55 protein-coding genes and 2 pseudogenes (1 of these 57 running past the window's edge) are annotated in these 56,147 nt (G+C 63.6%); 38 read left to right on the plus strand and 19 right to left on the minus strand.

All coding sequences use genetic code 11. The features are described from left to right. The 17 genes and pseudogenes from AC1DJB_RS20350 to AC1DJB_RS20430 all read left to right on the plus strand — a co-directional run. Positions 1-193 (plus strand): annotated as a pseudogene (locus AC1DJB_RS20350) (sugar ABC transporter ATP-binding protein); the annotation flags it as partial. Positions 194-224: 31 nt separating this feature from the next. Continuing rightward, positions 225-1,655, plus strand: coding sequence for an aldehyde dehydrogenase family protein (locus tag AC1DJB_RS20355; protein ID WP_476910760.1), 1,431 nt, complete (start codon positions 225-227; stop codon positions 1,653-1,655). Between the two features lie 22 nt (positions 1,656-1,677). After that, the gene (gene iolD, locus AC1DJB_RS20360; RefSeq protein WP_476910761.1) at positions 1,678-3,630 is read left to right on the plus strand and encodes a 3D-(3,5/4)-trihydroxycyclohexane-1,2-dione acylhydrolase (decyclizing); all 1,953 of its coding nucleotides are present in this window, start codon (positions 1,678-1,680) and stop codon (positions 3,628-3,630) included. Beyond that, positions 3,627-4,424: an HpcH/HpaI aldolase family protein gene (locus tag AC1DJB_RS20365; protein ID WP_476910762.1), complete on the plus strand. Its 798-nt coding sequence runs from the start codon at positions 3,627-3,629 to the stop codon at positions 4,422-4,424. Before iolD ends, AC1DJB_RS20365 begins: the two co-directional genes overlap by 4 nt. Positions 4,425-4,453: 29 nt before the next feature. Continuing rightward, positions 4,454-5,665 (plus strand): Gfo/Idh/MocA family protein, encoded by a 1,212-nt coding sequence (locus AC1DJB_RS20370; protein WP_441437970.1) that lies wholly within the window; start codon positions 4,454-4,456, stop codon positions 5,663-5,665. Positions 5,666-5,667: 2 nt separating this feature from the next. After that, positions 5,668-6,684: a LacI family DNA-binding transcriptional regulator gene (locus tag AC1DJB_RS20375; protein WP_306964426.1), complete on the plus strand. Its 1,017-nt coding sequence runs from the start codon at positions 5,668-5,670 to the stop codon at positions 6,682-6,684. A gap of 75 nt (positions 6,685-6,759) precedes the next feature. Beyond that, a complete protein-coding gene (locus AC1DJB_RS20380; RefSeq protein WP_441433398.1) occupies positions 6,760-7,692 on the plus strand; it encodes a hydroxyacid dehydrogenase in 933 nt (310 codons plus the stop codon). A 95-nt stretch (positions 7,693-7,787) separates the two neighbouring features. Then, positions 7,788-8,801, plus strand: coding sequence for an inositol 2-dehydrogenase (gene iolG / locus AC1DJB_RS20385; RefSeq protein ID WP_476910763.1), 1,014 nt, complete (start codon positions 7,788-7,790; stop codon positions 8,799-8,801). Positions 8,802-8,803: 2 nt separating this feature from the next. Next, complete coding sequence (locus AC1DJB_RS20390) at positions 8,804-9,583, plus strand: SDR family oxidoreductase (protein ID WP_476910764.1); 780 nt, start codon at positions 8,804-8,806, stop codon at positions 9,581-9,583. Beyond that, positions 9,580-10,467, plus strand: coding sequence for a sugar phosphate isomerase/epimerase family protein (locus AC1DJB_RS20395; protein WP_476910765.1), 888 nt, complete (start codon positions 9,580-9,582; stop codon positions 10,465-10,467). The genes AC1DJB_RS20390 and AC1DJB_RS20395 overlap by 4 nt, the downstream gene beginning before the upstream one ends. Continuing rightward, entirely contained in the window at positions 10,464-11,489 is a 1,026-nt protein-coding gene (locus tag AC1DJB_RS20400; protein ID WP_306964437.1) for a Gfo/Idh/MocA family protein, read from the plus strand. The genes AC1DJB_RS20395 and AC1DJB_RS20400 overlap by 4 nt, the downstream gene beginning before the upstream one ends. Beyond that, entirely contained in the window at positions 11,489-12,982 is a 1,494-nt protein-coding gene (locus AC1DJB_RS20405; RefSeq protein WP_476910766.1) for a CoA-acylating methylmalonate-semialdehyde dehydrogenase, read from the plus strand. Before AC1DJB_RS20400 ends, AC1DJB_RS20405 begins: the two co-directional genes overlap by 1 nt. A gap of 108 nt (positions 12,983-13,090) precedes the next feature. Further along, positions 13,091-13,546 carry an SRPBCC family protein gene (locus AC1DJB_RS20410; protein WP_476910767.1) on the plus strand — a complete coding sequence of 152 codons (456 nt, stop codon included), beginning with the start codon at positions 13,091-13,093 and terminating at the stop codon, positions 13,544-13,546. Beyond that, positions 13,543-14,085 (plus strand): GNAT family N-acetyltransferase, encoded by a 543-nt coding sequence (locus AC1DJB_RS20415; protein WP_059388390.1) that lies wholly within the window; start codon positions 13,543-13,545, stop codon positions 14,083-14,085. Before AC1DJB_RS20410 ends, AC1DJB_RS20415 begins: the two co-directional genes overlap by 4 nt. A gap of 31 nt (positions 14,086-14,116) precedes the next feature. Next, a complete protein-coding gene (locus AC1DJB_RS20420) occupies positions 14,117-14,320 on the plus strand; it encodes a hypothetical protein (RefSeq protein ID WP_059388394.1) in 204 nt (67 codons plus the stop codon). A gap of 7 nt (positions 14,321-14,327) precedes the next feature. After that, a complete protein-coding gene (locus AC1DJB_RS20425) occupies positions 14,328-14,801 on the plus strand; it encodes a Clp protease N-terminal domain-containing protein (protein ID WP_476910768.1) in 474 nt (157 codons plus the stop codon). 115 nt (positions 14,802-14,916) lie between these two features. After that, a complete protein-coding gene (locus AC1DJB_RS20430; RefSeq protein ID WP_476910769.1) occupies positions 14,917-15,345 on the plus strand; it encodes an acyltransferase family protein in 429 nt (142 codons plus the stop codon). A 313-nt stretch (positions 15,346-15,658) separates the two neighbouring features. On the opposite strand, the gene AC1DJB_RS20435 is transcribed toward AC1DJB_RS20430, so the two are convergent. Beyond that, the gene (locus AC1DJB_RS20435) at positions 15,659-16,948 is read right to left on the minus strand and encodes a hypothetical protein (protein WP_476910770.1); all 1,290 of its coding nucleotides are present in this window, start codon (positions 16,946-16,948) and stop codon (positions 15,659-15,661) included. Between the two features lie 1,071 nt (positions 16,949-18,019). On the opposite strand from AC1DJB_RS20435, the gene AC1DJB_RS20440 reads away from it, so the two are divergent. From AC1DJB_RS20440 to AC1DJB_RS20450, 3 genes and pseudogenes are all read left to right on the plus strand, one after another. Continuing rightward, on the plus strand, positions 18,020-19,129 hold the full coding sequence (locus AC1DJB_RS20440) for an acyltransferase family protein (RefSeq protein ID WP_476910771.1): 1,110 nt from the start codon (positions 18,020-18,022) through the stop codon (positions 19,127-19,129). A 186-nt stretch (positions 19,130-19,315) separates the two neighbouring features. Continuing rightward, positions 19,316-19,481 (plus strand): annotated as a pseudogene (locus tag AC1DJB_RS20445) (leucine zipper domain-containing protein); the annotation flags it as partial. 45 nt (positions 19,482-19,526) lie between these two features. Beyond that, the gene (locus tag AC1DJB_RS20450) at positions 19,527-19,754 is read left to right on the plus strand and encodes a hypothetical protein (RefSeq protein WP_476910772.1); all 228 of its coding nucleotides are present in this window, start codon (positions 19,527-19,529) and stop codon (positions 19,752-19,754) included. Positions 19,755-19,816: 62 nt separating this feature from the next. On the opposite strand, the gene AC1DJB_RS20455 is transcribed toward AC1DJB_RS20450, so the two are convergent. Continuing rightward, entirely contained in the window at positions 19,817-21,439 is a 1,623-nt protein-coding gene (locus AC1DJB_RS20455; RefSeq protein ID WP_476910773.1) for a DUF2142 domain-containing protein, read from the minus strand. A gap of 227 nt (positions 21,440-21,666) precedes the next feature. Here AC1DJB_RS20455 and AC1DJB_RS20460 point away from each other — a divergent pair, with 227 nt between their 5' ends. Beyond that, complete coding sequence (locus AC1DJB_RS20460) at positions 21,667-22,086, plus strand: GtrA family protein (protein ID WP_476910774.1); 420 nt, start codon at positions 21,667-21,669, stop codon at positions 22,084-22,086. Here the strand turns inward: AC1DJB_RS20460 and AC1DJB_RS20465 are convergent, their stop codons facing one another. From AC1DJB_RS20465 to AC1DJB_RS20475, 3 genes are read right to left on the minus strand one after another with little or no spacing between them, the layout of a single operon-like run. Next, positions 22,087-22,488: a VOC family protein gene (locus AC1DJB_RS20465; RefSeq protein WP_284990784.1), complete on the minus strand. Its 402-nt coding sequence runs from the start codon at positions 22,486-22,488 to the stop codon at positions 22,087-22,089. 9 nt (positions 22,489-22,497) lie between these two features. Continuing rightward, entirely contained in the window at positions 22,498-23,865 is a 1,368-nt protein-coding gene (locus AC1DJB_RS20470; protein ID WP_307053861.1) for a sensor histidine kinase, read from the minus strand. Next, positions 23,862-24,581, minus strand: a complete 720-nt coding sequence (locus tag AC1DJB_RS20475) for a response regulator transcription factor (protein WP_476910775.1) — start codon at positions 24,579-24,581, stop codon at positions 23,862-23,864. The genes AC1DJB_RS20470 and AC1DJB_RS20475 overlap by 4 nt, the downstream gene beginning before the upstream one ends. Positions 24,582-24,749: 168 nt before the next feature. On the opposite strand from AC1DJB_RS20475, the gene AC1DJB_RS20480 reads away from it, so the two are divergent. After that, on the plus strand, positions 24,750-25,274 hold the full coding sequence (locus tag AC1DJB_RS20480) for a hypothetical protein (protein ID WP_332602581.1): 525 nt from the start codon (positions 24,750-24,752) through the stop codon (positions 25,272-25,274). A gap of 112 nt (positions 25,275-25,386) precedes the next feature. On the opposite strand, the gene AC1DJB_RS20485 is transcribed toward AC1DJB_RS20480, so the two are convergent. After that, positions 25,387-26,973 (minus strand): MFS transporter, encoded by a 1,587-nt coding sequence (locus AC1DJB_RS20485; protein ID WP_059388399.1) that lies wholly within the window; start codon positions 26,971-26,973, stop codon positions 25,387-25,389. Positions 26,974-27,228: 255 nt separating this feature from the next. Continuing rightward, positions 27,229-28,032, minus strand: a complete 804-nt coding sequence (locus AC1DJB_RS20490) for a putative protein N(5)-glutamine methyltransferase (protein ID WP_476910776.1) — start codon at positions 28,030-28,032, stop codon at positions 27,229-27,231. A 320-nt stretch (positions 28,033-28,352) separates the two neighbouring features. Here AC1DJB_RS20490 and AC1DJB_RS20495 point away from each other — a divergent pair, with 320 nt between their 5' ends. Next, positions 28,353-28,580 carry a hypothetical protein gene (locus AC1DJB_RS20495; RefSeq protein ID WP_306964467.1) on the plus strand — a complete coding sequence of 76 codons (228 nt, stop codon included), beginning with the start codon at positions 28,353-28,355 and terminating at the stop codon, positions 28,578-28,580. A 72-nt stretch (positions 28,581-28,652) separates the two neighbouring features. After that, entirely contained in the window at positions 28,653-28,913 is a 261-nt protein-coding gene (locus tag AC1DJB_RS20500; protein WP_284990778.1) for a hypothetical protein, read from the plus strand. 122 nt (positions 28,914-29,035) lie between these two features. Here AC1DJB_RS20500 and AC1DJB_RS20505 read toward each other — a convergent pair whose 3' ends face one another. Continuing rightward, complete coding sequence (locus AC1DJB_RS20505) at positions 29,036-31,585, minus strand: ATP-dependent DNA ligase (RefSeq protein ID WP_476910777.1); 2,550 nt, start codon at positions 31,583-31,585, stop codon at positions 29,036-29,038. 38 nt (positions 31,586-31,623) lie between these two features. On the opposite strand from AC1DJB_RS20505, the gene ku reads away from it, so the two are divergent. Then, positions 31,624-32,514, plus strand: a complete 891-nt coding sequence (gene ku / locus AC1DJB_RS20510) for a non-homologous end joining protein Ku (protein ID WP_059388401.1) — start codon at positions 31,624-31,626, stop codon at positions 32,512-32,514. A gap of 83 nt (positions 32,515-32,597) precedes the next feature. On the opposite strand, the gene AC1DJB_RS20515 is transcribed toward ku, so the two are convergent. The 4 genes from AC1DJB_RS20515 to AC1DJB_RS20530 form a co-directional block, all read right to left on the minus strand. Continuing rightward, on the minus strand, positions 32,598-32,864 hold the full coding sequence (locus AC1DJB_RS20515; protein WP_284990774.1) for a DUF7218 family protein: 267 nt from the start codon (positions 32,862-32,864) through the stop codon (positions 32,598-32,600). A gap of 27 nt (positions 32,865-32,891) precedes the next feature. Next, entirely contained in the window at positions 32,892-33,320 is a 429-nt protein-coding gene (locus AC1DJB_RS20520; RefSeq protein ID WP_059388402.1) for a hypothetical protein, read from the minus strand. Positions 33,321-33,386: 66 nt separating this feature from the next. Then, positions 33,387-33,563 (minus strand): CsbD family protein, encoded by a 177-nt coding sequence (locus tag AC1DJB_RS20525; RefSeq protein WP_059388403.1) that lies wholly within the window; start codon positions 33,561-33,563, stop codon positions 33,387-33,389. A gap of 96 nt (positions 33,564-33,659) precedes the next feature. Next, positions 33,660-33,830, minus strand: coding sequence for a DUF2207 domain-containing protein (locus AC1DJB_RS20530; protein WP_139359614.1), 171 nt, complete (start codon positions 33,828-33,830; stop codon positions 33,660-33,662). 330 nt (positions 33,831-34,160) lie between these two features. Between AC1DJB_RS20530 and AC1DJB_RS20535 the strand changes: the two genes are divergently transcribed. Together AC1DJB_RS20535 and AC1DJB_RS20540 are read left to right on the plus strand one after the other, a co-directional pair. Then, a complete protein-coding gene (locus AC1DJB_RS20535; RefSeq protein WP_059388404.1) occupies positions 34,161-34,640 on the plus strand; it encodes a Dps family protein in 480 nt (159 codons plus the stop codon). A 24-nt stretch (positions 34,641-34,664) separates the two neighbouring features. Beyond that, positions 34,665-35,618, plus strand: a complete 954-nt coding sequence (locus tag AC1DJB_RS20540; RefSeq protein ID WP_306964477.1) for a DNA topoisomerase IB — start codon at positions 34,665-34,667, stop codon at positions 35,616-35,618. A 91-nt stretch (positions 35,619-35,709) separates the two neighbouring features. Here the strand turns inward: AC1DJB_RS20540 and AC1DJB_RS20545 are convergent, their stop codons facing one another. The 6 genes from AC1DJB_RS20545 to AC1DJB_RS20570 all read right to left on the minus strand — a co-directional run bounded on the left by AC1DJB_RS20545 (position 35,710) and on the right by AC1DJB_RS20570 (position 41,996). Then, on the minus strand, positions 35,710-35,988 hold the full coding sequence (locus tag AC1DJB_RS20545) for an HPr family phosphocarrier protein (protein ID WP_059388405.1): 279 nt from the start codon (positions 35,986-35,988) through the stop codon (positions 35,710-35,712). A 33-nt stretch (positions 35,989-36,021) separates the two neighbouring features. Then, entirely contained in the window at positions 36,022-37,731 is a 1,710-nt protein-coding gene (gene ptsP / locus AC1DJB_RS20550; protein ID WP_476910778.1) for a phosphoenolpyruvate--protein phosphotransferase, read from the minus strand. Between the two features lie 34 nt (positions 37,732-37,765). Beyond that, a complete protein-coding gene (locus tag AC1DJB_RS20555) occupies positions 37,766-39,817 on the minus strand; it encodes a PTS fructose transporter subunit IIABC (protein ID WP_306964480.1) in 2,052 nt (683 codons plus the stop codon). 2 nt (positions 39,818-39,819) lie between these two features. Next, on the minus strand, positions 39,820-40,812 hold the full coding sequence (locus tag AC1DJB_RS20560) for a 1-phosphofructokinase family hexose kinase (protein WP_284990768.1): 993 nt from the start codon (positions 40,810-40,812) through the stop codon (positions 39,820-39,822). Then, positions 40,809-41,621: a DeoR/GlpR family DNA-binding transcription regulator gene (locus tag AC1DJB_RS20565; protein ID WP_284990903.1), complete on the minus strand. Its 813-nt coding sequence runs from the start codon at positions 41,619-41,621 to the stop codon at positions 40,809-40,811. Before AC1DJB_RS20565 ends, AC1DJB_RS20560 begins: the two co-directional genes overlap by 4 nt. A 183-nt stretch (positions 41,622-41,804) precedes the next feature. Continuing rightward, positions 41,805-41,996: a hypothetical protein gene (locus AC1DJB_RS20570; RefSeq protein WP_059388408.1), complete on the minus strand. Its 192-nt coding sequence runs from the start codon at positions 41,994-41,996 to the stop codon at positions 41,805-41,807. A 719-nt stretch (positions 41,997-42,715) separates the two neighbouring features. On the opposite strand from AC1DJB_RS20570, the gene AC1DJB_RS20575 reads away from it, so the two are divergent. Further along, positions 42,716-43,453: a GAF and ANTAR domain-containing protein gene (locus tag AC1DJB_RS20575; RefSeq protein WP_059388409.1), complete on the plus strand. Its 738-nt coding sequence runs from the start codon at positions 42,716-42,718 to the stop codon at positions 43,451-43,453. Between the two features lie 9 nt (positions 43,454-43,462). Here AC1DJB_RS20575 and AC1DJB_RS20580 read toward each other — a convergent pair whose 3' ends face one another. Further along, positions 43,463-43,894, minus strand: a complete 432-nt coding sequence (locus AC1DJB_RS20580; RefSeq protein WP_307053870.1) for an SRPBCC domain-containing protein — start codon at positions 43,892-43,894, stop codon at positions 43,463-43,465. 317 nt (positions 43,895-44,211) lie between these two features. Here AC1DJB_RS20580 and AC1DJB_RS20585 point away from each other — a divergent pair, with 317 nt between their 5' ends. The 10 genes from AC1DJB_RS20585 to AC1DJB_RS20630 form a co-directional block, all read left to right on the plus strand. After that, a complete protein-coding gene (locus AC1DJB_RS20585) occupies positions 44,212-46,263 on the plus strand; it encodes a hydantoinase/oxoprolinase family protein (RefSeq protein ID WP_284990765.1) in 2,052 nt (683 codons plus the stop codon). A gap of 10 nt (positions 46,264-46,273) precedes the next feature. After that, entirely contained in the window at positions 46,274-47,947 is a 1,674-nt protein-coding gene (locus tag AC1DJB_RS20590; protein ID WP_284990764.1) for a hydantoinase B/oxoprolinase family protein, read from the plus strand. A 24-nt stretch (positions 47,948-47,971) separates the two neighbouring features. Further along, positions 47,972-48,994, plus strand: a complete 1,023-nt coding sequence (locus AC1DJB_RS20595; RefSeq protein ID WP_059388412.1) for a sugar ABC transporter substrate-binding protein — start codon at positions 47,972-47,974, stop codon at positions 48,992-48,994. 132 nt (positions 48,995-49,126) lie between these two features. Next, positions 49,127-50,638 (plus strand): sugar ABC transporter ATP-binding protein, encoded by a 1,512-nt coding sequence (locus tag AC1DJB_RS20600; protein WP_476910779.1) that lies wholly within the window; start codon positions 49,127-49,129, stop codon positions 50,636-50,638. A 9-nt stretch (positions 50,639-50,647) separates the two neighbouring features. Next, on the plus strand, positions 50,648-51,631 hold the full coding sequence (locus AC1DJB_RS20605) for an ABC transporter permease (protein WP_059388414.1): 984 nt from the start codon (positions 50,648-50,650) through the stop codon (positions 51,629-51,631). An 83-nt stretch (positions 51,632-51,714) separates the two neighbouring features. Further along, the gene (locus AC1DJB_RS20610) at positions 51,715-53,067 is read left to right on the plus strand and encodes a hydantoinase/oxoprolinase family protein (RefSeq protein ID WP_284990761.1); all 1,353 of its coding nucleotides are present in this window, start codon (positions 51,715-51,717) and stop codon (positions 53,065-53,067) included. Beyond that, positions 53,064-54,146 carry a DUF917 domain-containing protein gene (locus AC1DJB_RS20615; RefSeq protein ID WP_284990760.1) on the plus strand — a complete coding sequence of 361 codons (1,083 nt, stop codon included), beginning with the start codon at positions 53,064-53,066 and terminating at the stop codon, positions 54,144-54,146. Before AC1DJB_RS20610 ends, AC1DJB_RS20615 begins: the two co-directional genes overlap by 4 nt. Beyond that, positions 54,139-55,674, plus strand: coding sequence for a helix-turn-helix domain-containing protein (locus tag AC1DJB_RS20620; RefSeq protein WP_253257244.1), 1,536 nt, complete (start codon positions 54,139-54,141; stop codon positions 55,672-55,674). Before AC1DJB_RS20615 ends, AC1DJB_RS20620 begins: the two co-directional genes overlap by 8 nt. Continuing rightward, positions 55,671-56,126, plus strand: a complete 456-nt coding sequence (locus AC1DJB_RS20625) for a hypothetical protein (protein WP_059388418.1) — start codon at positions 55,671-55,673, stop codon at positions 56,124-56,126. Before AC1DJB_RS20620 ends, AC1DJB_RS20625 begins: the two co-directional genes overlap by 4 nt. 17 nt (positions 56,127-56,143) lie before the next feature. Further along, positions 56,144-56,147 carry the 5' end (the start) of a metal-dependent hydrolase family protein gene (locus AC1DJB_RS20630; protein ID WP_476910780.1) on the plus strand. Its footprint extends 1,211 nt past the window's final position, so 4 of the gene's 1,215 nt are visible here — the first part of the coding sequence; the start codon lies at positions 56,144-56,146; the stop codon falls past the right edge of the window.

A 56,147-nucleotide genomic window follows, 5' to 3' on the forward strand; every position in this document is an offset into this window, starting at 1 on the left:
CATCGGCTACTACGACAAGAAGGACATCACCCTGGACGAACTCACCGCCCAGATGGCCGGCGGCGCGGAACTGGCCGAACTCGCCCACGAACTCGAACAACTCGGCGGACACACCCAAGCCCTCAAGGAAGTCCAAGCCGAAGTCGCCGAAGTCACGGACGCGGCATACGAAAGCAACACCAAGCGCCACTAAGCGCGAACGTTTACAACCCGATGGAGCAACCATGGAAATGCTAATAGCCGGAAACTGGCGCGGCGCCGCCGACGGAAGGACAGAGGAAATCCGCTCGCCCTTCGACGGCCGGACGATCGACACAGTCCCCGTTGCGACGGTCCAGGACGCCCAAGCCGCCCTTGACCGTGCCGAAATCGGCGCCCACCTGCAAAGGACAACACCGGCCCACGTGCGTGTCGATATCCTGCTGCGCGCGGCCGCCCTGGCGGATGAACGTGCCGAGGACATCGCCCAGACTATTAGCGCCGAATCCGGTAAACCCATCACGGAAGCCCGGGGCGAAGCCAGTCGCTCCGGGAACATCATCCGCCTCGCCGCCTACGAAGGGAGCCAGCTGTACGGCTCCACGCTTCCTTTGGACGCAAACGCCGGGACAGGTTTGGACAAGATCGGCTTCACGCTGCGGCAGCCTGTGGGCATCGTCGTCGCCATCACGCCGTTCAACTACCCGGCCCTGCTGGTGTTGCACAAAATTGCACCCGCGCTGGCAGCCGGTAACGCCGTCGTCCTTAAACCGGCCCGCGCAACGCCGCTGACGGCGCTGAAGCTGGCGCAGTGCTTCGTCGACGCAGGCCTGCCGCCTGAGGCGCTGTCTGTGATCACCGGACCCGGCAGTTCCCTGGGCGACGTGCTCGTGGCGGACCCGCGGGTCCGCAAGGTGTCCTTCACAGGCTCCACCAGCATCGGAACGCGCATCAGCTCGATCGCGGGCGTGAAGAAGCTGTCCCTTGAGCTGGGCGCTTCGTGCCCGGTGATCATCCTGCCGGACGCCGACCTCGAACTCGCCTCCACTGCGGTGGCGGCTGGCGGCTACGTCAACGCAGGCCAGGTGTGCATTTCGGTGCAGCGGGTCATCGTTGACCGCCGCGTCGAGAAAGACTTCCTGGACGCGCTGGTCCCGAAGGTCGAAGCGATCGCCGTGGGCAACCCCAAGGAGGAGGACACGCGCCTTGGCTCGCTGATCTCCGAAGAGGAAGCCTCACGCGTCCACACCTCGATCCTCGAGGCCCGCCATTCCGGCGCCCGTGTCCTCACCGGCGGTGACCGTGACGGCGCCGTGGTGACTCCCGCCGTCGTTGCCGGCGTCGACCCCCGGTCGCCGCTGAGCCGGAACGAACTGTTCGGGCCCGCCGTCGCGGTCTCCTCCGCGCCGGACATGGAAAGCGCCATCGCGATGGCCAACGACAACGAGTACGGACTCGGCGCGGGAATCTTCACGAGCGACGTCGCCGGTGCGGTACAGGCCATGCGGCAGATCGACGCCGGCAACATCCACATCAACTGGTCGCCGCTATGGCGGGCCGACCTCATGCCCTACGGCGGCTTGAAAGGCAGCGGAATCGGCAAGGAAGGCGTCCGCTCTGCTGTCCAGGAAATGACCGAAGAGAAGACGGTCGTCCTGCACGGGCGCCCTTGGTAACGACGACAACGGGAATAAGGCAATGACCACCACACCATCGCAGACCATCAGGCTCACCACGGCCCAAGCGGTCATCAAGTACCTCTCGGCACAGTATTCGCTCGCCGACGGCGTCCGCCGCCGCTTGGTCCCCGCCGCCCTAGGCATCTTCGGCCACGGCAACGTGGCAGGCCTCGGCCAGGCACTGGACGAACTGGCCGACGACATGCCCTTCATCCAAGGCCGGCACGAGCAGTACCTGGCGCATATCTCCACCGCATATGCCAAGGCGAGCCGCCGGCAGGCAGTCCTCGCCGTCACGGCGTCCATCGGCCCGGGCGCGCTCAACCTCGTGACCGCCGCCGGCCTGGCAACGGTCAACAGGGTCCCGCTCCTGCTCCTGCCCGGTGACACCTACGCCACGCGGCACCAGGGCCCTGTGTTGCAGCAACTGGAGCACCCCACCGAGGCAGATGCCACGGTCAACGATGCGTTCCGCCCCGTATCGCGCTTCTTCGACAGGATCAACCGCCCGGAGCAGCTCCTGACCGCCCTTCCGCAGGCAATGCGCGTGCTCACGAGCCCCACGGATACGGGAGCCGTGGTCATTTCGCTGCCCCAGGACGTGCAGTCGCACGCCTACGACTTCCCGGCAGAATTCTTCGAGCCGCGCGATTGGAAGATCCGGCGTCCGCTTCCGGACCTGGAAGAGGTCGACGACGTCGCCCGGCTCATCCGTTCGGCCGAGCGTCCCGTGATTATCGCCGGCGGCGGCATCCACTACTCCGACGCCCACGCTGCGCTCGAGGCGCTGGCAGGCCAGGTCGGAATTCCCGTCGTCGAGACCTTCGGCGGCAAGGGCGCCGTGACCAAGGACGAATGGTGGCAAGTGGGCGGCGTCGGGCTCGAGGGCAACTTCGCGTCCAACACCCTGGTCAAGCAAGCCGACCTGGTCCTCAGCGTCGGCACGCGCCTCACCGATTTCGCTACCGGCTCCCAATCGATCTTCGAAAACCCGGACGTCCGATTCGCGTCCTTGAACATCGTGGACACCGATACCCGCAAGCAAGGCGCCACCGGCATCCTCGCGGACGCCCGCTTGGGCCTGGAGGCACTTGCCCGGGCACTGGAGGGCCACAGCACCGCTGAAAGCTGGCAGGAAACAGTCCATTCCGAGAAGGCGAAGTGGGCGCCCATCCGGTCCCAATGGCTCGACGCCGACACGCCATACCGCCCGGAAGACCACCCGGACGCGCCGGTCACCGGAGCCGTCCTGACCCAGCCGCAGCTGATCGGACTCATGCAGGAGCACGCCCGCTCCGGCGACACCATCATCGCCGCGGCCGGAGGACCTCCCGGTGACCTGCAAAAAGTCTGGGATGCCACGGGCAACCGCAATTGCCACCTGGAATTCGGTTTCTCCTGCATGGGTTACGAAATCGCAGCCGGCATGGGCGTCCGCCTGGCCGAGGGCAACAACGACAACCGGGTGGTCACCTTCATCGGTGATGGCACGTTCCTCATGGCACCCACGGAAATCCTCACCGCGGCCCAGGAAGGCCTCAACGTCACGGTTGTCGTCTCCGAGAACCACGGCTACCAGGTCATCCACCGCCTGCAAATGAACCGCATGGGACGCGAATTCGGCAACGAGTTCCGCTACCGCACCACCGGTGGCAGCGTTGCCGTCGACGACGCCCCCAAGGCGCGGCTGGACGGCGACTACCTCAAGGTGGACCTCCGGCAGATCGCGGAAGGCCTGGGTGCCCTCGCCATCCGGGCCACCACGGCGGCAGAGGTCCGGGAAGCGCTGGCCTCCACGCGCGATACCCAAGGACCCGTCGTGATCGTGGTGCCCACCGTTCCCCATGTCGACCTGCCTGGCGGCGACGTCTGGTGGGACGTAGCTCCCGCGGAAGTGTCCGGACAGGAATGGGTCCGTTCATTGCGCTCGGACTACGAGAAGGCAAAGAGCCGCCAGCGGTGGTTCGGATGAGCGCCTCGGGTGGCCGCAACTACGACGGCGGACCGCTCGACGGCGGCCGGCTGCGGCGCCGCTTGGCGGCCGGAGAGGTGACCCTGGGAACCTTTGTTGGCATGGCATCCGCAACCGCGGTGGAAGTGTGCGCCGCTGCCGGCGCGGACTGGGTCTTGGTCGATCTTGAGCACGGTTCCGGCGGTGAGGATGCGGTCCGCGACGGTGTCCTCGCGGCCGGAAGCTACGGCGTCCCCACCATTGTTCGAGTGGAGAGCGGAGAAAGGATACGCATCGGCCGGGTCCTGGACCAAGGCGCGGCAGGCATCATGGTGCCCCGCCTGAATTCCGTGGAGGAAGCCGGCCAAACCGTGAAGCACATGCTGTATCCGCCGTACGGCGACCGCGGCGTGGCAACGTACAACCGCGCGTGCCGCTGGGGCATGGACCGGGCTCCGTTGACCGCAGACCAGCAGTCAGCCGTGGGAATCGTCCAGATCGAGACTCTCGACGCGCTGGGGCACGTGGAGGAGATCGCGGCGCAGGGCGGCGTGGATGTCCTTTTCGTCGGACCGATGGACATGTCCTTCGCTTTGGGTGTCCCGATGCAACTGGACAGCAATGTCTTCCAGGAGGCCCTCCAACGGGTGGTCGCGGCCGCCCAACTGCACAACAAAGCTGCCGGCATCCTCGCGGTGGACGGTATGGCTGCGGCCAAGTACGTCCGCCAGGGCTTCCGTTTCGTGGCGATCGGATCAGACTCCACCATCATGGCGGCGGCGTTCCGGGACGCCTTCGACACCGCCCGCAACTGACAAGAATTTTCAACAAGAAAGGCATGAACGTGAGCCCAGAATCCCGCACAGTCGGTGTAGGCCTTATCAGCGTCGGATGGATGGGAAAGCTCCACTCGCGCGCTTACCAGACGGTCCCCTACGCCTACCCCGAGCTTGGCTTGACCACCAAGCTCGTCATCGCGGCGGACACAGCGCCGGACCGGGTGGACTACGCCCGCGATGTCCTCGGCTTCGCGGAAGGAACCACCGACTACCACGATGTCCTGAACCACCCGGACGTCGATGTCGTTTCCATCTGCGCCCCCAACTTCCTGCATGCCGAAATCGGCATCGCGGCTGCCAAAGCCGGCAAGCACTTCTGGATCGAAAAGCCTGTTGGACGCGGCTACGAAGAAACCGTAGCCGTGCAGGAAGCCGCCGTGGAGGCCGGCGTCGTGACCTCCATCGGCTACAACTACCGCCACGCCCCGGCCGTGGAGCACGCCAGGAAGCTCATCGCGGACGGGCGCCTTGGGCGCATCACGAACGTCCGCGCAGTGTTCTTCTCCGGATACGCTTCCGAGCCCAACGGCGCTTTGTCCTGGCGCTTTGACCGGAAACTCGCCGGCACCGGCGTGCTGGCGGACTTGTTCAGCCACGCAACCGACCTGTGCCAATATGTAGTTGGGCCCATCGCCGAGGTAACCGCGCTCACAAGCACGGTCTACACGCAGCGCCCCAAGCTGGCGATGGGGTCAGGGACGCACTTCGCGGTGATCGAAAACGGTGAAATGGGAGAGGTCGAGAATGAGGATTACGCTGCAGCGCTGGTCCGCTTCGGCCCGTCCGCCCGCGGGGCAGGCGCCGTCGGCACCATCGAATCCTCGCGCGTTGCCGTTGGACCCGAATGCGGTTACCAGATCGAAGTCTACGGGACCGAAGGCTCGCTCAAATGGGACTTCGAGCGCATGAACGAACTCAAGGTCTGCCTGGGCCGCAACAACGACGAGCAAGGCTACACCACGGTCAACGCCAGTCCCCGTCACGGCGATTACGCTCACTTCCAGCCCGGGCCCGGCAACAGCATGGGTTTTGACGACCTCAAGGTCATCGAAGCCAAGAAGTTCCTGGTCGCCGTCACTGGAGGAGCACAGGAAAACTCCAACATCCACGACGCCGCATCGGCCGCTGCCATTGTCAGCGCCGCCGAAGCGTCCTCGCTGTCAGGTCAATGGCAGAAGATCGAGGAAATCCACGGCACCACGGCAGCGCGGGCATAACCATGGCACCTCCATCCGCCCGGCGGCCGACGATCATGGACGTGGCAGAACGCGCCGGCGTTTCCAAGTCCTTGGTCTCCCTCGTGCTGCGCGACTCACCGCGCGTCAGCGACGAACGCCGCCAGCGGGTGCTCAAGGCTGTTGAAGAGATGGGCTTCGAGTTGAACCTCGCAGCCCGGTCCCTGGCAACACGGGACAGCGGAACCATCGGTGTGCTGGTCAGCGACATGCACAACCCGTGGGCCTTTGACGTCGCAGACGCCGCACGGACCGTACTTGAAGAGGCCGGGCACACCGTCCTCTTCAGTGCGGTCACCGCGGCGGGCAGGGGAGTGGACCAGTCCATCCTCCAGGCCTTCCGGGACTTGCGGGTCGCGGGCCTGCTCGTCGTCGGAACCGTGCCTGACAAAGCACCGTTCAGCCGTGCCGTTTCCGGCGGGGCTGTGGTCTTTGCAGGTGGCGGACCGGACTACATCGATACCGCCGATATCGTGCGGAGCGACGATGCCCTCGGCATGTCCATGGTTGTTGAGCACCTGATCGCCCAGGGACACGAGAACATCGTGCACCTTGGCGGCCTGGGTGGCTCGGTTGGCCGCGAACGCGTGGACGGGTATTCGGCGGCAATGGAAGAGCACGGTCTGGCCCGTTATATCCGCGTGGTCGACGCCGACTTCTTCCAGGAGTCCGGCTATGTTGCCGCCCAAAGGGCGCTTGGTTCCCGCTCCACGCACCAGCGCCCCACGGCGCTGGCCTGCATCAATGACCTCGCCGCTTTTGGTGCCATGACCGCTGCCGATGAACGCGGCGTCGAAATAGCCGTCACCGGTTATGACAACATCGCGCTCGGTGCAATGCCGCGCCTGGGACTGACCACCGTTGACCCGGACAGCTCCACCATTGGCGTCACAGGGGCCAAGACCCTCCTGGAACGCATCCATGGTGAAGGCAGCGGCTTCGTCCACCATTCCGTCACGCCCCACTTGGTCGTGCGGAAGTCCAGCCTCCTGGGCCTTTAAAACCGAGGCCTCTAACACCTCGTAACTACGCCGTTTTCGGCGCAGCCCCATACCTCCACATCTTCAAGGATGACGATGGCTTCCATAACCACACCCCAAATCTTCGTCGCTCTCGGCAGCGTTGAGCCCGACCTGGTGGAACCGCTCCTGTCCGAACACCAGCGACTCATCCAGGACCCCACCGACGAGGACCTGGCCAACGCCGACGCAGCAATTGTCAGGGCCGCCTACCGCGTGGACCGGGAACTGTTGGACCGCATGCCGGCGCTCAAAGTCATCGCCCGGACCGGCGTCGGAACCGAGCTCGTGGACGTCGCCGAGGCCAATCGACGGGGAATTCCGGTGGTCATCACGCCCGGGAGCAACACCGCCTCGGTGGCCGAAGGCGTGTTCGCCCACTTGCTCGCCCTGGTCAAGAAGCTCTCTCCGCTGACCGCGCTGGTCCGTGAGGGACGCTGGGAGCAGCGGGCCGCCGTCGGCGTCGGAGACCTCGAGGGATTCACGCTCGGCATCATCGGATACGGCCGCATTGGCCGCCGGGTGGCGCGGATCGCCGAAGCCTTCGAGCTCAAGGTCCTCGCCTATGATCCGTTCGCGGAGGTTCCCCCGGAAATCCGGTGCGACACCGTAGAGGAGCTCCTTGAGGGCAGTGACTTCACTACCCTCCACGTGCCCCTGACACCCGAAAACCAGAACCTCATCAACGCGGACCGCCTCAAAGCCATGAGGCCCGGGGCGGTCCTCATCAACTGCAGCCGTGGCGGCCTCATCGACCTCGACGCCGCCCACGAGGCACTGCAGTCGGGACACCTGTCCGGTCTAGGCCTGGATGTGTACGATCCCGAGCCGCCCGCGCACCACCCGCTGTTCGACCACGAAAACGTGGTCCTGACTCCGCACTTGATGGGCTTCACACGTCAAGGCATGGCGCACACCGTCAGGGACGCCGCCCAGGGTGCGGTGGACGTCCTCGCCGGCCGCGCGCCCGCGGCGGTGGCCGGGCCATGACCGGTCCCTCAGTTGAGCATGTCCCCTTCAACTCTCCAGAACCAAGCCAAGGCCCCGGTCTTCGCCGGGCAGCCCACTAGAAAGGACCACTGCACATGTCCACTGATCGACCCCTCAAAGTCGCGCTGTTCGGATCGGGCCGTATCGGGCAAGTCCACGCCCGGAACATCGCTGCCCACCCGGACCTGGAATTGGCCTGGATCGCCGACCCCTTCATCGAAGGGGCCCGCACGTTGGCGGCCGGGACCGGAGCCATCGCCGTCGAGACTGCCGACGAGGTCTTCGCGAACGGTGACCTTGACGCCGTCGTGATCGGCTCGCCCACCAGCACGCACGTCGAGCTGATCTCGCGTGCCATGGCGCAAGGCGTGGCGGCCCTCTGCGAGAAGCCAATCGACCTCGACATCGACCGTGCGCTCGCATGCCGCGACGTGATCAAGGGAAACAACACTCCCCTTATGCTCGGGTTCAACAGGCGCTTCGATCCCAACTTCGCGGCCATCCAGCGCCGTGTTGTGGCGGGCGAGATCGGCCGCCTCGAACAGCTGACCATCATCAGCCGCGACCCCGCGCCGGCCCCGGCCGCCTACATTGCCACCTCGGGAGGGATCTTCCGGGACATGAGCATCCACGACCTGGACATGGCCAGGTTCTTCGTGCCGGACATCGTCGAGGTGTCGGCCGCGGGCGCCAACGTGTTCTGCGACTACATCGAGGAAGCCGGTGACTTCGACTCCGTGGTCATCACCCTGAGGGGTCGCGACGGCGAACTTGTCACCATCACCAACTCCCGCCACAGCGCCTACGGCTACGACCAGCGACTGGAGGCGTTCGGCAGCGAAGGGATGCTCAACGCGAACAACGTGGCCCCGACGACGGTGCGCAAGTATGGTGCGGCCGGCGCCGAAGAGGCGGACGCCTACCTGCCGTTCTTCCTTGAGCGTTACGCCGAGGCCTACCGGAACGAGTTGGACAGTTTCGCCAGGGCCATCCGCTCGGGCACTGCCTGCAGTCCAGGATTCGACGACGGCCTGCAGGCGCTAGCCCTGGCCAACGCGGCCGAGGAGTCCGCCCGTTCGGGCCGCGCAGTTAAGATCGGGCAGCCGTAGCCATGCCACTTCTCCAAGACAAAGTGATCCTCATCAGCGGGGGCACGCAGGGTTTGGGGGCCGGCGTCGCACGACGCGCAGCCGCCGAAGGTGCGGCCGGGATTGCGATCACCGGGCGGAACGCGGACTCAGGTGAACGGCTCGCCGCGGAGATCACAGCCTCCGGCGTCGAAACCCGGTTCATCAAGACGGACCTCGCCGACGTCGAACAGGCCCGGAACTCGGTGCTTGAGACGATCAACGTTTTCGGGCAACTCGACTGCGCGGTCAACGCGGCGGGCCTGACCACCCGCGGCACCATGCTGGACACCACACCCGAGCTTTTCGACGCGCACATCGCGGTGAACCTGAAATCGCCGTTCTTCATCATGGCCGAAACCATCAAGCATCTTTGTAGCAGGGGTGTGCCAGGAAGCATCGTGAACGTCATCTCGATCGCCGAACTGGGCGGGCAGCCGTACTTGGCGCCGTATGTGGCGGCCAAGGCCGGCCTGGCCGGGGCGACCCGCAATGCGGCGCATGCCCACCGTTGGGACAAGATCCGCATCAACGGGCTGGATATCGGCTGGACCGCCACGGACGGCGAAGCCGAAACCCAGAAGAAATTCCACGGCGCAGGGGAGGACTGGCTCGAAAAAGCCAACGCATCCGTTCCCATGGGAAAGCTCGGACAAGTGGACGAGATCGCCGAATTCATTGTCTTTCTCCTCTCCGACAGGAGCGGTGTTGTCACGGGCTCGGTCATCGACTGGGACCAAAACGTATACGGAGGATCAGATTGAGCACCATCACCAAGCGCCTTGCCGCAGCACCCATTTCCTGGGGCGTCTGTGAAGTCCCCGGATGGGGCCACCAGCTTGAGGCCGACAGGGTCTTGTCCGAAATGACGGAGCTGGGAATCAGTGCCACCGAGTTCGGCCCCGCCGGCTTCCTGCCCGAGCAGGCCACCCAACGCGCGGAGGTGCTGAAGCGGCACAACCTCCAGGCCATCGGCGGATTCTTCCCAGTCATCCTGCACGATCCGTCCAAGAACCCCTTGGATGTCGTGTCGGCCGAGTTGGACGCGTACGAAGCAGCCGGGGCCAGCGTCATGGTCCTCGCCGCGGAGACCGGCGTCGCAGGCTACGACCAGCGCCACGAGCTCGACGCCGAAGGCTGGGAGCTGTTCGGCAGGAACCTCGACGCCGTGGTCAAAGCCGCCGCGGACAAGGGTATCCAGGCGGTGGTCCACCCGCATGTGGGAACCATGATCGAAAGCACCTCGGATGTTGACCGGGTTTTGAACGACACCGCGGCAAACCTGTGCCTCGACACGGGCCACCTGCTCATCGGCGGCACCGATCCGGCCTTGCTCGTCCGCGGCTACGCTGCCCGCATCGGCCACACCCACCTGAAGGACGTGCGAACCGCCGTCGCGCAGCGGGTCCAGGCCGGGGAGATTTCGTACACCGACGGCGTCAAGGCAGGGATGTACGTACCGCTGGGTCAAGGCGACGTCGGCATTGCCGGAATCGTCCGGGACCTGCTGGATGCCGGCTACGAAGGCTGGTTCACCATGGAGCAAGACACCATCCTCGAAACCGAACCCACCGACGACGGCCCGGTCCGGGATGTCCGGCAGTCCGTGGCCTTCCTGCGTCAACTCGAAACGGAAATCGAGCGATGAGCGCGGTCCGCTGGGGAGTGCTGACCACGGCACGGATCGCCCAGGGCAGGTTCCTGCCCGCCATGAGCCGCGCCCGGAACGCCGTGGCGTCGGCCATCAGCAGCCCGAACGGAAAGGCCGCCGAAGTCGCAGAGCGCTTCGGTATCCCCGCCGCCTATTCTTCCCACGAGGAATTGCTCGCCGATCCAAGCATCGAAGCCGTCTACCTGCCCTTCCCCAACTCGCTGCACGCCGACTGGATTGTTGCGGCCGCCGAGGCTGGAAAGGACATCCTTTGCGAGAAGCCGCTCGTCGCCAACACCCACGACTACCGCCGGGTGCTGGAAGCCTGCGAACGCAACGGGGTGAACCTGATGGAAGCGTTCATGTACCGCTTCCACCCCCAGCACCAGAAGGTCCGTGAGTTCATCGACTCGGGCAAGATCGGCGAGTTGGTGTCCATGCACGCCCGCTTCCATTTCGTCATGGACCGAAGCGAAGGCGAGGTCCGCCTCCAGCCGGGAATGGACGGAGGTGCGCTCAACGACGTCGGATGCTACGCCGTCGACATCATGAACATGGTCATGGGCCGCGCGCCGCAAACCGTCTACGGCAAAGGCACAAGCCGCACGGACCCGGTGGAAACGACCATGGCCGCGATCCTGGACTATGGGGACGTCCTGGGAACACTGGACTGCGGCTTCGAAGGCCCGCGCACCAACACGTTCCAGATCATCGGCACGAAAGGCCACATCACCCTGGACAAGGCCTTCGACCCAGATCCGGGCGAAATTGCCCGCGTTACCGTGTCCTTCCGCGATGGCCGGAGCGAGTCTGTCGACATCGGGGAAGACCCGTTCAAGACCGAAATCGAGCGGTTCAGTGCGTGGGTGCGTAACTCCGGACCCGAACTCGTCCAGAGGGAATTGACCGAACAGAACCTGGCCGTCCGCCTGGCGCTCCAGGAATCACTCGCCACCGGCTTGCCGCGGGATGTCAACGACGTACATGCCGTGGAGCACCACCTACTACAGGAGCAGTAATGACCATCATCAACCACTTCATCAGCGGAGCCGAGACTGCGGGCAGCGGAACGGGTACCAAGCCCGTCTACAACCCGGCCACAGGTGCCGTGACGGCCGAGCTTCGCCTGGCCAACCTGGCTGATTTGGACGCCACCGTCGCCGCCGCAAAGAAGGCTGCTGCAAGCTGGGGCGACATTTCGCTGGCCAAGCGCACTGCCGTGCTGTTCAAGTTCCGCGAGCTCGTCGCTTCCCACGTGGACGAACTCGCGGCCCTGATCACCGCCGAACACGGCAAGGTCCTCAACGACGCCAAGGGCGAGATCGGCCGTGGCTTGGAGGTTATCGAGTTCGCTTGCGGCATCCCGCAGTTGCTCAAGGGTGAGTACTCGGACCAGGTATCCACCGGGATTGATGTTTTCTCCTTCCGCGAGCCAGTCGGCGTCGTCGCGGGCATTACGCCCTTCAACTTCCCGGTCATGGTGCCGCTCTGGATGGCGCCGATGGCGATCGCGACAGGCAACGCGTTCATCCTCAAGCCTTCGCACCGCGTTCCTTCGGCCGCGATGCTGCTGGCCAAGCTGTTCCAGGACGCCGGGCTGCCGGACGGCGTCTTCCAGGTCCTCCACGGAGACCGCGATGTCATCTCCGGGCTCCTGACGCACCCGGACGTGGACGCCATCTCCTTCGTGGGTTCCACCCCCGTTGCCAAGCACATCGTTGAAGTGGCGACGGCGCACGGCAAGCGGGTCCAGGCTTTGGGCGGGGCGAAGAACCACGCAATCATCATGCCCGACGCCGACCTCGACAACGCCGCCGACCACCTGGCCGCAGCCGCGTTCGGTTCCGCCGGTCAGCGGTGCATGGCAATCTCTGTTGCGGTGGCCGTCGGCGATGCCGCCGATCTGCTGGTCAAGAAGGTCGAAGAGCGTGCCCTCGACGTCAAGGTCAAGAACGGCACCGACGCAGACGCGGACATGGGTCCCGTGATCAGCCCCGAATCCCGTGAGTTCATCGTCAAGACGGTGACAGAAGCAGAACAGGCCGGCGCCGCGATGGTCGTGGACGGCAGGGACTTGGTGGTTCCCGGGCATGAGGAAGGCTTCTGGGTTGGCCCCACCGTGATCGACCACGTCAAGACCGAAATGAGCGCTTACCAGGAGGAGATCTTCGGGCCTGTCCTGGTGGTTGTGCGCGTGGAGGACCTGGATGAAGGCATCAGGCTCATCAACGCCAATCCCTATGGCAACGGCACCGCGATCTTCACCTCCTCGGGAGCGTCCGCCAGGAAGTTCCAACGTTCAGTGGACGTTGGAATGATCGGCATCAATGTGCCTCTGCCCGTTCCGGTGGCGTACTACTCCTTCGGCGGCTGGAAGGCATCGCTCTTCGGGGACAAGCACATCTACGGACCCGAAGGCGTGTCCTTCTACACCCGCGGCAAGGTCATCACCTCCCGCTGGCCTGAATCGACCCACGCCTCAGGAGCTTCGTACAACTTCCCCTCCAACTAGTCGCCACTCAACTGACTCGCAGTAGATGTCGTTTTTAGCCTCCATAACGACATTAACTGCGAGCTAGTCGGGTCGACGGGTGTTTTGAAACGGTGGCAGGATCGAAGCATGACTGTGTCGTTCACGTGCCGTACGCATATCGGAATGGAACCCGGGGAGCTCTTCGATCTCTCCCGCAATGTCGACGCGCACGTCGGCTCCATGGCCAAGTCCCGGGAACGTGCGGTTGCCGGCGTCGTGTCCGGACTGCTCTCGGAAGGCGACGAGGTCACCTGGCAGGCCTGGCATTTCGCTGTACCCCTGCGAATGAGCAGCCGCATCACCCGGTTTCGATTCCCTGAATCGTTTACGGACGAGCAAGTGCGTGGCCCCTTTCGCTTCTTCCGGCACATGCACGAGTTCATTCCCGACGACGGCGGCACGCTCATGATCGATCGCGTCGAGTTCGCGGCGCCTTTCGGCGTTGTGGGCCGGATTGCGGAGAAGGCCTTCCTCGGGCGATACCTGCGGAACCTCATCGAAAAGCGCAACGAATACCTTGCCCGCAACGGTGCCGCCGCATGATCAGGACGGCCCGCGCGGACGAACTGGAACGGCTCCGGGGGATCGAGTTCGCCGCGGGGGAGATCTTCCGCTCCTGTGGAATGGACGCCATCGCAGATGACGAGCCATTGACCGTCACGGAAATGGCTCTCTACCAGGCGCGCGGGGGTGCCTTGGTCTTCGCCGACACGTCAGATGTTCCCGTGGCCTATCTTCTGATTGAGCACCTCGACGGCAATGCGCACGTGGAGCAATTGAGCGTCCATCCGTCGCATGCGCGGCAAGGTCTGGGGAGCGAGCTGCTCGATGTTGCCGAAAAGTGGGCTCAGGCCCAGGGCTTGGAGTGGCTGACCCTGACCACTTTCCGGGATGTTCCGTGGAATGCGCCCTACTATCGCAGGCTGGGTTTCGAGGAGCTGGGCCCGGAGCTGTTGGACGATGGACTCCGGGGCATCCTCGAATGCGAGGGCTTGGTGGGCCTGAGTCGTTGGCCCAGGATCGCCATGCGGCGGCGCGTCAGGCCGATCCGCGGACAGGAAGATTCTGTCAGTCTGTATTGACAGGCCTGTGCCGTCAGTCCAAACTGACAGCATGAATGGTGATGAGCTGACTTCCCACATCCCGGCGACGGACCCGGTAATCGGGCTCCGCGCCGTTGGTGCCCTGCATCGCTTGGCTGAGAAGGTGGAGGCCACCAACGTGGCCCTCGCGCGGGAGCACGGTTGGTCCTGGGAGCAAATAGGTGATGCCTTGGGCGTCTCCAAGCAGTCGGTCCACGCCAAATACGGAAAGTGAGCCTGCCATGTTTGAACGATTTGCCGGCGAAGCCAGGACCGCTGTCCATGCCGGCGCCGAGGAAGCCAAACGCCGTGGAGACCGGAGAATCGGCACGGACCATTTGCTGCTGGGATTGCTTCACGACCCCGGGAGCTGCCGGACGTTGGAAACGGACCTCGAATCCGCCCGCGCCCAGCTCGATGCCCTCGACCAGCAGGCGCTGGAAGCCGTTGGCGTGACGCTGGGGGACTTCGGCCCGCTGAATGCGCCGAAGGGAAGCAGCCGGACTACCTTCACCTCGGCCGCCCGCTCAGTCATTCAGGACTCACTGATGCTGACCACCCGGGAGAAGGCCCGCAGGATCAGCACGCGGCACCTCTTGCTCGCACTGCTGGAGCGGCGCGAACCGGATCCGGCCGCCGTCCTGCTCCATAACCTGGGCGTGGATACCACGGCACTCAAGGACAGGCTGCAGAACCCAGGTCCGGGAACTGAGTGAGGCGGCCCGAACCTGATTGTTTTGCGCGGCAATATTCCGCTCGAGTGAACCACAGCTGAGTGAATCCTGTAAGCTCCCACAGGATCACGCAGCCGCCTTTTGAGGGGAACCGCCCGTGCAGGACACCATTACCGTACGTCCATCGTGGGGTCGTCGCCTTGCCGGAATCGAAGGCCTCCGAGGCATTGCGGCCCTATCGGTGATGGTTTACCACCTTGCTTTGACGACCTCATTCCAAGTGCAGACCGGGCCGTTGGAAATTCTCTTTTCGCTTTGCAACCAGGGCCTCACCCTGTTCTTCGTCCTCTCCGGCTTCCTGTTGTACAGGCCCTTCGTTTCCGCGATCGTGCAGGGCAGGCAGCTGCCGTCCATCCGCCGCTATGCATACAACAGGCTGCTGCGGATTTATCCCGCGTACATCGTGATCTTCGTTGTCACCGGACTCTTCGTCGGTTCCGTGTACCTTCACGGCAGCACTCACGGGTTCGGCCCGGAAAACATCGGCAGGCTCACGGATCCCCTCAAGATCGCAGCCAACGTGTAGGGCGGGTAGGTTCATCGTGGCTATTCTGCCGATGATGGGTGAAGGTCAGTCCGAGGCATTCCTGTAATGGGCCACAGCCCTCAAGCGGCCGGGCAGTCTTCTGATCAAGCCAGCGGGGTAGGCCCGGCAAACCCCGGTCACCTCGCCCCACCCGGACGATTCACGCCAAAGGCACCCAGCAGGGCCAGAGGGAGTCACGAGCAAAGCAAAGCGGCCAGCACCAACCCTGCCAGCTTGTACCAGACCGGCCATGTCAAGACTCACAGGCTTGAGGACAATCGCTGGGCTTGGGTAGCCAACAATTCAGGCCGGGCTACCCGGCCCTCAGAACAGGGCACGGGATGCGCACCGTACCTTTGAAAAATGTCGGCGAGGTCTGGATGTCGTAGAAGTCGGTATCGCGCGTCGAGTCGCAAAGGTTGCGTCCGATGAGGACCTGGTCGGCCCAAACAGGACCATTGTTTCTTGATGTCGAGGGCGGGAAGTACATGGACGCCATAAGCAGCGAAAAGCCCATGAGCACGGCCATGGGCGCCGCCGTGCCAAATCTGGACATGGACGAGGCAAACAATGGAAATGCGGCCAGAATGAACATCGTCGGCACCACCGAGTACCGTCCAAACAGGAACCTAGCTGGCCAATCGGCAGCGGAGAATGTTGCGTAGTCCAAATACGGGGCCGGGTTGGAAACGACGCAGGCCACCCAAATGACCACCGATGCGGTGATGAAGAGGCCAGCGAGCCATTTGTCCCGCTTGGAGCCCAGAATCAGTACGGTTGCCAGGACAGCGAGAACAAGGAGGGAGGCAAGGATCATCGGAGCAGCCCCGAAGTTCACGATCTGTTGCATGACCCCGGCCGAGGTGCCATAGAAGATCGGTCCCGCAGTATTCAAGAACCATCCGTACACGGCGGACAACGGGTCAAGTTGATAGCTTACGTCGTTCGTTCGAGGATGCGTCAGCGTTGTATAGATCTGGCAAGCAAGGCCCAGGCCCAGGCCCGCACGGGCAGCCCACAGGTTTCTGTCTCTCAGCCTGTACAGGAAGAGGGGGACGAAAATAATGGAGATGATCTCCGTCAAGGAGCTCAGGGCCGCGACAACAAAAAGCACTCCGCCCTCAAACTTGGACTTTGCCGGTTTCATCAAGAGCCAGGGAGTGAGCCAGAGCAAATACCAGTGCAGGTTAGCGAAGTTGCCAAGCGTCTCAAACGCGCCGACGTTCACAAATATCGGAACCGCCGCCCAAGCCACGCGGATCCATCTGTTGCTGGTCACAGCCTGGGAACAGTGGTAGGTCATGAGGGCGACGCCGGCCACAGCCGCGCATGCCAACACTGTCAGCCCTATGGCATAGTCCTGAAGTGCGAAGAACCGAACCACCACCTCCGCCGCGAGGCGCGGTACAACATGAAGGTAGCCAGCATACGGGCGGATTGGCGTGAAATGCTGGGCATGATTCAGCGCGTCCGTCAAAAATACGGCACCGTCCTCCGCCCATACGACGCCTTGGGCGGTTTGCGGTATGCGCCAGAACGATACAAGTGTCAGCAGCAAGAGGGCGCCGATATAGGACGCACCTCTGGCCAGAGTGATTTTCAACGTTGGTTCCCCCCGAAAGAGCATGCCCAGGGCCGGGCGATCGAACCCATGTTAGTTGACGGTTTCCTATTTTCGGGATTTCTCCCGGGTTTCCAGCATCAAGGAGTCCTGAATGACCGATCGCTGAGAAGCCACCCAATAGATTGCCTTTGATGTTCCGACTGAAGCCGGCAGATTAATCTATACCTCGCCGGGCGCAGCTGCTGGGTGTGAATGGACATATCCAGCGAAGTAGCCCGCGGATCCAACAGAACAGTCGATATACCAGAGGGGTGCGGTCGCTGATCGGACTCTTCCAAGGATGAATATTATGCCCCAGCTAGCTGGGTTCGCCCCAACACGATCGAAAGGACTCCAGTTACTAATCTCGCTGGCTGGTACTAGCCCCACAAGCGGGTCCGAGACACCACTGAACGGCGAGGCAACGGTTAGATCTTCGCCGGATGCATAAACGCGTTCCTTGGCATCGCGCTTGGGTTCATGGCGGCGGGAGCGACCATCGTCGACGGGTAGGGGCACACCACATATGGCGGGCCACCTGTTGGCCCGTTCCTTGTCATCGGGCAAGGCCTGACTTTGGTTGTTATTGGATTCTGCATTAGGCTCCTTGCCGCGGCCGAGAAACGCTGGCACATGAAGCAGGGCCAGCTCTAAATTCCCGACCCCTACCGCTGATCCTGTCCTCGGTTAGACGAGACTATCTCTGCGGGACAAAAGACCTGTTGTCCTGACTATGGACGTTCGATTGCCGAATCTTGACGGGTTCAGGGTTCTACGCCGAATCCACTTGACCAACAACGCGTACACCGTCCTAATCGCAACCGAATTGACGAGACCGACATGCTGACCGCGCTTCGCTCCGGAGCCGACGGTTTCATAACCAAGCCCGGCGGGAGATGCGGGCCAGAAACGCTGCGATGATGCGCCTGCCACGGTCCGGTCTACCGCTCGCCGAATGAGTTTCGGTCGTCCTCTCCCTTGCAGGAAACGCGCGCCTGATAGGATCGCAGGGCTCCGAGTAAGCTTCCCCAAGAAAGCAATTTTATGCCTCCTTTGCCGTCCTCTTTTTCAATGTCGGCGCGAGTGCGTCCACGATTGTTGCTTCTTGACTGCCTTCGCCTCGCGGCCGCACTCGGCGTCGTTTCATACCATTACACGTCTTTTTCCGGGGCGGAGTTCTGGGGAAGGGCTTCCCGGGAGGTTTTTCCTAGCTTGTCGCAGGTCACTGCCTACGGGGCGCTGGGAGTCCAGCTCTTCTTCATCATTAGCGGTTTCGTCATCTTGATGTCGGCATATGGCCGATCGGTGGGACAGTTCGTCGCTTCGCGGGTCTCAAGGCTTTTCCCGGCCTATTGGACAGCCGTGATCCTGGTGGCTGTTCTCCTTCTGGTGATAAGCCCCGGTGAGTTGAATAAAGTCACGTGGGCCGACGCCCTGGTCAACCTCACAATGCTGCAGCAGTCCGTCAACGTGACTTCCTTGGACGGTGTCTTCTGGACTCTATGGGTGGAGCTGCTGTTCTACGTGACGATCGCGTTTCTCCTTTGGCGTGGCATGACCGAGCAGAAACTGCTTGCGTTTATCTTCATCTGGCCCTTGCTGGGAATGCTGTCCAGCCAGGCCGGCCCGGGAATGCTCCAGACGCTCCTCATACCCACGTACTCACCGCTTTTCGCCGTCGGAATGGGAATCTACTTGATCCACGCCAACGGGCACGACATCGCCCGGTGGCTAGTCGTAGCCGTCAATTTCTTACTTGCGTGCCACCAGACCTACGCGGGATTCCTGCCCGCAATGTCACAGAGCACGGGCCGCCCACTTTCACCTGAGGTGATGTGGCTCATAATTTTGGGCTTTGTCGCCATCGTCGCTCTGATCACCACCACTCCCCTTCGCCATGCCGGATGGAAATGGATGAGTGTCGCCGGAGCACTGACGTACCCCCTGTATCTTGTCCACGAGATGTGGGGATGGTGGATCATCAAGAACCTGCGCGTGATCATTGGGACCTGGCCCTCGGTGGCCGTTGCCACGGCTTTCGCCCTCACGCTCGCGTGGCTGATACACAAGCAGATCGAGCGCCGCTTTGCCTCGAACTTGAAGAGGACGCTGCTCCGGAGCCTCTCATCAGCACCTCGGGCAGTTCAAGTCGATGCCGCGCCAGCGATGAGTTCCCGCTGATGCTTCGAAAGGTCAATAAGACCGACCAATTGCCCCGGCTGATGACTGTCGTGGCCTCGTATATTGGTCCTCCCGGCGCTAGTTGTAAGTCCTCTGGAGGTGCGAACGGCTAGGCGTGATGCAAGAGGTGAGGACCTCCGGTATCGAAATGGGCTACCGCACTCACTTGATCACCAGGAGGTCCCCGTGTCCCACCTTAACGCCTACTTGACGCCGAGGGGCGTCTTCTTCTTGCTCAACAAGTCATCGACCAAGATGGAACCTGCGCCGGGCGGCCGAGAGCGTCAGCAGCTCGCCGGCCGCCGCGAAAAAATGGGCGGATCGGTACCGGCTCTGCGGGCCTGTCGGCATGCAATGGAACGCCTTGCGCCTCGGGCGTTAAGCTGTCGCGCCGCCCATGTTCCTGCTCGCACTCTTGCCGCTCCTGGGGGAAGTTCTGGGGTGCTCGGCCCGGCCAGCGTCGCTCGGCATTCTGGCCGCACTGATGCTCGTCTACTTCTACCCGATGGCCGTGGGGCGCGAGTTCGGACCAATCTGGGCGGATCACCTCGGGCAGGCCCGCGAGACATGCCGGACGCCGGGCGCCAAACCGGAGGAGATCGTCCCGATCGCCCCGACGGACTAGTTCATCAAGGGCGCCGAGGTGCCCTGTCGCGTCCTCAACTGACCCGTAGGAGTGTTCGCGGGCTAAGTAACGATGAGTTCAGCCTCGCTGCGTTCAACATTCCGGGGAAAACGCGGGGTGCGCGGAAAGAGGAGCCTGTGTGCTATCGCAGCGCCGCCAACAAGTACCAGGAGGTATGCAACTGTCAGCCCCTGCCAACTGAGGGGCGGTTGCCACAAAGGATCGAACATTTCCGTCCAGTTCGTATGCGACTGAAGACCTATCGTGTACCGCCGAAGGACAAACACAAAGAGGTAAACGTGTACGCCTACGGCGCCGGCAAAGAGCCACAGAGACAAGGAACGCGCCCAAGGTCCCCGTGGCGTCGGGCGCATACGCATGGCCACTCCGCAGGCAAGCAGAAGCAGGACAAACAGGGCCAGCAGGTATCTGCCCTGCCAGATGTAGCCAATTTGCTGAATTACCTGGGCCTGAAGAATCGGCGGCAAGATCAGTACCGCAATCAGTAGAACCCACACCACGGGCCTCGCACGAAGAGGCCGTGCGGTGAGGCCGCCTATGATGATGGCTGCAAAGGCAAAATACCAGAACGCGTAGACGGCGGGGGGTGCGCCCGTGTCGAGCCAACCCATGATCCCGACATAGCCGGACGCATAGTCGAATGAACGGTCCAGCATCGTGACGAAAGCCTGATCCGGTGTGACAGCACTGGGGGTACCCGTCAGGCTGCTAAAACTATTGGCGGTGACCAGCCATGCGAGACTGGCGGCGCAACCAAGGCCAATAAGCGCGGTCATGGACAAACCCAAGCGGCTCTTCACGACGGCAAACATCGGCTTTAGTCCGAAAATCAAGACGGCTGCAACTACGGCTAACGCCAGCCACAGCAGCGAAAGTGCGCGGGTATTGGCCAAAACGGCTCCGGAAATCCCGACAAAAACTATGCTCGTCCGAACGGTTTTCAGATTCCGGTAATTCTCGAGAACGACGCATAGGTTGAGAAACAAGGCAGACGTCGTAACCACTTCAAGCGCATTGGGATTGATCGAGCCGTTGAGAAAAAGCACCATCGGCGTGATGGAAACCAGGCAGCTCGCCGTTGGCCAGAAACGACGGCGCATCGAAGCCGCCGCGCCGATGGTGGCGGCAAGGAACGCCGAGCAGATCAGGGCACTGATGACTCTCATTAGGTAGACGGCGGCCTCACCTCCCATGACTCGCGAGGGGAGGCCAACCATGGCGTAGTACATGGGGTTATAGTTCCCGGCGCTGGTTTGAGCTTGCACGAGGTCGCGCGCTGTGGCATCAATTGGAGGGGCGCACTTCGGTGTCGTGTCAGCCTTGGCAGCGAAGCAACCCTGAGCGCCGATCATAGCGATATATCGCGGAACTATGACAATAGTCTGCTCGCCCTGCTCGCCCGTTGACGTTCCAGAGAGTTCGCCACGGGCGACTGCCGCGGCCTTGATCGTGTGGGCAGGCTCATCCGGCACTGACATCAGCGGAGACGCGAACACCCAAATCAAGGAGAGCGCGGCAATTATGGGGAACGCAATGAACGTGAACCGCAGTGTGGGCAGTGCGCCCGGCCGGCGCACTGCGCTAGGCAGGATTGGAGAATTGGTAACCATCGTGCTGATACGGTACCGCACGCGATTGGCAAAACCCGGTGTCCGGAAGTGCATGAAGCCCGCCAAACAGGTCGTCTGGACTGTTTTGAAGTGCGATGCGCGGCGTTTCGCTGGAACCGGAGCCGTTATGATTGATCGAGCCTTGCGGTCGCTGAGGCGAGGCTGTCTCCGCCGGAAGCCGCAGTTTATATGACATTGACGATTTTGGGGTGCTAACAGTGGCGCTAGACCCGCGTGCTCAAGTGACGCGCTTGGTGGGCTTTGTCCACCGTAGCCACCTCTTGAAATTCTTGATCGTGGGAGGGCTCTCCTTCGCCATTGATCTTGGCCTGCTGGTTCTGTTGCACGAAGGCTTTGGAGTTGACCTGTGGTTTGCCACGCCAGCTGCTTTCCTCGCGAGCCTCGTCTTCAACTATTTCGTCCAGCGCTCATATACTTTCCAGTCCAATAACCGGCAGCACGTCAGCATGTTCCGCTACGGCCTCCTAGTCGTTTTCAACGTCTTCGCAACGGACGTCATCGTCAATCTTTTCGATAGCCTCGCCCTCACCTATGCGGGTGGAAAAGTAGTGGCCACGGTTTCGACAATGACCTGGAATTTCTTCCTCTACAAATACTGGATCTTCCGCACCGATGCCCGTAACTCCGGGAAAGATCAACAAGACGATTCCGAATTCAGCCCCACTGCCGCAGACGGCTGATCAGCCGGCCACCAGCTCTACCTCGTAGCCGTCGGTATTCACCAGATAGGCGGCGTAGTGGCCGGGCCCGCCGGCGTGGGGATATTTGCTCTCGAACATCTCGTACCAGCCCGAGTCCGCGCCGAGCTCCCGGAGCCGGTCCACGTTCTCCCTGGTGCCGGCATGGAAGGCGAGGTGGTTGAGCCCGGGCTCCGTCCTGCGGTGCGTGCTTCCCGTGAGGGCCGCGGACTGTTCGATCACGATGTACGTGCCTCCGAGTTTCCAACTGCAGCCCTCGGGCCACTCCTGGAATTGTTCGTAGCCCAGTTCGGCCAGCAGCCAGCCCCATTCTTCCTGCGCCCGGCTGATGTGGGGTACCCAAATTTCTACGTGGTGCAGCGAACCCACCGGAACATCAGCCATGCGCAGAGTCTACGTTTGACGGGGGCCCGCGGGAATGCCGGGCAACTCCACGACAAATGCCGCGCCGCCCTCACGCGCCGCACGCACACTGATGCGACCGCCCATCCGCTGCACGATCCTTGCCGCGATGGACAAACCGAGTCCGCTTCCAACCGGCCGTTCTCCGCTGTATCTGGCAAAGAGCGCACCGCGTTCGAACGCGACGGAGGCATCCGCCTCCGTGAGGCCAGGGCCGCCGTCGCGCACTTCAACGGTGAGTCCGTTGCCGGAAAGGTAAGCGGCGAGCACAACGGGAGCGCTTTCAGGGGTCACGCGCAGCGCGTTTTCCAGCAAGCCGTCCACCACTTGGCGCAGGCGCTGGCCATCGCTGCGGACCGGCAATGGCCCGGAAGGCAGTTCGAGCCGACCGGCAATTCCGTTCTGGACGCACACCGCTTGCCAGGCCTGCCAACTCTCGCGCAGGATCAAGGATGCGTCCACAGGCTGGAGTTCCACGCGGAAATCATCGGACTCAAGCCGTGCCAATTCCAGGAGATCGCGGACAAAACGGTCCAGGCGGTTGGTTTCGGCCACGAGCGTCCGTCCGACCCCGCTCACGTCGTCTCCGCTGACCACGCCATCGGCAAGCGCTTCGGCGTAGCCCCGCAGCGCGGTAAGTGGTGTCCGGATTTCGTGCGAAATGGAGAGCAGGAACTCGCGTTGGCGGCCCTCGCTGGTCCGGAGCGCGGCGTCGAGGGCCGCCAGCGCCTGCGACACCTCCACCACTTCGGCCGGGCCGCCGGGTGCTACGGCCACGGATCGTTCTCCGGCTGCGAGCCGATGGGCCGAATGCGCCGTACGCACCAGCGGCCGGCTCAACCATTGCGCCAACAGGCCCCCGGCCACGATGGCGAACACGAGGCAGACCGCGAGGGCAATCAGCATGCGGCTCAGGAGGGGAGCGGCGGCCGCGCGGATTTCGGACACGGGCTGCGCCAGCACCACGCCTCCGCCGGCCGCCAAGGGCCGGGCTTCGAGGACCACGGTGTTCTGTGGACCGTTCACCGACGTCGAGACCGACTTTCCGGTCAATACCTCCGCGACGGTCTTCGCATCCACCAGCCTCGCCCCGCCGCCTGTCACGCGGCCGTCGGTGCTGATTTGCGCGAGCCTCGCGCCGTGCGTGAGCAGATCTGTGCGCAGGTCCTGCAGGCTCCCAAGGCTTGACTGCTTGCTGAGGGAATCGGCCTCGACCGCGAGGTACTTCTTGGCTTCGTCCACCGCCGTGGCGTTGACCAGTTGCGCCGCCAGAAGGCCGGCAAGTACGACGGCGACGGTCGCGACGGCGGCGATCACCGCCGTCGTGCGTCCGGCCAGGGTGCCGAACCAGCGCCTCACGTGGCTCCTCCGGCGCCGGGACGGAGTCCGGACGAATGGGGAGGCGCGGCCGAATAGCCGACGCCGCGGCTCGTCGCGATGGGGGAGTGCTCGCCGAGCTTGGCACGGAGCTGCGCGATGTGCACATCCACTGTCCGCCCGGCGGCATAACTGGCCTGCCCCCACACGGCGGACAGGAGCTGCTCCCGGGAAAAGACCCGGCCAGGCTGCGCCATGAGGTACGCGAGGAGGTCGAATTCGGTGGCCGTCAGGGTGAGTTCCTCGGTGCCCGCGCGTGCGGTCCGGTTGAGCGGATCCAGTTCGACGCTGCCCAGCACGAGCGGTTTGGAACGTGGGGTTCCTTCGGTCCGGCGCAGGACCGCCTTGACCCGCGCCACTAGTTCGGAGGGCGAAAACGGCTTGGTGAGATAGTCGTCCGCGCCCAATTCCAGGCCAAGGACGCGGTCCACCTCCTCATCCCGGGCCGTGACGAACAGTACCGGCGTCCAGTCCTCTGCCTGCCGCAGTTGCCTGCAAAGCTCGATCCCGTCCAGACCGGGCAGGCCGACGTCGAGAATCACCGCGACCGGTTTGAGCCGCTTGATCTGTGCCAGCGCGGATACCCCGTCCCGCTCAACGTGTACACCGAAACCCGCGCGGCCCAGATAGAGGCGCTGGATATCGGCAATTGCCCGTTCATCCTCGGCAATCAGCACCAATCCGCGGCTGTCTTCCATGCGTCCATTCAACAGCAAGGATCAAGCCTGTGGAGCGTCCTCGTCGGCCGCCGGGGACGGTTTTACATTCCTCGAACATTGGCCGAACAATCAATTCATGCGGCCGGACCAGAGTGTGGTGAAGAGCGCCGGCGGATCGACCACCGGCCGGAACAAAGGACACGGACCATGAACAACAGCATCCCGAGCTCCAGCACTCCCGTTGAAGGCCGCAAGCGTACCAAAGCGCGCACCGCCGTCGTCAGCGTCCTCGCAGCAGGCCTCCTGCTGGGCGGCGGCGTGATCGCCGCCAACGCTGCTACCTCAAGTAGCCCGAGCACGACGGCGGCAGCCACCTCCCAGCCCACCGCGACGGCCGGGACTGCAACAGCGGCGGCGGCCAAGACGGCGCTCGCGCGGCATCCGCTCGCGGCGGCCCTGCGGTTCTTCGTGAACGGTGACAGCAGCAAACCGAACTACGGCCAACGCGCCGCGAAGATCGCCACGTTCATCCTGGACAAGCGCCCGAAACTGGCCGCGAAGCTTCCAGCCGCGCTGCAGGCGGACCTGAAAGCGCTGAAGGACGCAGCCGACGGCGACCGGGTGGCCAAGGCAACCCACATCAGGGACACAGCCCTGAACGGCGGCTACGGCCCGAAGATCCAGGCGCAGGCAAAGCGCATGCAGGAGCAGAAAGCCGACCGCAAGGCTTAAACGGCGGCAAGGCTGGTTATTTGTGGCGGTCCCGCCACAAATAACCAGCCTTGTTGTGCAGACGCGGGCCGCCCGCAGCCCCGTCCGCCCTATGTCTGGACCGGCAGTGTGCCTAGGCCGGAACCGGGTCCCGGTCCGGATCCGCCGCTACGAGGGGCCCGTCGTCGAACGGCATTTCGTCGAGGTCGATCAACGGGTTGGTGTCCTGGGTGGCAACCAGCTCGCGGGCCTCGGCCTGCGTGTCCACGCTTGGCATGGAGCCCGGAAGTGGCCGCTGTGCGGATTCGCGCAGGAAGTAGATGGCGATTGCGCCAACCACGGACGTTCCCATGAGGTAATACGCGGGCATCATGTCGTTGCCGGTGCCTTGGATCAAGGCGGCGACAATGAATGGCGTGGTGCCGCCGAAGATCGCTACGGAGAAGTTGTAGGCGATGCCCATTCCCCCGTAACGGCTCGAGGTCGGGAACAGCGCCGGAAGCGCGGAGGCGAGGTTGGCTATATAGAACGTGACCGGGAAGGCGATCAGGGCCAGGCCGGCAAGCGTGGACCAAATGTCGCCGATGCCGATCAGCAGGAAGGCCGGAACAGCGAACACGACCGTGCTGACGGCCCCGATCCACAGGACGGGCCGGCGGCCGATCCGGTCGGAGAGCTTGCCCGTCAACGGGATGCAGACTGACATGACGACCAAAACGGGGATGGTCAGCAGCGTGCCATGAACGGGGTCGTAGCCCTTGGACTCGGTCAGGTACGTGGGCATGTAGGAAGTCAGCATGTAGCCCACCGTGTTGGCGGCTGCGGCTAGGATCATGGCGAGGATGATCTGGCGCCAGTAAGCCTTCACGATGCCGATGGGACCCTTGGCTACCGCGGCGTCGCCCGCTGCGGCGTCCGCGGCGAGGGCTTCCTGGGCATCCAAAGTGGCTTGGAACTGGGGTGATTCCTCGATCTTGCTACGGAAGTACACGGCGATGACGCCGAGCGGACCCGCAATGAGGAAGGGCAGTCGCCAGCCCCAGTCCTCCATGGCCGATTGGCCGATGGTGAGCTGCAGGATGGACACGAGCGCCGCGCCAAGGGCGAAGCCGATGTAGGAGCCCATGTCCAGGAAGCTCGCGAAGAAACCGCGGCGCTTGTCCGGAGCGTACTCGCTCACGAACGTGGTGGCGCCGGCGTACTCGCCGCCGGTGGAGAAACCCTGGACAAGCTTCAGGATGACGAGCAGTGCCGCTGCCCAGATACCGATTTGTGCGTAACCGGGCAGGAGTCCGACGGCGAAGGTGCTTGCCGCCATCAGCAAGAGTGTTGTGGCGAGCACCTTCTGGCGGCCCACCTTGTCGCCCAACCACCCGAAGACAACGCCGCCGAGGGGGCGTGCCACGAAGGTTGCGGCGAATGTTCCCAGCAGGAACAGGGTCTGCACGGACTTGTCCGCCTCGGGCAGGAAGACCGGCCCCATCGTGGTGATGAGGTAGCCGAACACGCCGACGTCGTACCATTCCATCGTGTTGCCGACGATCGTCCCGCCGAGTGCTTTTTTCAGCATGGGCTGGTCAACGACGTTGACGTCGGATACCTTGAGTCGACGGCGTGTTGGAAGTTTCAATTTTGAGGCACCGCGTGGTGCGTTCTTGCTCGTTGCAGCGGCGTTCCTAGCGCCTGCTGAAGAGTCGGTGATGCTTCGGTCTGTGGGCATTTGTGTTTCTCCTAGGGAGATCATTTGCTTGCGACATACAGCTGCTCCGCTCTGGGCAGGGTTTCAATTTTACGCGAGATTCGCCCAATCTTAGAGTTGGGCTCCGAATTTCGGGGCCATTCCGGGCCCTTTCGGGCACAAATGTCTGACATCCACGGACCCCCTACAGCCCCGGAATCACGCGGATTTTGGCGTGCTCCGGAGGTGCGTTACCAAATTGTTTGATTCAGGGCCCCGGAACGCACAGTTTACTGATCATTTCCGGTGGATTGCCCGTTGTTTTCCCAACACCACCGTGGCATCGAATTCTCCAGAATGGACCACCCGCGCGGACAGCCCGGCGTCCTCGAACAGGGCCGCCGTCGTCGCGGCCTGCCGGACGCTCGTTTCGATCAGCAGCCGACCGCCGGGAGCCAGCCACAACGGAGCCTCCCCAGCGATCCTGCGCTGCACATCCAAACCATCCGAGCCGCCGTCGAGCGCCACCCGCGGTTCATGCAGCCGGGCCTCTGGCGGCATCATCCCGATCGAGTCCGTGGGGACGTAGGGAGCGTTGGCCACCAGGACGTCAACCCGGCCGCGAAGAGCGTCCGGCAGCGCCGAATAGAGATCGCCTTCGTGCACCTGGCCGCCCACCGGGCCGAGGTTACGGCGGGCGCAGCGGACCGCAGAGGGGTCGACGTCGGCCGCGTGAAGCTCGATGCCGCCCGCCGCGGCAAGCAAAGCGGCGCCGACGGCACCCGAACCACAGCAAAGATCGACGACGACGGCGCCCGGCCGGGCGAGGCGGGCCGCCGCCTGGACGAGGTACTCCGTGCGGCGCCGGGGGACGAAGACGCCAGGGTCCACGGCGATGTGTTGGCCGCAGAACTCAGCCCAGCCCAGGAGGTATTCAAGGGGTAAACCCGAGACGCGTTGTTCCACCAGGCAGTCAAGCTCCTCGGGAGCGTGCGCCGCGGCGATCAGGAGCCGGGCCTCTTCTTCGGCGAAGACGCAACCGGCAGAACGGAGCCGTGCCGTGACGGCGGAATGGGACGGCTGGAACGTCGGTGCTGGCATAGGAGAGCCTTTCGGGATACCGAGGGGTGCTCTCCGGGCCATGCTAGCCGAGGGTGGAGGCGGGAACCACGCCTGAAACGGCTTCGACGAAAGCCGGGGTTCACAAACACAGCCCGGAGTGTCTAGGGTGGGTGCATGGGAACACTGATTTTTGAATAGGCCAGCGGGTCACCGCTGAGTTTGAACCGACAAAAATCCATGCCTGTTGAGGCTTCGCCTCCGCGCCGTTCCTGTTGCTTTCACTAGACCCAGGGTCTCGCAGCGGACGTCGCGTCCCGATACCTCCTCCGGCACATCAAGAGCTCTAAGGAGTCCACTGCATGACACCGAACACACCCGAAACCGACGCCGGGCAGGAACCAGAAGCGCAGGAAACCATCGCCCCGGCCGCCGGTGTCAGATCGAAACTGACTGACGCCCAGAAGGAGATGCTAGCCAGCAAGTCCCGTGGCGGGGCAGGGAACGGCTGGCAAAGCACCGGAAAAGGACACAAACCCACTCAGGCGAGTGGCAAGCTGGCCAAGTCCGAGAAGAAAGTCCGCTGGTAGATCCTGCAGACAAGCGGACCGCTCCCACCTAGTATGGAAAATCCCTTCGTTTCAATGCAGAAAGGAAGAACAATGGCTGCGAAGCACGTTGAGCAACAAATCAACTCCGAGGTGGCCAGCCACTTGGTCGAGTCCATGGATAAAGCGCCCATGCCAGCCCCGGCAACGGTGGCCATGGCCCTCGGCTCGACCCAAGGACCGGCCTGGCCGGACGTCAGCGGCAAGGCCAAGCACCCCAAGGACCGCGGCGCAAGCCACGGCCGCGTAGGCCAGCAGGCGGCAGTCACCGCGGTCCACCGCACCAGCCGTCCGCAGATGCCGCACTCCTCTTAGGAACCCACCCTCCTCAGCCCAACTGACTCGCACTTAATGTCGTTCTGAGCCCTCATAACGACATCTGCTGCCAGTTAGTTGGGCTGAGTTACGTGCGGGAGGCGTAAGCGTGCGGGCCTGGGTTATGCGCGCTCGACGTCGTCGGGAGACTTGTCGGGGCGCCAGCCGCGCCAGACGGGATGGCGCATTCTCTCGGCGCCGGTCCAATCGCCGAACGTCACCTCTCCCACGAGCTCGGGGGAAACCCAGTGCGCCGTGGCGGCGTCCTCGGCCGGGATGTCGTGGAAGGGAGAGTCCGGGCGATCGAGACCTTGCAGGCGCTTCAGGATGTCGCGCAGTTGCCAGTCCTTGAACCCCGTGCCCACTCGGCCCGCGTAGCGCAGCTTGTCGCCGTCGGGAATCCCCACCAGCAACGCGCCGATGGTCCCCAGTCTCGCCCCGGCACCGGGCCGCCACCCACCCACCACCACTTCCTGCGTGCGTTCCAACTTGAGCTTGATCCAGGACCTGCTGCGCCGCCCCGGCTGGTACCGGCTATCCGCGCGCTTGGCCATGACGCCCTCCAAGCCAAGCTCGCCGGCGCTGGCCAGGATGTCGTCGAGGTCATGTTCCAGGATCTCGGACACATGGATAGGGGAGCCCTGGGCCGGCAGCTTGGCGCGGAACTCCGCCAGCTTTTCCCGGCGCTCGCTGAGCGGCAGGGACGTGAGGTCGGCACCGCCTTGGGACCCGGCGTCGTACAGGAGATCGAACACCATGAGCTGCACGGGGACCGCGGCCCGGGCACGTTCGACATCGCCGGGCTTGAAGAGGTTCATCCGCTTCTGGAGCAGCTCGAAGCTGGGCCGGCCGTTCTTGCTGAGTGCGACGATTTCGCCATCTGCCACGAAGTCGTGGTCAGGCCAATAGCGCGGATCCGCCAGTTCGGGGTAGGTGGGTGTCATGTCGATCCCCGAGCGGCTGGTCAACCTGATTTTGCCGCCCGAGCCTGAAACGATCGCCCGGAAACCGTCCCACTTGAGCTCAAACAGCCAGTCGCCGGAGGAGACATCGGCGGTTGTCCCGGAGGTTGCGAGCATGGGCGCGTAGCTGGGGGTCCCGATCGGTTGGGGCCGGGAGTCAGGCAACAGCACCGTCCGATGGCCCGGTTTGTCCTTCATCAGGTGGATCAGCCATTGCGACGGCGACTCCCCGGTGTGGATGAGCGCGAAGCGGCGGGTCCCGTGCAATCCGCCGCCGGGCTTTCCGGTGAGGGTAGCGATGACTTCCTTGCCGTCGCGCCATTTTTCGCACTCGAACTCGCCGCTGTCCCAGATGCTGACCGTCCCGGCACCGTATTCGCCCTTCGGAATGATGCCCGCGAATTGCGCATACTCCATCGGGTGGTCCTCCGTGCGCACCGCGAGGTGGTTCTTGTCCGGAGTGTCCGGCACGCCCCGCGGCAAGGCCCACGACGCCAGGACGCCGTTGTGCTCCAGCCGGAAATCCAGGTGGAAACGGCGGGCATGGTGCTCCTGGATGACGAAAATTCCGCCGGGCGGATTGGGTTCGGCGTCGGACTGGAGGTGGCGCGAACCGGCTTGGTGCTCGACGGCGGGAAACGGTTCGGGGGTCCGCTGCGGATCGCGCTTGTCCACGTAGCTGGCCAGCCGAGGGTTCAAGGCCGCGCCCCCGACGGCGGTGCTGACGCCGGCCGCGCCGGTGCCCGCGCGGTGCGAGTGGGGCGGGCCGCCGTCGTCGTTCTTGGTTCTGGAACCGCCGTTCGAGTGCGAAGTGGCGTGCCCGCCCGCCACCGCGGCGAAGGGGTCCTTTCCCTCTTTGACGCGCTCCATGACGGCCGTGAAGTCCAGATGCTCGAGCTTGGGGGAGGCGAGTTCGCGCCACGTCCTCGGGGCGGCGACCATGGGGTGGGCCCGACCGCGGAGGGAGTACGGCACGATGGTGGTCTTGTTCCCGCTGTTCTGGCTCCAATCCACCAGCACCTTGCCGTTGCGCAGGGTTTTCTTCATGTCGCTGACCACGAGGTCCGGATGGTCGGCCTCAAGCGAGCGCGCCAATTCGTGCGCGAACGCGGAGACCTGCTCCCATTTGCGGGTGCCATCCAGTCCGGCGTAGAGATGGATCCCTTTGCTGCCGCTCGTCACAGGAACCGGATCGAGGCCGATGTCCTGCAGGATGCTGCGGGCCAACTTGGCGACTTCGACGCATTCGGAAAGGCCGGTGCCGGGACCGGGGTCGAGGTCCAGGACAAGGCGGTCCGGCGGCAGCATGGTCCCGTCGGCGTCCACTTGCCATTGCGGCACGTGGATTTCCAAGGCTGCAATCTGGGCCAGCCAGGTGAGCGTGGCGAGGTTGTTGACGAGCGGATAAACGTTGCTGTGTTCCCTGTGCTGGATGGTGACCCGGGGAACCCATGACGGCGTGGAGTCGTCCAGGTTCTTCTGGAAGAACATAGGCCCGGGATCCGACGTGGTCCCTACTCCGTGGACCCAGCGCTTCCGTGTGGCGGGCCGGTTGGCGGCAGCCGGGATCAGGAACGGGGCAACGGCGGCGTAGTATTCGAGCACTTCGGCCTTGGTGGTGCCAGTCTCCGGGTAGATGATTTTGCCCAGGTTGGTGAGCGTCAGTTCATGGCCTTCAACGTTGACGCGTTCCTTCTGGCTGGTTGCCACCTCTTCACCTCCGCCGTGTTGTGATGTTCACTTAGTGCATGAGGGCCATATGGAAGGGTTCTATCGCGTTCGGGCTGGTCAACGTACCCGTCAAGCTCTACAGCGCCACCGAGGACCACGATGTCAGTCTCCACCAGGTCCACAACAAGGACGGGGGCCGAATCCGTTACCAGCGGAAGTGCGAAATCTGCGCCTCTGTTGTGGATTACGAGGATATCGACAAGGCCTACGAAGAGGAAGGCCGCACCGTGGTGCTGTCGGCGGCCGATTTGAAGTCGCTGCCTGCGGAGAGCAGCCGCGAAATCGAGGTTGTGGAGTTCGTTCCAGCTGAGCAGTTGGACCCCATCATGTACGAGCGGCCCTATTATCTCGAGCCGGATTCCAAGTCGCCCAAGGCCTACATGCTTCTTCTGCGCACTTTGCAGGACACCGAGCGCGTGGCCATTGTGCAGTACGCCCTCCGGCAGAAGACCAGGCTGGGCGCACTGCGGGTACGGGGCGATGTGCTGATGCTGCAATCCCTGCTCTGGGACGACGAAGTCCGCGAAGCAAACTTCCCTTCGCTGGAAACCGACGTCAAGATCTCGGACAAGGAACTTGAGATGTCCTCGGCCCTGGTGGATTCCATGGCGCGCGACTTCGAGCCCGAGCAATACACCGACAACTACCAAGTTCAATTGCGCCAACTCATCGCGGCCAAACTCGAAAAGGGCGACTCCATCGACACCGAGGAGACGTTCGGTGTGGCAGCCAGCGAAGGGGAAGGTGGCGAGGTCATCGACCTCATGGAAGCCCTCAAACGGAGTCTCGACAAGAAGCGCGGCAAAGCGTCTGCCGGCTCGTCCGACGAGTCCTCCGCTGAAGGGTCCGACGACGGCGCCACAGCCAAGGCGGCCAGCAAGCCGAGGGCGAGGGTCAAGAAAGCCTGACGCGCCGCCGTCGTGCGCTTCGTGAAAGCTGGGCATGCTCCAAGTGGCCTGCGCCGGAGCAAGGCACATGTCCCATGGATGGCCTAGTGGTTTCGCAACGCAGAGATCAGCTCGGATTTCTTCTTGCTTGAGTACCCTGTGAGCCCCAGTTCCTTCGCCCGGGACTTCAATTGGGGCACAGTCCAGTCTTCATAGTCGCCCGAGGTGCCGCCGCGTCGGCCGATTTCCTTGCGGCCCTCCTTGGCAGCGGCATTCGAGATCCTCGCGGCCTTTTCCTTCGAGGCGCCATCCTCACGGAGGCTTTCGTAGAGTTCCGGATCCTTGAGGCTGGGATTCTTCTTGTTTGGCATGCGATCCTCCTTTGGTCAAGATCCGGGCTAGGACGGAAGCTCCATCCGGAACCCGCAGCGGCACTGCAACACCTTTGTGGCCAGGTACACGTCGAGAAGGTCGACGGCGGGGTCTTCGGTGGACACCGGTGCATACACGCTGTGGAATCCGGTTCCTGAGATCTTCATGGGTTCGCCGCAGTGGATGTATTCGCCGCCGAATTGCAGCACACCTGACACCGTGCCTCGCTGGTTCAGGATGGCTGCGACGTCTTGGAATGTTGCGGCATGGGCGTAGAACATATCGCATTCCACGCAGGTGTAGGCGACATCCACGAACTCTGCCGACGGTGGCTTCAGGGGCTCGATGGAATCGAGAATCACGTACTCGGCGGTGCCGCAATGGCCGCACCAGATTCGTTCCCCTTTGGGGAGGGGCGCGCCGTTGGGAACAAGCGGGTCAGAGATAGTCGGCATCGACTTAACTCCTTGAACCAGGAAGTGCGGCTCCCGCGCGAGGCGGAAGCCGCACTTCGAGCGGATTTAATCCTTCTTGAAAGCGTCCTTGACCTTTTCACCGGCCGATTTCAGGTCGCTCTTGCTCTGATCCATCTTGCCTTCGGCTTCGAGTCTCTCGTTACCCGTCAGCTTTCCAGCCGCTTCCTTGGATTTGCCTGCAAGCTTTTCTCCGGCGTTCTGGATCTTGTCATCTGCACCCATGGACGTACTCCTTTGCTGGTAAAGGGACTTTCTTCGATTCGCCAAACGGTGTGGGGCCTGGCCGACAGGGCCAGGCGTCCTCACTGCAGTTGCCGGTCAAACTCCGTGTGACCTGCGGCCGGACATGAAGCTAAGGAGCCAGCCGATGGCCGCGACAATCAGGAGGACCACGCCGACCCAAAGGAGCCAGCTCACGGCCTGCGAGAAGCCGCCGACGAGCAGAAGAACGATTGCCACAACGCCTGCAATGATCAGAAGAGTGTTCACAATGACACATTCCTTACTTCAGCGGGACCGCTGGCAAGCGCCCGGGTCCCTTGCGATGTATTCGGTTGTCAGTTCGCTTGCGAACCGTTGTTCCCCGCCAGGCCCGAAGGCCCCGTGCAAGGTCTTGCTGTAGTGATACCGCCCCGGATCTTCAGGGTTTTCGTCCGGTAAGAACCGGCATCGACTTCCTCCATGGTACTACTAAGCACCCTTATCAAATCAAGTACTAAGTACGCTTACAAAGATTTTTGGATATCGTCGTAGGCTAAACGGAAGGTCGAGCGCAGGTTTCCTGCGCTCGCATCGGACGGTCGTTTAGGAGGAGAAAACGTGAAAGCATCGCAAACCCTGGCAGATAACCTCCAGTTGGTCCTGACGGATCTCATTGAACTCCAGCTCCAAGGAAAACAGGCCCATTGGAACATTGTTGGCCCTAATTTCCGGGACTTGCACCTGCAGCTCGACGAACTCGTCGCAGCCGCCCGGGAGTTCGCCGACGAAACCGCCGAAAGGATGCGGGCGCTCCATGCCCTTCCCGATGGCCGGAGCACCACCATCGCCGCCTCAACAAGGCTGGAGCAATTCCCCGCTGGATTGACCAAAACCAAGGACGCCGTGAAGCTGATCACCGATCGCCTGGAGCGGACGGTCCAGACCATGCGTGATGTCCACGACGCAGTAGACGAAGAAGACCCCACGACGGCGGACCTGCTCCACGCGTTCATTGCCCGTTTGGAGCAGCTCGCTTGGATGATCAGTGCCGAGATCATGTCGGCCAGTGCGTCCGTGGCAGATCCACAGGAAGCCTAGGAACCCGGCGAACGGCGTCAGTGCATGCCACGGCTCCGCCGCAGTAAACCGGGCACTCCGGGCATTTCCCGGCGAAGGTCCGGCCGCGGATTCAGCTACTACCACCCGGACGGATCGCTTATTTCGGGCGGGGAGCGCAAACGCCTCGACGCGATGGCGATACCTCCTGCATGGGCCGATGTCTGGATATGTCCGTTCGAGAACGGACATATCCAGGCAATGGGAGTGGACGACGCCGGACGTAGCCAATACATCTACCATCCGGAGTGGCGTGCTCGCCAGGATACTGAAAAGTTCGCCCGGGCCGCGCGGCTTGGGTCCATCCTGCCGCAGGCGCGCCGCCTGGTCTCCAGGCATCTGCGGGAGTCACCTTCCGAGAAGACTAAAACCTTGGCCGCGGCCGTACGGCTCATGGATCTCGGTGCCTTGCGCGTTGGTTCCGATGGCTACGCGCGCCGCAACGGCTCATACGGGCTCACCACGCTGAGGTGCAGACACGTGAAGGTCAACGGGGAAACGGTCTCCCTGCATTTCCCGGGGAAAAGCGGCCAAACCTGGGATTCCACCATCGAGGACCCGGTGCTCGCCCGATTCCTCGGACCCTTGGCAGGCAGGCCAGGCAAGGAGCCCCTACTGGTCTTCCAGAATGGTGAGGGAAGCGTCTCCCTGAATGCCGCGATGGTCAACGAGTACCTTCGCCACATCACCGGCGGCGACTACACGGCCAAGGACTTCCGCACGTGGAAAGGCACTGCAGCGGCCGGAATGGCGCTCGCAGGCCCGGCTTCCAAAGTGCCTGCCCGCAAACGAGTCCTCGAAGCAATCAAGCAAACCGCCGAACTTCTCGGCAACACGCCAACGGTGGCGAGGGCAGCCTACGTCGATCCGCGCCTCGTGGAGGGTTTCCTGGCGGGTGATCTCGAACAGCTCAAGGCCAGCGAGTCGGATATCGCGGCCTACTTGGGGTCACTGCCTTGAATAAAGAGCATGCTCCCCGTTGGCTACGAGGGATGGACAGGTGAGGAATATGTCCATCCCGGAGTGCCAAGGGAGAGCATGCTCAGTGGGGTTACTCGGCGTCGTGGTCCGTTTCGAGGATCTTCACGAGGCGGTCCAGGGCTTCGTCGGCCCCGGCACCTTCGGCACGCAGGACAACGACGTCGCCGAATGAAGCTCCGAGGCTCATCAGGGAGAGGATGCTCGCGGCATCCATGGCGTCGTCGGCGGGCTCGCCTTCGCGGGCGATGGTGACCTCGATGTCCAGCTCGCCGGCGGCTTCGGCGAAGATGGCTGCCGGGCGTGCGTGCAGGCCGACGCGGCTGGCGATGGTGGCGGTACGTTCGGACATTGTTGCTCCTTCGATTGTGGGCTTGGGGAAAGTCTAGAGACCCAACTCGTCCAGGATAGGCAGCTGGGCGCGAACGGCTTGGCGCGCGGCGGATGCACTCGGGGCGGACAGCGCCGTCGTCGCGAGCTGTTGGGCCTGCGCCACGGTGACGGTTGCCAGGACAGCGGAAACGGCAGCCAGGGCGCGGGCGCTCATGGAAAGCGTCGCGACGCCCAGTCCAACGAGTACGACGGCGAGGGCGGGGTCCGCGGCTGCCTCGCCGCATACTCCCACCGGCCGGAGGTTGCCGCCCGAGCTGGCGGCAGCGGCGCCGTCGGCGGTCAACTTCACGAGCTGAAGCACGGCCGGCTGCCAGGGGTCGTTGAGAGTGGCGAGAGGGCCGAGTTGGCGGTCCGCGGCCATGGCGTATTGGGTAAGGTCGTTGGTTCCGAGCGAGGCGAAGCTGACTTCGCGCAGCACGGAGGCGGCGGTCAAGGCAGCCGACGGGACTTCGACCATGACACCGGGGGTTTTCAAACCAGCGGCGGAGCAGAGTGAGGCGAAATGCGCTGCTTCCTCGGCCGTGGAGATCATGGGAGCCATGACCCACACTTCGGCCCGGTTGGCGGCCTCTGCTGCCGCGATTGCCGCCAGTTGGCGTTCGAGGACGCCGGGGGACGTGAGGTCGGTGCGGTACCCGCGGACACCCAGCGCAGGGTTGGGCTCGTCCGCGTTGGTAAGGAACGGCAGGGGCTTGTCTGCCCCTGCGTCGAGGGTTCGGACCACCACTTTCTTGCCCGGGAAAGCAGCGAAGACGGCGCCGTAGGCGGCGATCTGCTCCTCGACGGTGGGTTCGTCGTCGCGATCCAGGAAACAGAATTCGGTGCGCAGCAGACCGACGCCCTCGGCACCGGCGTCGGCGGCCTTGACGGCGTCGGCACCCGTACCGACGTTGGCGAGCAGCGGAACCCGGAACCCGTCGGCCATGACGTTGCTCCCGCTGAACGCGGCAACGGTGGATGCCTGGGTGGCCCAAGCCTTGGCCGCAAGGCGGAGTTCCTCACCAGGGTCAACCGTGATGGTGCCGGCAGCGCCGTCGAGGTAGACCTCCGTGCCGTCCCCGATCTCGTCGACACCCGGGGCGGCGACGATCGCGGGCAGGCCGAGGGCGCGGGCCAGGATGGCGGTGTGGGACTGGGGGCCGCCGCTGGAGGTGATCAGGGCGATCACCTTGGCGGGGTCCAGGGTGGCGGTGTCTGCCGGGGCGAGGTCCTCGGCGGCCAGGATGAACGGAACGTCGGACGCCGGGATGCCCGGCGCGGGCAAACCGCGCAGTTCAGAGACGATGCGGGCGCGGACGTCCAGGACGTCGGCCACGCGTTCTGCCATGTAGCCGCCAAGGGCCTTCAACGAGTCTGCAACCGTTGCAGCGGCCTCCCAGATGGCCCGTTCGGCGGTGCGTGCGCCGCCCGGAGCCTCGGGGGAGAGGAGCCTGATGGCCGATTTCACCAGCATGGGATCGGCGGCCATCAGGGCTGTTGCTTCCAGGACCTCTTTGCCTTCGCTGGACGCCGTCGCGGCCCGGGCACGGAGTTCCGCCTGCACGGCCTTGGCGGCATCCTTGATGCGCTGGCCCTGCGATTCGACGGTAACGTCCGCAGGAATATTGACGTTCTCACGGGGCTCTTGCACCGGCTTCGGCATCTGCCGCACCGGCCCCAGAACACGCCCCGGGGCAACGCCTACACCTGAAAAGGTCTGCATGGAATAGTCCTCTACTTGCTTATTAGCGGGTTGTTCAGGCCGCGACGGGAACAGGAGCCTGCTCTGCCTCGACCGGCTTCCGGACCGCCCAACGCTTGAGCGCGAGCAGGACCAGGGCGGTGACGACTACGCCGACTGCGATCGATGCGATGAACATGAACACGTTGCCGATAGCGAAGAAGACGAAGATGCCACCGTGGGGTGCCTGGGAGGTAACTCCGAAGGCCATGCTCAGCGCACCGGTCACGGCGCCACCCACCATGCTTGCGGGGATCACGCGGAGCGGGTCGGCAGCGGCGAACGGGATGGCGCCTTCAGAGATGAAGGAAGCACCCAGCAGCCAGGCGGCCTTGCCATTCTCGCGCTCGGCGAGGCTGAAGCCCTTCTTGTTGAGCACGGTTGCCAATGCCATGGCGAGCGGCGGCACCATCCCGGCGGCCATGACGGCAGCCATGATCTGGAGCGGGGCCGGGTTGGCGAGGCTGCCGGCGCCGAGGCCGGCTACGGCGAAGGAGTACGCAACCTTGTTGACCGGACCGCCCAGGTCGAAGCACATCATGAGGCCAAGGATGATGCCAAGCACGATCGCCGAAGTACCGGTCATCCCGGAAAGCCAGGTGCTGAGGCCCTTGGAGATGGCCGCGATCGGGCCGCCGAGGAAGAGGAACATGGCGCCCGAAGCGACGATCGAGGCGACGAGCGGGATGATGACCACGGGCATGAGGCCGCGCAACCAGCGTGGAACGGAGAACGTGCCGATCCAGTGTGCCGTGAGGCCAGCGAGCAGGCCACCTACCAGGCCACCGAGGAAGCCGGCGCCCATGTAGCCGGCGACAGCACCGGAGACGAAGCCCGGGGCGATACCAGGCCGGTCCGCGATGCCGTAGGCGATGTAGCCAGCCAGGGCAGGGACGAGGAAGCCGAGGGACAACGCGCCGATCTTGAACAGCACGGCTCCGAGGTAGGCGCCGAACGGACCCCATGCATGGACCGGGTAATCGGTGGGCAGGTTGACGAGGGTGTTCGCGGCAAGGATCTTGTCCGCAACTCCGGCGATTTCGTAGCTGCCCAACAGGAAGCCGAGGGCTATCAGCAGGCCGCCACCGGCGACAAACGGGATCATGTAGCTGACGCCGGTCAGCAGGACTTTCTTGACCTTGGTGCCGAGGTGCTCGCTTGCAGCTGCGGATGCCTGTTCGGCGCTCTCTTCGGCACCGAAATGCGGGACGCGGTGTGCATGTGGGTCGGATGCGGCGGCGAGGGCTTCTTGCACCATCTTGGCCGGCTCGTCAATGCCGCGCTTCACGGGAGCGTTGATGACGGGCTTGCCCGCGAAGCGTTCCTTGCCGCGGACATCGACGTCGACCGCGAAGATCACGGCGTCGGCGGCGGCAATCACAGCCGGGTCCAACGCGGTGAATCCGCCCGAGCCTTGGGTTTCAACCTGCAGGTCGACGCCCGCTTCCTTGGCAGCGGCCACGAGGGAATCGGCTGCCATGTAGGTGTGGGCGATGCCAGTGGGGCAGGCCGTGACGGCGACGATGCGCTTCGGGGCCGCGGCAGAAGCGGCACTCGCCGAAGCCGGGGCGGCCTCGGTGGCCGGTGCCGCCGACCCTGCCGCATGGGCAGCCGGCTTGTCTGCCAGTGCGCCGTCAACCAGATCGACGATGTCCTGCTCGGTGGCAGCCGCACGCAGGGCCGCAGTGAAGTCCTTCTTGATGAGGGAACGGGCCAGCTTGGAGAGCAACTTCAGGTGCTCCTGGTCCGCTCCTTCCGGAGCAGCGATGAAGAAGATGATGTCCGCGGGGCCATCCTTGGCACCGAAGTCCACCTTGTTCGAGAGGCGGGCCATCGCAAGGGCGGGCTCGGTTACTGCGATTGAGCGGCAGTGCGGGATGGCGATGCCGCCGGGTACGCCCGTGGCAGTCTTTTGCTCGCGGGCGAAGGCGTCCGCGAAGAGCCCTTCAACCTCGGAGGCGCGCCCGGCTGCGGCAACTTTGCCTGCCAGGAAGCGGATGACATCGGCGGGGGAATCGCCGAGGTTCTGGTCGAGGGCGACCAGTTGGGGGGTGATGAGCTGGGTCACTGTTAGTCCTTCTGAAGGGCCGTGATGGTAACGGCGTCGGGAGTTGTTTGGTGGACCGCCGGGACAGTGGAGCCCGGCAGCGAAGCAGCGGCGGCACCATGTGCCACAGCCTGACGGAGGCAGTCCTGCGAGGTTCCGCCGTTGGTGGCGGCCAGCAGATAGCCAGCAAGGGATGAATCGCCGGCACCAACTGTGCTGACGGCTTGGATCGGCGGATGCGTGGCGAACCACGCGCCGTCGGCGGTTACCAGGACGGCGCCCTTGGAACCGAGTGTTGCGAGTACTGCACCCACACCGCTGGCGACGACGGCGGCAGCGGCCCTGGCGGCAAGGCCCGGGTCCGCTTCCAGTTCGTCAGCCGTGTGGACGTCTGTGAGGCCTGCTGCGGCGGCCAGTTCGGCCAGTTCTTCCGCGTTGGGCTTCAGGAGATCGGGCTTGCCGCTGATGCCGTTGGAATCGCCGCTGATGGCGGCTGCCAGCGGGGCGCCGGAGGAATCGATTGCGATAAGCGGGGCGTCGCCGTCGTGCGTTGAACGGAGCCGGCGGGCGACCGTGGCGTAGAAATCCGCCGGAACTCCTGGTGGGAGGGATCCGGCGAGTACCACCCAGCTGGCGCCACGGGAGCGGTCCAGCAGCAGCCCGATCAGGGCTTCCTGCTCGTCCAGGCTCAACTCCGGGCCGGGTTCGTTGATCTTGGTGGTGACGCCGTCCGGTTCGGTGAGCGTCACATTGCTCCGCAGCGGCGCGCTGATGGGAAGCGCCGCGTAGGGGACGCCGTCGTCGAGCAGTCCGGCGAGGACAGGATCGGAATCCCCGCCCGGCAAGACAGCAACGGTGTCCAGGCCCGAGGCGACAAGCGCCCGGGAGACATTGACGCCCTTGCCGCCGGAGTGCTGGTGGACGGCGACGGCGCGTTGAACCTCGCCGCGGGCCAAGGGGGCCGGGAGCTCCACGGTGCGGTCCAAGCTCGGGTTGGCGGTCAGGGTGACGATCATGCGATCACCACGTCGACGCCGGCCTCAGCCAAAGCGGCAGAGAGCTCTTCAGAGGGTTCGTGGTCAGTAATCACGGTGTCCACATCTTTTAGGGCGGCGAACTGGACGAGGGTTTCGGCGTCCAGTTTGGAGGAGTCCGCGAGGACGACGACGCGCCGTGCGGACGTGACGAAGGCGGCCTTGACGGCGGCTTCTTCGGGGTCAGGGGTGCTGAGCCCGAACGTGGCGTGGATACCGTTGGCGCCGACGAAAGCGATGTCCGGGCGGAGCCGGGACGCGGCCTCGACCGTGGACTGGCCGACGGCGGCCTGGGTGAGACCGCGGACGCGGCCGCCCAGGATCTGGAGTGCGATGTGCGGGTTGCCGGAAAGCCGTCCGGCAATGGGGATGGCGTGGGTGATAACCACCAGTTCTTCACGCGGGGCGTTCCCGTTGAGGGACGCCGTGCGCTGGGCGGTCCGCTGGTCGAGTAAACGGGCGAGTGCTTCCGTGGTGGAGCCGGCATCGATCAGGATGCTGCCGGCTCCGTTCTCGGGGATGAGGGCAAGGGCGGCCTCGGCGATGCGGACCTTTTCCGGCTGGCGCTGGATGGCCCGCTCAACCACGCTTTCCTCGCGGGTGCTGAGGCGGTCCGACGGGACGGCCCCGCCGTGGACGCGGCGAAGGTTGCCGGCGGATTCGAGGGCAGCGAGGTCACGGCGGACCGTCTCTGTGGTGATGCTGAATCGGTCTGCAAGGTCCGTGACGCTGACCCGCCCACGCTCGGCGACGAGCTCGGAGATCAGCTGTTGGCGCTCCTCGGCGAACACATACCCTCCATTGCGTACAAGCTGTAAGTACACCAGTGACAGTCATCACATGATGTGGAATTGCTTGACTCTATCTTTGTTCATGTTGGTCTGTCAACAGAAAACAACATAAACAAAGATCTTTGCTTTGGTTTGGGTTTGTTGAGGTGTGGTTTGGGTGCTAACGCCGGACCGGAGGCCGCCCTATGGCCACTCGATCTCCCCTAGGCCCGGGTAGTCGATGGGGAGGTTGTCCGGGTCTGGGGGATCGGGCAAGCGGGACTGGGTAGGGGAATCCGGTTCGTGCCGGTTCTTGTTCCTCTTTTGGTCCAGTCCATCGGAATCTTGCGGGGAGTCGTCTTCGGGCCGGCGCTGCTGTGTACTTTCAAGCTTCATGGTGTTTCCTTCGGGTAATGCTGCACATTGTTGGCTAAGCAGGTATTTCCAGCTCGAACCCGCAACTGCATCTCAAGACCTTGGTGTGGAGCCGGGCTTCCGGGGGAGAGCTGCGCGATCGGGGCACGCCCGTCGGCGGTGCCCTGAAGCTTCGCAGCGCGGTTTTCACCTCACGGAGTGGTTCGCTGCAATGGAAATAGTGGCTTCCGAACTCCAGGAGGCCATCCTGAATCCCCCGACGATTCAGGATGGCCCCCGCCTGCTGGACGGTGGCCGCGTGGCTGTAGGAAAACCCGCAGGAAGTGCACGTGTAGAACACGGCAAGCTGCTGGGAAGACCTTGGAGACCGGGCCTGGATGGACTCGATGATCAGGTGCCTGTCCGTTCCGCAACGGGCACACCAAAGGGGGGTAGCCCCAGGCTGATGTGGTTCGTGGGGGACGGCGGATTCGGAGACGGTCGACATCGACTAGCTCCGCGCCGGTAACAGGCATTTGCTCATCAGGCAGCACCTTCACATTGAGTGACATGGCGCCCGGCTGCTTGAGCGAAAACAGGCCGAAGGCTCGGCCCTTGTCCGGAGTTCTGCACGGACTGTAGAAGAATTGTGCACTCTGTACCCCCGGCGCGCAAGACCGGCGGAACGTTTGTCCAGTTGGTGGACGCTGCATCGTGCGCCTTTTTCTGCCATTGCCGCCCTGCTGCTCCTAGACTGAGCCATGGACGAAATGGGCCTGAATGCCTCGGTAGTGGGACAACTCCAGGATTTGGTCATCGACAGTGAAGACGTCAGCGGCTTCCTCGAAGACCTTGCGGTGTTCACGGCCTCGTCGGTGTCCGCTGCGCGCGGCCAGGACGTCCTGTGCGGGGTCACGTTGAGCCGGCGCCGCCGATCGATGACGGTCGCGGGGAGCAGCCACGAAGCGCGCCTCATTGACGAAGTGCAGCAAGCCTATGGAGACGGGCCATGCCTCGAGGCGATGAGAACCGGGAAGTCCGTGCTCGTCCGGGATACGTCGACGGACTCCCGGTGGCCTGAATACTGTTCCACGATCGCAGAGCGCGGGCACTTGGCGGTGCTCTGCGTCCCCTTGCGCCTGGAAGAGGGCGCGACGGCGGCGATCAACCTTTTCGCTCCGCACTCCGATGCCTTCGACGAGGCCTCCATCCGCAGTTGCGAGCAATTCGCGAGCCAGGCAGAAAAGGCTCTGCGGCTGGCGGTCCGAATCGGTGCCAGGCAGCAACGCGCAGAGGACCTCGAGCAGGCCATGCGTTCCCGGACCGCCATCGATCTGGCAACCGGCGTCATCATGGGCCAGAACAGGTGCAGCCAGGAGGAGGCCTTCAGGATTCTAAGTAAGGCCTCGAACGGCAGGAACCAGAAACTGAGGGACGTTGCGGAATCCCTTCTCCAGTCCTTGACGAACGAAACGCCCGTCTCACACTTCGACGCATAGAGGGCCCCGCTAGCTGCGCTCTGCGATATTTTTGACGCTCTCCACGAGGCTGTCCCACATGCCCTTCGAATGCGACGCTTCTTCCGCGCTGGCGTTGTTGTCCTGCGCCAAGGTCAGCTTGGTCATCCCGCCTTCCGGCTCCAAAGTCCACGTCAGCGTGTGGTAGTTCCCGGGAGTGTCTTCTTGGCCGGACAACGGACTGAAATGGGTGTTTACCAGCCGCTTCCCTGGCTCGAACTCAAGGATGACACCCTTGTCCTCATAGTCTTTGCCCTTCCAGACCCCGCGCCAAACAATAGGTCCGCCAACCGTCCAGTCGGTGACCACCTCGGTCCCGAACATGAACTCCTTGAGTGCCTGGGGATCGGTGAGTACCGACCACACCCGATCGGCGCTTGCATGGATCGTGATGGTTGAACTCGCAATGAAGTTGCCTGCCATGTCCATCTCCTTTTCACGTGGTCGGCGTCCGGGCGCCGGCGCAACAGAGTCTACGCCCGGGAGCGACGGCCGGCGGAGAGATGCCGAATTGCGCTCTCCGTCACGTCAAGAGATTCAGGGTGTTTTCTCTTAGGCTCGCAGCACGTCTCAGAATTGTGGCTCTGAACTGCGGCGATAGTCGGATTTCGATGGTCGTTAGGCAGTTCGCCCTCGGGGTAGATGCAGCATCGTGCAGTTTGCCCACGTCCGGAAAAGCCGGGTCCGTAGCGTGATGTCTCACACATCGAGTTCCCATTCAGAACCATGAGGAGACATACATGCCGAACTACAGGGTGTCCATGGACATCGGTGGAACGTTTACCGACATTGTCGCTTACGATCAGCACGCCGGAACCTATACGGCCACCAAATCATCCACTACGCCGGGGAATCTGAGCGCGGGCGTCATCGCCGGCCTCGAGTCCATTGTCGACGACCTGTCCGACATCGAGTTCCTGGTCCACGGCACCACCCAGGGATTGAATGCCTTCCTTGAGCGTCGCGGCGTACCGGTGCTGCTGCTGGCCACCGCCGGAGTCGAAGACACTTATCACATTGCCCGCGGCCCGCGCCTTGAGCTCTACAACGCCCAGTACCGCAAGCCTTCCCCGCTGCTCGAGCGCAAGGATGTCATCGGTGTGGGAGGACGCCTGGATGGGCAAGGCCTCGAGATCAGGCCATTGGACGAAGTTGCCGTCCGTCAGGCAGGCCGTCGGGCAGTGGCCGAAGGTTATGGCGCAGTCGCCGTCGCATTCCTGTTCAGCTACAAGAACCCCGCTCACGAACTTCGGGCCCGGGAAATCCTGCTCGAAGAACTAGGCGAAGATTTCACCGTTTCGCTTTCCCACGAGGCCGCGAAGGAATGGCGCGAATACGAGCGCACCTCATCCGCCGTCGTCGAGGCCTACACCGGACCAGTGGTCCGCAACTACCTCCTGGACCTCGAAAAGAAGCTCGGGGACCGCGGTGTGGAAGCCCCGCTGCACATCATGCAGTCCTCCGGCGGGGTGCTCACCGCTGAGTCCGCACGGAAGCGCCCGCTCCAGACCCTTCTCTCGGGCCCGGTCGGGGGCGCCATGGGCGACGTCGAACTGGCCGGCGTTTCGGGAAACCGCAACCTGATCGGCGTCGACATGGGCGGAACGTCCTTCGATGTCTCATTGGTAGTCGACGGCAAGCCCGACGTCTCCACGGAGGCACATCTTGAAGGCCTTCCAATGCTCATGAGCGTGGTCAATATTCACACCGTGGGCGCTGGCGGCGGCTCGGTCGCCTGGCTCGAAGCCGGTGGCCTCAGGGTCGGCCCGCGTTCCGCGGGAGCCACTCCCGGACCTGCCTGCTACGGACGTGGAGGCACGGAACCTACCGTCACCGACGCCAACCTGGTGCTGGGGCGCGTGGACCCTGACTGGTTCGCAGGCGGACAGGTGTCCTTGGACCGGGAAGCGGCGATCGCCGCCCTGAAAACGGTTGGCGACCGGCTCGGTCTGGACCCCATTGCCATGGCCGAAGGGATCTGCGACGTCGCCAACTCCCAGATGGCCCAGGCGATCCGGACCATCACGATCTCCCGCGGGATCGAACCCCGGGACTTCGCGCTCGTGGCATTCGGGGGTGCTGGTCCCATGCACGCAGTCTTCCTCGCCAAGGAACTGGGCATCCCGGAAACAGTCGTCCCCCGGTTCCCCGGAGCGTTCTCGGCCTGGGGCATGCTGCAGACCAACATCCGCAAGGACTTCTCGGAGCCGTATTTCTACCTCGACGAGGATATCGACGTGGCCCACATGGCCGGCGTGCTGCGGTCGATGGAGTCTGAGGGCCTGAGCTCCCTGGCCTCCGAGGGCGTGCCGGAGGACAGCCGCCTCACCAATGCATCAGTGGATGTCCGCTACCAATCGCAGGAATTCTCCCTGAACGTTCCGCTCGCCTCCGCTGACGAACCGGAATCCACCGACTTCGTTGCCGCGTTGGCCTCGCGTTTCTCAGCGATGTACCACGAGCGCTATGGGCATTCCAACCTCGGGGCGCCCATCGAAATCGTGGCGCTACGGACGCAGGCCGTCGGCGACCTGGGCCGTCTTGATGCGCCACGTTTCGCCACCGCACAGAGCGCTGAGTTCAAGCATGAAATCCGCCCGGTGGTGTTTGAGCACATCGAACACCAGACCACCGTGGTCCGCCGTGACGACTTGGCCGCCGGCCATGCCTTCGAAGGCCCCGCCATCATCGTGGAACAGACCGCCACAACCGTGGTGCCCCCCGGCTTCGACGTCATCGTCGACGAATTCGGCTCACTGATCATCCGCACTCAAGACGTCGAAGGAAACTGAGGTACCAACAATGACAATCACTGCAGTCAAGACCCTGGATCCAGTCACCGTGGAGATCATCCGCAACGCGCTCACCAGCGCCGCGGACGACATGAACGCCACCCTCATCCGCTCCGCCTACTCACCCATCCTTTACGAAGGAGGGGACTGCGTCGTGGCGCTCCTGGACACCGAGCACCGCGTGCTCGGACAGTCCGCTGGGCTGCCACTGTTCTTGGGCAACCTGGAAACCTGTTCCATCGCGGTGGAAGAACTGTACGGCCGCGACGTCTGGAAGGAAGGGGACGTCTGGATCCTCAACGATTCCTATCTTGGCGGAACCCACCTGAACGACGTCACCATTTTTGCCCCGATCTTCGACGATGGCGCTGTGGTCGGCTTCGCAGCCACCCGTGCGCACTGGATGGACATGGGCTCCAAGGACGTCGGCGGTTCCATGGATGCGACGGACATCTTCCAGGAGGGCTTCCGGATGGGCCCGGTCAAACTGATCGAGGCAGGCATTGAAACCTCCGTCGTGGATCTGATCCGAACCAATGTCCGCTTCCCCTACCAGACCATCGGTGACATGCACGCGATGATCGCCGCCCTTCGGATGGGCACCACCCGGATGAAGGAGCTCGTGGGCCGTTACGGGATGGACCAACTGGACGCTGCCCGGGATGAGATCTTCCGTCAGACGGAGGAAATCGAGCGCGAGACCGTCCGCAACATTCCCGACGGCGTCTACGAAGCCGAAGGCGTCCTGGACAACGACGGCATCAACCTGGACACCCCGATTCCGATCAGGCTAAAGATCACAGTCTCTGGCGACACCGTTGATTTCGACGTAACCGGATCGGCTGACCAGACCATGGGGCCCGTCAACTGTGGCGCCGCCCAGGCAGTCTCCGCACTGCGGGTCGGCTACAAGCTCCTTGTCAGCCCGGACTCCAACTCGAACGGCGGGTCTTTCCGGCCGTTGACCACCCAGGTGCGTTCAGGTTCAGTTCTCGGCGCGGTGGCGCCAGCCCCGTGCCAGTGGTACTTCTCCCACCTCGGACTACTGATCGACCTGGTTTCCAAGGCCATGGCACCGGCCATGCCCGAGCGGGTTGCCAGCGCCAGCCACGGCGACTCGATGATCATCACTGCAGCCGGTTTCGATCCTCGCTTCGGCCGGAACTTCGTGACCATGGAGGCCACACTGGGCGGTTGGGGAGCCTGGCAAGGCACCGACGGCGAGTCCGCGATGATCAACAACGTCAACGGCTCCCTCAAGGACCTGCCCATCGAAATGATGGAGACCCGCTACCCATTCCGCATCAACGAATACTCCATCCGACCCAACTCCGGCGGCCCCGGCCAGTGGCGCGGCGGAAACGGAGTCATCCGTGAATACGAGTTCCTGGCCGACTGCGTCGTGGGGCTCTGGTTCGAAAGGTCCAAGACCCCGGCCTGGGGACTGTTCGGCGGCTCAGACGCCCAAGGGCCCGAGGTTGTGTTCAACCCAGGTCGCAGCGATGAGGTCCGCACTCTGAAAGCCAACGCCCGCAAGGTCAAGGCCGGCGACATCGTCCGGCTCGCAGTCGGCGGCGGCGGCGGCTTCGGGGACGTCTCCCAGCGCTCCCGGGACGAGATCACCTACGACATCGTCAACGGCTTCATCACCGAGGACTTCGCCAAGACCCACTACGGATACTAAGCCCCGCCCACAGAAGGACACCCAATGAAAAACATAAAGAAATCAGCCGCAGCCGCGGCGCTCATCGGGCTAGCGCTCCTGACGTCAGCCTGCACCCCACCCACGCAAGCGGCCGCCGGACCAGCTTCGACGGCGGACGCCGGCAAACCCCTCAACGTCGGATTCTTCGGCTTCGCCAAGTCGAACGGCTTCGCCCAAGGAACCTTCCTCGGCGTCCAACAGGCGGCCAAGGCCAACAACGCCAGCGCTACGTTCGTGGACCCCAACTTCAACGCCCAGACCCAGGTCCAGCAGATCCAGGACGCAGTCACCTCAAAACAGTTCGAGGTGATCGTTATCCAGGCGAACGACAATCAGGCCCTCATCGCGCCACTGCAGCAGGCCGTCCAAGCTGGCATAACGGTGGTGGTCGAGTTCTCCGTTATTGGTCCGAAGTTCGACACTATCCAGCCCCAGGTCCCCGGTGCGATCAGCATCGTTGACCTTCCCACCAGCAACGGCAAGATGCTCGGCCAAATGGGCAAGGATGCCTGCGCCAAAGTCTCCAAAGACACCTGCAAGGTGGCCTACCTCGAGGGATTCAAGTCCCTGCCGCTGGATAACGCCCGGACCGAAGCAGTGAAAGCTGAGCTGGCCACTGATCCGAAGATCAAGCTGGTGGCCAGTGTCGAAGGCGGATACACCCAAGACAGCGGCCGGCAGGCGTTCCAGAACGTTTCCCAGGCCAACCCGGACGTCGATGTCGTCATCGGTGCATCCCAGGCGATCACGGGTGCGGCCGCTGCGGCTGGCAATAGCAACATCAAGTTCATTGGCAACGGTGCATCTACTTCGAATGTCGAGGCCGTCCGATCCGGTAAATGGTTCTCCATCTACGTCAGCGACGTGGTGGCGAACGGCGCCAAGGCCACGGAACTCGGCCTTGCCAAGGCCCGGGGACAGCAGGTGGAGACGGCAGTGGACGAGGCGAGCTTGGCTCCCAACAAGGCCAAGGGCACCAAGGAAGCCCTCGACGCCGTGAACTACGTCTCGAAGTACTCTGACTAGCCGACTTATCACCCTCGTGGTCCTGTCTTGCCGGGGCTGAAATCCCGGCAGGGCAGGAGCCTCCGCCCCGGTCCCGGCAGGACCGGCCAAACGTCCATTCCATCTCCCGAGGTCAAAATGGCTATACAACAGTTGGATACACCAGAGCGAGTCAATCGGAGTGCCGCTCCGGAAATCACCGTCTCCGGAATCGGAAAGCGGTACGGTGCCAGCACTGTGCTCCGCGATATCACGTTGTCGGTGGCTCCGGGGGAAATCCACGGCATCATGGGGGAAAACGGTGCTGGCAAGAGCACGCTGCTGAAGATCCTCGGCGGCGCCATCGCGGCAGATTTCGGCGTCGTCAAGCTTGATGACCGGGAGGTGAAGATCGCCGAGCCCAGGGACGCCATCGCACAAGGAATATCCCTTATATCCCAAGAGCTGGCACTCGTTCCTGGCCTTTCAGTGCTGGAGAACGTCTTCCTGGGCCGATGGGCCAACACAGGAAGCCTGCTCCGTTCGCGGCGGGACGCCGATCACTTGGAGCGCCTCCTGGCCGAGACCGGCTTTGAGCTTGACCCCCGGGCGATGGCGGGGGACCTCCCGATCGGTCAGCAGCAGCAGGTCGAAATCCTGAAAGCCCTCGCCCGTGGCGCCAAGGTGCTGTGCATGGACGAGCCGACGGCGGTCCTGAACGAGGCCGAGAAAGCAAAGCTGTTGAAGGTGATCAGGAGCCTCGCGCGTTTAGGCACCACCGTCATCCTCGTATCGCACTATCTGGAGGAAGTCCTGGGTCTAGTGGACCGAGTGACCATTCTCCGCGACGGACAGCACATCACCACTGAGGACGCCTCGGGGCACACGCCCGAGTCGCTCGTCGGCCTGATGGTCGGCAGGGAGGTCGATTTCCTCATTCCGGAGGTTCGGCCGGTACCCCCGGAAGCAAAAACGGTGGTCCAAGTGGCGGGACTGAGCAGCTCAAAAGTGAAAGACGTCTCCTTCACGGTCCGCCAAGGCGAAATCCTGGGTATCGCTGGCCTGGTGGGCAGTGGCCGCAGCGAGACCCTGCTCGCCATGTTCGGTGCTGATCGAACCACCAGTGGATATGTCCAGATCAACGGCCGACGCCTCCGTGCCAACTCCATCCGGCAAGCCATCAAAGCCGGAATGGCCCTCGTCCCCGAGTCGCGGAAAGAACAGGGCCTAGTCATGTGCCGGCCGGTGGACGAAAACATCGCTCTTTCCACCTTGTCGGGCCGATCACTGGGCGGTTTCGTCAGGGTAGCCCGGGAAAAGGCAGCCGTATCCGAAATCAGCCATTCCGTCGACCTGCGCGGCGCCCGCCGCGGCTCGCTAATTGCCGATTTGTCCGGAGGAAACCAGCAGAAGGCGCTCTTCGCCAAGTGGCTGCTCAATCCTCCGGCGGTGCTGCTGGTGGACGAACCCACGCGCGGTGTCGACATCGCGGCCAAGGCTCGCATCCACGGCATGATCGCTGACCTCGCAGCAAAGGGCACGGCTGTCGTCGTTGTCAGCTCCGAACTCGAGGAAGTCATCGGCCTATCCCACCGTATCCATGTCATGAGGCAAGGCCGCATCGTTGCTGAATTCGACCGGAACGCCTCCCGCGATGAAGTCATGGCTTCCGCATTTCTGAAATAGGTGAATCAAATGACCACAGTTACTGCTGCCGTGTCCGAGCCGGCCGAGAAGAAATTCAAGCTCAATGTCAGGGATTTCGGGATCGTCTTCGGACTGATCGCCATCATGCTGCTACTGACCCTCAATACCGGAACGTTCCTCACGGGCCGAAATTTCATCAACCTGTTCGACCAAGCTGCCATCGTGGGACTGTTGGCCGCTGCCGCCACACTGTGCATCGTCAGCGGTGTCTTCGATCTTTCCTCCACCGCAAACTTGGCTGTCTCCGCCATCGCCGGAGTGATGATCACCCAGCACTTAGGGGTGATCGCGGGATTCGTCGGCGCATTGTTGGTGGGAGCCGCCCTGGGAACCGTCACCGGCCTGATCGTGGTCAGTACGAAGGTGAATTCCTTCATAGGCACGCTGGCGGTGAGCATCATTTACCGCGGCCTGGCCATCGTGATCACGGGCGGAGCCATCGTCGCGCCGCTGCCCGAGCAACTTGCCGCCTTCCAGACGTGGACCTGGCCCAGTCTCTTCGGCCTCACTGCGGGCTCCGTGCTCATGGTAGCCATGACGATCGTCCTAGGCATCGTCCTCTGGCGCACTACGTTTGGCCGCAGGATTTACGCCGTGGGCGGCAACAAGGAAGCGGCACGCCTTAGCGGTATCCGCACCGGTTCCATCCACGTCGCCGTCTTTGCCATCAGCGGCCTGTGCTCCGCGATGGCCGGCATGATTCTTGCTTCGCGCGCAGGCTCAGCCCAGCCAGCCATGGCCATCGGCATCGAACTCACGGCCATTGCCGCCGTGGTCATCGGAGGCACCAGCATTCTCGGCGGACACGGTGCTATGTGGCGGGCATTCGTCGGAGTCATGATCCTGACCGTCATCGGCAACGGCTTCAACCTGCTCCACTGGGACACCACCTACCAGCAGGTTGTCACCGGCGTCCTCATCCTGCTTGCAGTCGCCGCGGACGGATTGTTCTTCCGCAAGCGCACGGGCTAGGCCCTATCGGGGGACGCTATATACATGGAACATGGTCATGACCCGGTGAGGGAACTGCGGCAGGCTGAACAGGAGGCCGAACAATGCGCATAGGGCTGCGGTTGCAGGGAACAAGCTGCCGGACCTTGGTGCTCGACGGGCACAGCGTGGTGGCCGCCGCGGCTGCGGAGCGATGCAGCACGCTTGCGGAGGCCGTCGACACCACCTTCGAAGAGCTTCGCCACGAGCTTGGTGCGGAAATTACGAAAGTAACGGATATTACCTCCGACGCCGGAAGCGTCCTCGCTGCGCGGAAACTAGCCTCGGTCATCGCGATCCGGATTTCGCCCCGCCCGCCTGCGGACGCGTTCCACGTGACTGGGCTGCCGGCACTCGTGGTACCCGTGGTGGCCCGGACAGTCCACGTCGGCGGAGGCCACGACCTGCGAGGACGCCCCCTCGCTCCGCTAGGTTTGGAGGCTTTCCTGGCCGAACTTCCGGACATCCTCTCCGGAGACGTACGGAACATTGCAATCACCTCCGTGGGGTCGACAGCGTCGAAGGATCACGAAACGCGCATTGCCGATGCCATCCTGTCCAGTGACAGCGAAATGCGCATCAGCATCTCCAGCGACTTCTATTCCAGTGTTTTCCGCGACCGTGACTACACAGCCATCCTCAACAGCGCCCTCATGGAAACAGGAGAGGACCTGGTCGCGATGCTGGAAGCGTCGGGACGGCGGCATTTTCCCTCCGCCACGATGTGGTTCGCCAAGAACGACGGCGGCCGCGCGCCGCTCGCGCGGCTGGCAGTGATTCCGATTCACGGGTTGCGCCCCGAACCCGCTATGCAGATCCTCGGCGCGGCTACCTTGGCCGGCGCCCCGGATGGGGAGGTCGTCATCTGTGCGGACTCTGGGGTCACCGTGGGCCAAATCCGCGGGGGTCTCCCTGCTACGCGAAGCGTCATCCGCCAAGGGTACGAGGCGAGCCTCGCCAGCAACGCCGCCGTCGTCGAACCGTACACGGCCGACCATCCGGTCCGCCCTGCGGTCCCCTCGGTGGTTGCGGACCTCCGAAGCGGGCAGGACACCCCGCTCCCGTTCGGGCTGGTTCCCACGCTGGCAGCTGAGCACGACGCCGCGCAGGTGGGCTCCGCCGTCGCGCCCCTGACCGCCTGGATCGACAGGTTGGAGACTGTTAGCGGTCGGGCGGACCTCCAGTTGGTGCAGCGTCGCGCGGAAGAAGATGCCGAGTCGGCAGCCGTTCAGTTGGGGGCGAGCCCCGGGCTCACGCGGATCATTGAATCGAACGTCTATGCCATGCCGTATGGCAACCCCGGCATCGTGCGGATCAGGGTCCAAGCCGCTGGTGAAGCCTCCGGGGACACGATTGAAGATGCCCCCGAAATACAAGGACGGGCACCCTTCGGGGCGGAAGAGGGTGTCATTCGATGAGCGCCCTGCTGACGGTGGAGGATGTCCGGCACCTGCGGACCGGCGCCCACTTCCTGGCCTGCACCATCGACCCGACAGCCATCTACGTTTACGCGGAGATGATTGAAAGGGCCATGGAAAACCGCGTGTTGGAACTCATCTCGATTGACGAGCTGGCCCCCGATGACCTCGTGGTTGCGATCGGAATGGTCACTCAGGGTCTCCTCATCGCGGATATGCCTCCTGTAGGTGATGAGTTCATCGGGTGCATCCGTGCCATCGAGGCCAACCTTGGCCGGCAGGTGCGGGCGATCTATTCGCTCGCCGCCGCCAACATCAACGGAATTGTTCCCCTCATGGTCGGGCTGCAGTCCTCGCTGCCGGTGATTGATTCCGACCCCATGGGCCGTGTATTTCCTTTGATCAGCCAAACAACGCTGAACATCGGCCACGTCCCCATCAGTCCGATCGCCCTCATGGGAGTTACCGGCGAACGGGCTGTGGTGGAGGCTGAGAACCCGCAGCGGGCCGAAACCCTGGTGCGGGCACTCGTCACGGAGATGGGTGGGTGGGCCGCTACAGCCATGTATCCGTGCTCAGCGGGCCAAATGCGCGAGCACGGAGTCCACGGCTCCATCAGCCGGATGATCCGAATCGGGGAGATTCTCGACGGCGAAACGTCGGTTGGACGCAAGTTCCAGCAGCTCGCTGAATTTCTGGGTGCCACCCGGATTGCCCGGGCCCGGGTGAGTCACGTCGAAGGCCTGTCGCGCCCTTCGGACCTAGGCCTTCCGGCGCTGCCGTCCAGCGTGACGCTCGTGGACGAACGATCCGGGCAGATCATCCGCTTGGAGATCCAGAACGAAATCTTGCTGGCCCTCGTCGACGGCGCCATCGCAGCTGCCGTCCCGGACATCGTCTCGCTGCTCAACTCCGAGCACGGCACGGTCGTCAACATCGACGATGTGCGGGTGGGCGATGTCATTGACGTCCTGAAGATCAAGGCCGCGGCGCAGTGGTACTCGGAGGCAGGCCTTGATCTTGCTGAACCAAAGGCCTTTGGTATTCCGATCGAGCACCCAAGGCGGCAACATGCGTAGGTCGAAAAGCGAGAACCATCTGGATGTCGCCGCGCTCCTGGCGCACGGCTCCCTCCGCGGCACCACCCCGCTGTATCTCACTCCGTCCAGCGCGGCAATCGATGGCGTCGTTCTTGTCTCCCAGCTCGATGCCATCCAGCGGGTGCGGCCCAACACCGTCATCGTCCTTTCAGCGGAGATGGGCTCCGGCGGCTGGCTGGTGTCCGCAGCTCTGCGGCACGCCTGGGAGCGGAAGGCCAGCGCCGTCGTCGTCGCTGGAAGTACCTACTCCAGCGCAGTGATCGGCCTCGCCGAGCGGCTGGGTATCACCTTGCTGGCCGCCGAGGGCGACACGTCAGGCATTGCCCTCGCACTCGCCGCTGAAATCGGCGCTGCCCTTTCCGTGGTGGACGCTGAGCTGGCGCGGTTTGCCCGAGCGGTCGCGAAGGACACGACCTTGGGAGCTGTCCTGAATACCATCTCCAGGGAGCTGGACGGTATTGAAATCTTGCTGGAGTACGACGGCGTGAGCCTGGCGTCCGCGGGAACGCCCACCCGGGAGGCAGTCGAAATCATCACCGTGGATGTTCGCGGTTCGAATAGCTCCATCCCGTCCAGGCTCACCGCGAGGGTACCAAGATCCGGAGTCCACAACCTGCAGCTCGTCCGGTCGATCCTCGAGGTGGCAACGCCGTCGGTAAACGCTGCGTGGCTGTTGGGAGATGTCCTCGACACTGCGCGTGCAGTACCCACGGCGGCCCTTGTCGGCTTGAACCACGACCCCGGCTCCTCCTGGACCACGTTCGTGGAACGTCACCGGCACTTGCTCTCCCAGCTGGGCTGGCGTGGGGAGGAGCAATATGTGGCCGTGTGGATCCGCAGGGCGTCGTTGGAAGCTCATCGCCCGGAGCTCACAGCGGTGCTGCGGTTGCTCTGGCGGAAGGTCACAGTCCGCAGCCCCCTGGCCGAAGTCCACGGTGGCTGGCTCGCCCTTGTTCCCGTCAGATACCAAGAGTCGGCGGACCAGCTCGAAGCGCGGATCCGGGTCCGTCTCGGGAAGTCTTTAGAGGAACTGGGGCTGGGGGCAGGACTCTCTCGGTGGCGCGAGGAACCCGTGGCACTGCCGAATATCGTCCGTGAATCCCGTTTGGCCGCTGAATCCGCTCTCTCGACGGGACCCGGCACCGTGGCAGGCTTCGCCAACCTCGACGTTGCGGCGGCCGCGACGTTCGTCGATGAGGACTCGGTCCTGCTCGTGGCCGAACTGACGCTGCCGCTGCTCATGGCCAGCCCGGACAGAGACCTCGTCATTGCGGCTGCAGGGGCCTTCCTCGACCACCACGGCTCCGTCAGCCTCGCAGCAAGCTCCCTTGACCTGCACCGGAACACCCTGCAGAGCCGGCTAAACCGTGCCCGCGAACTGGGCGTCCCCCTCGACACCCCAGCCAAGCTCTTGTCCGTCCATCTCATCCTCAGCACACTTCGTCGCTCAATCCACAACAAGACGAGTTCCGCCAATCCCGGCTATAACCAGAAAGGACTCCCATGAGTTCCCAGTTCGAAAACTTTGACGATGTCTATGCCGCCGCACAGGAAACGCCCGGCGTCATCCTGTTCACCGCTTCCGTCGTCGCCGACGCAGGCACCAGCATGGCGCGCATTTACACAAGCCACCCGGGGGTCTACCCCGTGGGCGGAAGGAAGACCCTGGGCGGGGACACCAACCCGGTGTGGCTCGAGCAGGTCCTCAAGGGCCAGCAGCCGTTCCTTGGGGCGGACAAGGAAGCAGTCCGGGCATTCTTCTTCGACTCCGCGACCATTGAGTCGCTGGGTTGCGGCGCCATCGTCAACGTTCCAGTGGTAAGCAACGGTGAGACCATCGGATCCATGAACTTCCTTGCCGCTGAGGGTAGCTACGGGCAGACATCGGTGGATGCGGCCGTGGACATCGCCCAGCGCTCTGTCCCGCTGTTCGAACAAGCGATTGCCACCACTAACTAGGAAAGGAATCTCCACACGTGA

The organism is Arthrobacter sp. 01T428 (genome assembly GCF_056398685.1).

Bases quoted from the DNA above. Each gene is read 5' to 3' on its own strand.
- AC1DJB_RS20610 (WP_284990761.1), top strand. From the start codon at position 51,715: ATGCGCATAGGGCTGCGGTTGCAGGGAACAAGCTGCCGGACCTTGGTG.
- AC1DJB_RS20560 (WP_284990768.1), bottom strand. From the start codon at position 40,812: ATGATCGTCACCCTGACCGCCAACCCGAGCTTGGACCGCACCGTGGAG.
- AC1DJB_RS20620 (WP_253257244.1), top strand. From the start codon at position 54,139: ATGCGTAGGTCGAAAAGCGAGAACCATCTGGATGTCGCCGCGCTCCTG.
- AC1DJB_RS20485 (WP_059388399.1), bottom strand. From the start codon at position 26,973: ATGCCCACAGACCGAAGCATCACCGACTCTTCAGCAGGCGCTAGGAAC.
- AC1DJB_RS20545 (WP_059388405.1), bottom strand. From the start codon at position 35,988: ATGTCCGAACGTACCGCCACCATCGCCAGCCGCGTCGGCCTGCACGCA.
- ku (WP_059388401.1), top strand. From the start codon at position 31,624: ATGAGGGCCATATGGAAGGGTTCTATCGCGTTCGGGCTGGTCAACGTA.
- iolG (WP_476910763.1), top strand. From the start codon at position 7,788: ATGTCCACTGATCGACCCCTCAAAGTCGCGCTGTTCGGATCGGGCCGT.
- AC1DJB_RS20540 (WP_306964477.1), top strand. From the start codon at position 34,665: ATGCCACGGCTCCGCCGCAGTAAACCGGGCACTCCGGGCATTTCCCGG.
- AC1DJB_RS20420 (WP_059388394.1), top strand. From the start codon at position 14,117: ATGAATGGTGATGAGCTGACTTCCCACATCCCGGCGACGGACCCGGTA.
- AC1DJB_RS20500 (WP_284990778.1), top strand. From the start codon at position 28,653: ATGGCTGCGAAGCACGTTGAGCAACAAATCAACTCCGAGGTGGCCAGC.
- AC1DJB_RS20585 (WP_284990765.1), top strand. From the start codon at position 44,212: ATGCCGAACTACAGGGTGTCCATGGACATCGGTGGAACGTTTACCGAC.
- AC1DJB_RS20515 (WP_284990774.1), bottom strand. From the start codon at position 32,864: ATGCCAAACAAGAAGAATCCCAGCCTCAAGGATCCGGAACTCTACGAA.
- AC1DJB_RS20475 (WP_476910775.1), bottom strand. From the start codon at position 24,581: ATGGAAGACAGCCGCGGATTGGTGCTGATTGCCGAGGATGAACGGGCA.
- AC1DJB_RS20605 (WP_059388414.1), top strand. From the start codon at position 50,648: ATGACCACAGTTACTGCTGCCGTGTCCGAGCCGGCCGAGAAGAAATTC.
- AC1DJB_RS20615 (WP_284990760.1), top strand. From the start codon at position 53,064: ATGAGCGCCCTGCTGACGGTGGAGGATGTCCGGCACCTGCGGACCGGC.
- AC1DJB_RS20480 (WP_332602581.1), top strand. From the start codon at position 24,750: ATGAACAACAGCATCCCGAGCTCCAGCACTCCCGTTGAAGGCCGCAAG.
- AC1DJB_RS20425 (WP_476910768.1), top strand. From the start codon at position 14,328: ATGTTTGAACGATTTGCCGGCGAAGCCAGGACCGCTGTCCATGCCGGC.
- AC1DJB_RS20440 (WP_476910771.1), top strand. From the start codon at position 18,020: ATGTCGGCGCGAGTGCGTCCACGATTGTTGCTTCTTGACTGCCTTCGC.
- AC1DJB_RS20495 (WP_306964467.1), top strand. From the start codon at position 28,353: ATGACACCGAACACACCCGAAACCGACGCCGGGCAGGAACCAGAAGCG.
- ptsP (WP_476910778.1), bottom strand. From the start codon at position 37,731: ATGCAGACCTTTTCAGGTGTAGGCGTTGCCCCGGGGCGTGTTCTGGGG.
- AC1DJB_RS20625 (WP_059388418.1), top strand. From the start codon at position 55,671: ATGAGTTCCCAGTTCGAAAACTTTGACGATGTCTATGCCGCCGCACAG.
- iolD (WP_476910761.1), top strand. From the start codon at position 1,678: ATGACCACCACACCATCGCAGACCATCAGGCTCACCACGGCCCAAGCG.
- AC1DJB_RS20450 (WP_476910772.1), top strand. From the start codon at position 19,527: ATGTTCCTGCTCGCACTCTTGCCGCTCCTGGGGGAAGTTCTGGGGTGC.
- AC1DJB_RS20520 (WP_059388402.1), bottom strand. From the start codon at position 33,320: ATGCCGACTATCTCTGACCCGCTTGTTCCCAACGGCGCGCCCCTCCCC.
- AC1DJB_RS20575 (WP_059388409.1), top strand. From the start codon at position 42,716: ATGGACGAAATGGGCCTGAATGCCTCGGTAGTGGGACAACTCCAGGAT.
- AC1DJB_RS20355 (WP_476910760.1), top strand. From the start codon at position 225: ATGGAAATGCTAATAGCCGGAAACTGGCGCGGCGCCGCCGACGGAAGG.
- AC1DJB_RS20455 (WP_476910773.1), bottom strand. From the start codon at position 21,439: ATGCACTTCCGGACACCGGGTTTTGCCAATCGCGTGCGGTACCGTATC.
- AC1DJB_RS20580 (WP_307053870.1), bottom strand. From the start codon at position 43,894: ATGGCAGGCAACTTCATTGCGAGTTCAACCATCACGATCCATGCAAGC.
- AC1DJB_RS20380 (WP_441433398.1), top strand. From the start codon at position 6,760: ATGGCTTCCATAACCACACCCCAAATCTTCGTCGCTCTCGGCAGCGTT.
- AC1DJB_RS20590 (WP_284990764.1), top strand. From the start codon at position 46,274: ATGACAATCACTGCAGTCAAGACCCTGGATCCAGTCACCGTGGAGATC.
- AC1DJB_RS20390 (WP_476910764.1), top strand. From the start codon at position 8,804: ATGCCACTTCTCCAAGACAAAGTGATCCTCATCAGCGGGGGCACGCAG.
- AC1DJB_RS20400 (WP_306964437.1), top strand. From the start codon at position 10,464: ATGAGCGCGGTCCGCTGGGGAGTGCTGACCACGGCACGGATCGCCCAG.
- AC1DJB_RS20405 (WP_476910766.1), top strand. From the start codon at position 11,489: ATGACCATCATCAACCACTTCATCAGCGGAGCCGAGACTGCGGGCAGC.
- AC1DJB_RS20465 (WP_284990784.1), bottom strand. From the start codon at position 22,488: ATGGCTGATGTTCCGGTGGGTTCGCTGCACCACGTAGAAATTTGGGTA.
- AC1DJB_RS20365 (WP_476910762.1), top strand. From the start codon at position 3,627: ATGAGCGCCTCGGGTGGCCGCAACTACGACGGCGGACCGCTCGACGGC.
- AC1DJB_RS20490 (WP_476910776.1), bottom strand. From the start codon at position 28,032: ATGCCAGCACCGACGTTCCAGCCGTCCCATTCCGCCGTCACGGCACGG.
- AC1DJB_RS20595 (WP_059388412.1), top strand. From the start codon at position 47,972: ATGAAAAACATAAAGAAATCAGCCGCAGCCGCGGCGCTCATCGGGCTA.
- AC1DJB_RS20375 (WP_306964426.1), top strand. From the start codon at position 5,668: ATGGCACCTCCATCCGCCCGGCGGCCGACGATCATGGACGTGGCAGAA.
- AC1DJB_RS20410 (WP_476910767.1), top strand. From the start codon at position 13,091: ATGACTGTGTCGTTCACGTGCCGTACGCATATCGGAATGGAACCCGGG.
- AC1DJB_RS20525 (WP_059388403.1), bottom strand. From the start codon at position 33,563: ATGGGTGCAGATGACAAGATCCAGAACGCCGGAGAAAAGCTTGCAGGC.
- AC1DJB_RS20415 (WP_059388390.1), top strand. From the start codon at position 13,543: ATGATCAGGACGGCCCGCGCGGACGAACTGGAACGGCTCCGGGGGATC.
- AC1DJB_RS20570 (WP_059388408.1), bottom strand. From the start codon at position 41,996: ATGAAGCTTGAAAGTACACAGCAGCGCCGGCCCGAAGACGACTCCCCG.